The organism is Sinanaerobacter chloroacetimidivorans (assembly GCF_018128545.1).
Lineage (GTDB): Bacteria > Bacillota > Clostridia > Peptostreptococcales > Anaerovoracaceae > Sinanaerobacter > Sinanaerobacter chloroacetimidivorans.
Genome location: NZ_JAGSND010000010.1, coordinates 115343 through 162247, shown reverse-complemented (window position 1 = coordinate 162247; position 46905 = coordinate 115343). Strand labels below are relative to the sequence as shown.

At 43.5% G+C, this 46905-nt stretch carries 43 protein-coding genes (1 of these 43 running past the window's edge); 4 read left to right on the top strand and 39 right to left on the bottom strand.

Annotated elements, in window-relative coordinates; genetic code table 11:
- Window positions 1-251: 251 nt before the first annotated feature.
- The 4 genes from KCX82_RS14950 to KCX82_RS14935 form a co-directional block, all read right to left on the bottom strand.
- Window positions 252-1547, bottom strand: a complete 1296-nt coding sequence (locus tag KCX82_RS14950; RefSeq protein WP_227019295.1) for a bifunctional diguanylate cyclase/phosphohydrolase — start codon at window positions 1545-1547, stop codon at window positions 252-254.
- A gap of 74 nt (window positions 1548-1621) precedes the next feature.
- Window positions 1622-2383 carry a lytic transglycosylase domain-containing protein gene (locus KCX82_RS14945; protein ID WP_227019294.1) on the bottom strand — a complete coding sequence of 254 codons (762 nt, stop codon included), beginning with the start codon at window positions 2381-2383 and terminating at the stop codon, window positions 1622-1624.
- Between the two features lie 123 nt (window positions 2384-2506).
- Window positions 2507-3121 (bottom strand): HDIG domain-containing metalloprotein, encoded by a 615-nt coding sequence (locus tag KCX82_RS14940; RefSeq protein WP_227019293.1) that lies wholly within the window; start codon window positions 3119-3121, stop codon window positions 2507-2509.
- Window positions 3118-3264, bottom strand: coding sequence for a CPC_1213 family protein (locus KCX82_RS14935; RefSeq protein ID WP_227019292.1), 147 nt, complete (start codon window positions 3262-3264; stop codon window positions 3118-3120). Before KCX82_RS14935 ends, KCX82_RS14940 begins: the two co-directional genes overlap by 4 nt.
- A gap of 224 nt (window positions 3265-3488) precedes the next feature.
- Here KCX82_RS14935 and KCX82_RS14930 point away from each other — a divergent pair, with 224 nt between their 5' ends.
- Both KCX82_RS14930 and KCX82_RS14925 read left to right on the top strand, forming a co-directional pair.
- The gene (locus KCX82_RS14930; RefSeq protein WP_227019291.1) at window positions 3489-4253 is read left to right on the top strand and encodes a nitroreductase family protein; all 765 of its coding nucleotides are present in this window, start codon (window positions 3489-3491) and stop codon (window positions 4251-4253) included.
- Window positions 4254-4334: 81 nt separating this feature from the next.
- The gene (locus KCX82_RS14925) at window positions 4335-4574 is read left to right on the top strand and encodes a hypothetical protein (RefSeq protein ID WP_227019290.1); all 240 of its coding nucleotides are present in this window, start codon (window positions 4335-4337) and stop codon (window positions 4572-4574) included.
- Window positions 4575-4594: 20 nt separating this feature from the next.
- Here KCX82_RS14925 and KCX82_RS14920 read toward each other — a convergent pair whose 3' ends face one another.
- The 4 genes from KCX82_RS14920 to KCX82_RS14905 are packed head-to-tail and all read right to left on the bottom strand — an operon-like array spanning window position 4595 to window position 8861.
- Window positions 4595-6382 carry an ABC transporter ATP-binding protein gene (locus KCX82_RS14920; RefSeq protein ID WP_227019289.1) on the bottom strand — a complete coding sequence of 596 codons (1788 nt, stop codon included), beginning with the start codon at window positions 6380-6382 and terminating at the stop codon, window positions 4595-4597.
- Window positions 6383-6396: 14 nt separating this feature from the next.
- A complete protein-coding gene (locus tag KCX82_RS14915; RefSeq protein ID WP_227019288.1) occupies window positions 6397-7335 on the bottom strand; it encodes a GNAT family N-acetyltransferase in 939 nt (312 codons plus the stop codon).
- A 38-nt stretch (window positions 7336-7373) separates the two neighbouring features.
- A complete protein-coding gene (locus KCX82_RS14910; RefSeq protein ID WP_227019287.1) occupies window positions 7374-7940 on the bottom strand; it encodes a hypothetical protein in 567 nt (188 codons plus the stop codon).
- Entirely contained in the window at window positions 7941-8861 is a 921-nt protein-coding gene (locus KCX82_RS14905; RefSeq protein WP_227019286.1) for a hypothetical protein, read from the bottom strand.
- Between the two features lie 223 nt (window positions 8862-9084).
- Between KCX82_RS14905 and KCX82_RS14900 the strand changes: the two genes are divergently transcribed.
- Entirely contained in the window at window positions 9085-9519 is a 435-nt protein-coding gene (locus KCX82_RS14900; RefSeq protein ID WP_227019285.1) for a hypothetical protein, read from the top strand.
- 29 nt (window positions 9520-9548) lie between these two features.
- Here the strand turns inward: KCX82_RS14900 and radA are convergent, their stop codons facing one another.
- The 9 genes from radA to KCX82_RS14855 all read right to left on the bottom strand — a co-directional run bounded on the left by radA (window position 9549) and on the right by KCX82_RS14855 (window position 19671).
- Window positions 9549-10928 (bottom strand): DNA repair protein RadA, encoded by a 1380-nt coding sequence (radA, locus tag KCX82_RS14895; protein WP_227019284.1) that lies wholly within the window; start codon window positions 10926-10928, stop codon window positions 9549-9551.
- 160 nt (window positions 10929-11088) lie between these two features.
- Window positions 11089-12438, bottom strand: a complete 1350-nt coding sequence (locus KCX82_RS14890) for an APC family permease (RefSeq protein ID WP_227019283.1) — start codon at window positions 12436-12438, stop codon at window positions 11089-11091.
- 120 nt (window positions 12439-12558) lie between these two features.
- The gene (locus KCX82_RS14885) at window positions 12559-13803 is read right to left on the bottom strand and encodes an MFS transporter (protein WP_227019282.1); all 1245 of its coding nucleotides are present in this window, start codon (window positions 13801-13803) and stop codon (window positions 12559-12561) included.
- Between the two features lie 21 nt (window positions 13804-13824).
- On the bottom strand, window positions 13825-15915 hold the full coding sequence (locus KCX82_RS14880; protein WP_227019281.1) for an acetate--CoA ligase family protein: 2091 nt from the start codon (window positions 15913-15915) through the stop codon (window positions 13825-13827).
- 44 nt (window positions 15916-15959) lie between these two features.
- Entirely contained in the window at window positions 15960-16499 is a 540-nt protein-coding gene (locus KCX82_RS14875; RefSeq protein ID WP_227019280.1) for a 2-oxoacid:acceptor oxidoreductase family protein, read from the bottom strand.
- Window positions 16496-17230, bottom strand: a complete 735-nt coding sequence (locus tag KCX82_RS14870; protein ID WP_227019279.1) for a thiamine pyrophosphate-dependent enzyme — start codon at window positions 17228-17230, stop codon at window positions 16496-16498. The genes KCX82_RS14875 and KCX82_RS14870 overlap by 4 nt, the downstream gene beginning before the upstream one ends.
- A 3-nt stretch (window positions 17231-17233) precedes the next feature.
- Window positions 17234-18292, bottom strand: coding sequence for a 3-methyl-2-oxobutanoate dehydrogenase subunit VorB (vorB, locus tag KCX82_RS14865; RefSeq protein ID WP_227019278.1), 1059 nt, complete (start codon window positions 18290-18292; stop codon window positions 17234-17236).
- Window positions 18289-18504, bottom strand: coding sequence for a 4Fe-4S dicluster domain-containing protein (locus KCX82_RS14860; RefSeq protein ID WP_227019277.1), 216 nt, complete (start codon window positions 18502-18504; stop codon window positions 18289-18291). Before KCX82_RS14860 ends, vorB begins: the two co-directional genes overlap by 4 nt.
- Window positions 18505-18522: 18 nt before the next feature.
- Complete coding sequence (locus KCX82_RS14855) at window positions 18523-19671, bottom strand: Glu/Leu/Phe/Val family dehydrogenase (protein ID WP_227019276.1); 1149 nt, start codon at window positions 19669-19671, stop codon at window positions 18523-18525.
- Between the two features lie 316 nt (window positions 19672-19987).
- On the opposite strand from KCX82_RS14855, the gene KCX82_RS14850 reads away from it, so the two are divergent.
- Window positions 19988-20626, top strand: a complete 639-nt coding sequence (locus tag KCX82_RS14850; RefSeq protein WP_227019275.1) for a GntR family transcriptional regulator — start codon at window positions 19988-19990, stop codon at window positions 20624-20626.
- A 272-nt stretch (window positions 20627-20898) separates the two neighbouring features.
- On the opposite strand, the gene KCX82_RS14845 is transcribed toward KCX82_RS14850, so the two are convergent.
- From KCX82_RS14845 to KCX82_RS14740, 22 genes are all read right to left on the bottom strand, one after another.
- Window positions 20899-22839 (bottom strand): elongation factor G, encoded by a 1941-nt coding sequence (locus KCX82_RS14845; RefSeq protein ID WP_227019274.1) that lies wholly within the window; start codon window positions 22837-22839, stop codon window positions 20899-20901.
- A 141-nt stretch (window positions 22840-22980) separates the two neighbouring features.
- On the bottom strand, window positions 22981-23139 hold the full coding sequence (locus KCX82_RS14840; RefSeq protein WP_227019273.1) for an OadG family transporter subunit: 159 nt from the start codon (window positions 23137-23139) through the stop codon (window positions 22981-22983).
- A 10-nt stretch (window positions 23140-23149) separates the two neighbouring features.
- The gene (locus KCX82_RS14835; protein ID WP_227019272.1) at window positions 23150-24283 is read right to left on the bottom strand and encodes a sodium ion-translocating decarboxylase subunit beta; all 1134 of its coding nucleotides are present in this window, start codon (window positions 24281-24283) and stop codon (window positions 23150-23152) included.
- Window positions 24280-24747 carry a nucleoside recognition domain-containing protein gene (locus KCX82_RS14830; RefSeq protein WP_227019271.1) on the bottom strand — a complete coding sequence of 156 codons (468 nt, stop codon included), beginning with the start codon at window positions 24745-24747 and terminating at the stop codon, window positions 24280-24282. Before KCX82_RS14830 ends, KCX82_RS14835 begins: the two co-directional genes overlap by 4 nt.
- The gene (locus KCX82_RS14825) at window positions 24744-25178 is read right to left on the bottom strand and encodes a nucleoside recognition domain-containing protein (protein WP_227019270.1); all 435 of its coding nucleotides are present in this window, start codon (window positions 25176-25178) and stop codon (window positions 24744-24746) included. Before KCX82_RS14825 ends, KCX82_RS14830 begins: the two co-directional genes overlap by 4 nt.
- A gap of 11 nt (window positions 25179-25189) precedes the next feature.
- Window positions 25190-26584 carry an asparagine--tRNA ligase gene (gene asnS, locus KCX82_RS14820; protein WP_227019269.1) on the bottom strand — a complete coding sequence of 465 codons (1395 nt, stop codon included), beginning with the start codon at window positions 26582-26584 and terminating at the stop codon, window positions 25190-25192.
- Between the two features lie 162 nt (window positions 26585-26746).
- Complete coding sequence (gene lysS, locus KCX82_RS14815) at window positions 26747-28276, bottom strand: lysine--tRNA ligase (RefSeq protein WP_227019268.1); 1530 nt, start codon at window positions 28274-28276, stop codon at window positions 26747-26749.
- A gap of 49 nt (window positions 28277-28325) precedes the next feature.
- Window positions 28326-28799: a transcription elongation factor GreA gene (gene greA, locus KCX82_RS14810; RefSeq protein ID WP_227019267.1), complete on the bottom strand. Its 474-nt coding sequence runs from the start codon at window positions 28797-28799 to the stop codon at window positions 28326-28328.
- Between the two features lie 119 nt (window positions 28800-28918).
- A complete protein-coding gene (gene dusB, locus KCX82_RS14805; protein ID WP_227019266.1) occupies window positions 28919-29881 on the bottom strand; it encodes a tRNA dihydrouridine synthase DusB in 963 nt (320 codons plus the stop codon).
- On the bottom strand, window positions 29872-30672 hold the full coding sequence (locus KCX82_RS14800; RefSeq protein ID WP_227019265.1) for a type III pantothenate kinase: 801 nt from the start codon (window positions 30670-30672) through the stop codon (window positions 29872-29874). The genes dusB and KCX82_RS14800 overlap by 10 nt, the downstream gene beginning before the upstream one ends.
- Window positions 30673-30825: 153 nt before the next feature.
- Window positions 30826-31995 (bottom strand): sodium ion-translocating decarboxylase subunit beta, encoded by a 1170-nt coding sequence (locus tag KCX82_RS14795; protein WP_264373286.1) that lies wholly within the window; start codon window positions 31993-31995, stop codon window positions 30826-30828.
- A gap of 45 nt (window positions 31996-32040) precedes the next feature.
- Window positions 32041-32454, bottom strand: a complete 414-nt coding sequence (locus KCX82_RS14790) for a biotin/lipoyl-containing protein (RefSeq protein ID WP_227019264.1) — start codon at window positions 32452-32454, stop codon at window positions 32041-32043.
- 80 nt (window positions 32455-32534) lie between these two features.
- Complete coding sequence (locus KCX82_RS14785) at window positions 32535-32981, bottom strand: OadG family protein (protein ID WP_227019263.1); 447 nt, start codon at window positions 32979-32981, stop codon at window positions 32535-32537.
- Window positions 32982-33062: 81 nt separating this feature from the next.
- Complete coding sequence (locus tag KCX82_RS14780; RefSeq protein ID WP_465250662.1) at window positions 33063-34604, bottom strand: acyl-CoA carboxylase subunit beta; 1542 nt, start codon at window positions 34602-34604, stop codon at window positions 33063-33065.
- A 219-nt stretch (window positions 34605-34823) separates the two neighbouring features.
- The gene (locus tag KCX82_RS14775; RefSeq protein WP_227019261.1) at window positions 34824-35243 is read right to left on the bottom strand and encodes an acyl-CoA thioesterase; all 420 of its coding nucleotides are present in this window, start codon (window positions 35241-35243) and stop codon (window positions 34824-34826) included.
- A 429-nt stretch (window positions 35244-35672) separates the two neighbouring features.
- On the bottom strand, window positions 35673-37316 hold the full coding sequence (locus tag KCX82_RS14770; protein ID WP_227019260.1) for a glycerophosphodiester phosphodiesterase family protein: 1644 nt from the start codon (window positions 37314-37316) through the stop codon (window positions 35673-35675).
- Window positions 37317-37408: 92 nt separating this feature from the next.
- A complete protein-coding gene (locus KCX82_RS14765) occupies window positions 37409-38974 on the bottom strand; it encodes a PucR family transcriptional regulator (protein ID WP_227019259.1) in 1566 nt (521 codons plus the stop codon).
- Window positions 38975-39038: 64 nt separating this feature from the next.
- A complete protein-coding gene (ftsH, locus tag KCX82_RS14760) occupies window positions 39039-41063 on the bottom strand; it encodes an ATP-dependent zinc metalloprotease FtsH (RefSeq protein ID WP_227019258.1) in 2025 nt (674 codons plus the stop codon).
- A gap of 69 nt (window positions 41064-41132) precedes the next feature.
- On the bottom strand, window positions 41133-42599 hold the full coding sequence (tilS, locus tag KCX82_RS14755) for a tRNA lysidine(34) synthetase TilS (protein WP_227019257.1): 1467 nt from the start codon (window positions 42597-42599) through the stop codon (window positions 41133-41135).
- An 82-nt stretch (window positions 42600-42681) separates the two neighbouring features.
- The gene (speE, locus tag KCX82_RS14750) at window positions 42682-43512 is read right to left on the bottom strand and encodes a polyamine aminopropyltransferase (RefSeq protein ID WP_227019256.1); all 831 of its coding nucleotides are present in this window, start codon (window positions 43510-43512) and stop codon (window positions 42682-42684) included.
- A 281-nt stretch (window positions 43513-43793) separates the two neighbouring features.
- On the bottom strand, window positions 43794-44654 hold the full coding sequence (locus KCX82_RS14745; protein ID WP_227019255.1) for an AraC family transcriptional regulator: 861 nt from the start codon (window positions 44652-44654) through the stop codon (window positions 43794-43796).
- Window positions 44655-44811: 157 nt separating this feature from the next.
- Window positions 44812-46905, bottom strand: the 3' portion of a protein-coding gene (locus KCX82_RS14740; RefSeq protein ID WP_227019254.1) for a collagen-like triple helix repeat-containing protein. Its footprint extends 96 nt past the window's final position; only the last 2094 of its 2190 coding nucleotides appear in the window; its start codon lies beyond the right edge, outside the window; the stop codon is at window positions 44812-44814.

Genomic DNA, 46905 nt, shown 5'->3' with positions numbered 1-46905 from the left:
CTATGTGATTTAATTTGTCTGATCAGCAAAAGGGCTATAACAATACGTCGGAATGATTTTGCTTTGGTCTTATCCGAGGATGAGCTGAATTTTTAGGTAACGTCAAACACCGATTATATTACCGTTTGTTTGATGTTCTAAAAATTGCGAATCGAAGGATGAAAGACCTTCAAAATCATGACCTGTTATTGGGATTGACCTTTTGCTGATCAGACAAAAATTGTGACTTAGTTTCACTAACTAATAAATATTTATTCCCACGGTTTATTTAATACTTTTTCAACAAAAACCCTTGCAATCACAGGATCAAACTGAAATCCTGCATTCTTTCTGATCTCCTCTACTGCCGTTTCTTCCGACAGCGCACTGCGGTACGGCCGCTCACTGGTCATGGCGTCATAGCTGTCTGCCACCGCAACAATTCTTGCAACAAAAGGGATTTGCTCCCTGGCAAGCCCTCTTGGATATCCTTTTCCATCCCATCTCTCATGGTGGGATAATATGGCTTCCGCCAATTCTATCATCTCATAGGATGCGCTGAGGATACGAAATCCAATGTCGGGATGGCGCATAATATCTTCTCTTTCTTGTTGGGTAAGGGAACCGGGTTTATTGAGGATTCCCTCTTCGATGGCTATTTTGCCGATATCATGCAGACGGCCGATTGTTTTGAGCTTTCCGGTTTCCATCTCAGAAAGACCCAGTGCTTCCCCAATGCTGTGGGAGATATCCCCCACCCTCTCAGAGTGCTGCTCTTCCCTGGGGTTTTTCTCATGGAGCGTATGGATGATGGTCGTTATAATATTGCCTCTTAGCCCTTCATTTTGTATAACTTTATGCTTATACATCTGATCTTCCGCATTTTTGAGAACATGAATAATACTTGTGTCTGCAGTCTCTTTGGTATCCCAGCCCAAAGACATGCTGACTCGGATCTTTTGGACATGCTTTCGGCTGCAGGTGGACTTAATCCTGTTTACGATTTCTTCGGCCTCTGCATTCCTTGTGTTGGGCAATAATATCACAAATTCGTCACCGCCCCAACGTGCGATAATATCATTTTCCCGGCATGCATGCTTTATGGCCTCAGCTGACTTTTGAAGAAGCTGATCCCCCAGCTGATGACCAAAAGCGTCGTTTACTAGCTTCAAACCGTTTACATCAGCCATTATAATGGAGATCGGAAGGTTCTTTTCCACATCCAGTCTTTTTATTTCGTCTTCGTAAAATCTTCGGTTGTATAAGCCGGTTAAGACATCATAGTAGCTTAAATAAAGATTTTCTTTTTTGGATTCTTCTACTTTTTTTAATAAACTATTAATCAGAAAAAACAGGATGATAGAAGTCATAAAGACATAGACCCAGCCCTTATATTGATTGATCAATAGCAGCATGGCATCATCTTTTGACAAAGTATATGCGATTCTATCTGAAAAGTAGATCCAGAGAAATCCAAGAGCTAAGTAAAGCAGACAAATTTTAATACATTCATAAGTGAATTGAGTTTCTTTCTTTTTAAAATCTGAGAAAAAATTAGAAAAGAACATGCTTCACCTCCGTTACCATTTTTTCTTAACGATCAGATAAAATGATGAAGGCCTAAACAGATCCGGATAGCAATCTATCCTTCGTCGGAATCAGAAATTGACAATGCGCTTAATTGAAATTTATATTGATAAAGACTTAGGAAAAGTGCGGCATCCTTAGGATCCAGTGTGCCATCACCTGCAACAGCAGAATGAACAAGCCCCTGAAAAGCATTGCTTAAGCTTGTTTCATTAACACCAGTTAGATTAAAATTGTTGGCAGGATAAGAAGAATTTGTACCAACAAAAGTATTGGTACCGCTAAATTCATTGCTGTAAGCCATGACCTTGCCGATATAGTTTTGTGTTTCCTTAAAGGGCGGAACTCCGTCATATTTCATAACATTTCCTGGGCCGGCATTATAGGCAGCCAGAGCAAGCTCCGTGTTTCCCTGAAAACGCACAAGCATCTGACTTAAGTATTTTGCACCCCCCATGATATTTTGTTCCGGATCAAAGGAATCGGAGACGCCCAGGCTCCTTGCCGTAGCAGGCATAAGCTGCATGATTCCCTGTGCACCGGCACCGGATACCGCCGAAGGGTTAAAATTTGACTCTGCCTTAGCCACAGCCTTTAAAAGTGCAACAGGAACACCAAAAGTCTCAGATGCTTTTGCAAAAATAGCATCAAGATTTGCCGTTTTCTCCTGCGTCACTGTTTTTTTCAAAACCTCGGAAAAACTGCCGTCGCCGGTTATAGCATCTCCGTTCTGAATATCGGTAGAAGAAGAGACATCCGTACTTTTTAAATTACTGTAATATAAAGAATAATACGGGTTGATAATATCGATGGACATCCGAGTTCCCTTTCTTTTGCCTAAAAGGCTGGCCAGAGTGTAATTTTTTTTACAAAATCTACTATAAAGTTACACGATATATCCCTGATTGTCAATCTTATTTCTTTTATTCCCCGCCCAATATCATCTAATTTCTTTGCATTGATGCAGGAAGCTCTCTATATTTCCCTCTTCTGCCTCCCGGTCTGCTCCTGTTCTCCCCATTCGGTCACAATAGCCAAGAAGTGCTATTTCCTCAATGTCTGTATCCCTTTTCATAGATGCTATATCTGCAAATTTTAAGGATTTTACTACGAAGAGTATCTGCATATGCCATCGGATTAATTTCGAGGTCTTTTCAATAAAATCCTCTTTTTCATTAAAAAATTTTAGAAACTCCACAGCCTGCTGCGTACCCACTTTATCATGATCATAAGCTGTGATCTTCCCCTTACGGTTCCTGGTCGTATCGGCTTTTCCGATATCGTGAAGCAGGGCAGCCCACATAAAAGCCCTTTTATCCTTGCTCTTCTCTTTGATACGGGCCGCCTCATCCACCACCAGCATCGTATGATTCCATACATTTCCTTCAGGATGATGAAGCGGGGATTGCGGTACCTCTTTCAACCTGCTTATGAAGGTAAAAGGGTATGATGTATAGAAGATCTCTTCCTCAATTCCATTCAAAAAGCAGGATGGAGCATCATCCTCCATCAGGTGAAAATCCATCTGCTCAAACAGTTTTTTACCTTGACTCATCTTTCCTTATCGGGTCTTCCCTTCCCGTCCAATCCGAAAACAGCTCTGGCGCTTTCCGCCTGAGGGTCATGTTTCACATTTTTTGAAGAAAATTTCCCGTCTTCCTTTTTATTTCTCATCTTATTTTTCTGATTGCTGCTCATCATAAGCTCCTTTCCATCGCTGGCATTTATTTTCTTTTGTTATCCTTCATAGTCTGCACTTTTTCGGAATCATTATAACCTTAAGCCGCTGCCAAACAATTTTTTTATAAAAAAGTAACTGCAAATTGGAAAAATCCAACAGCAAAATCAATGTTGTCGGTTGTAAGTTCTTGTTAATCGGGTTAAAATATAGAATAGAGATGTAAAAAAAAGGGGTTAAAAAAATGGATTTAAAACAAGCTTGGAATCAGGCAATCATCAGCAGAACTTCCCGGAGGTCGTATAAAAACAAAAGAATATCTGCTTTAAAGGTTGCCCAAATCAAACAGCTTATCGACATGTTCAACATGGAGAGCGGTCTGAAAATACAATTCATCGATAATGGACACGAATTTTTGACAGGATACAAAGCGTCCTACGGAATGTTTTCCGGCACTCCGGCAGTCATTGCGCTTGTAGGGAACAGCCAATCCGAAGAAAGCAAAAGGCTTGCCGGGTATTACGGAGAATTTTTAGTTCTGGAGTGTGTTTCGTTAGATCTGGGTACCTGTTGGATTTCAGGCACTTTCGATAAAGAATCCTGCCGAAAACATATCGCTTTAGATCAAGAAGACGAACTGATCTGTATCATCGCTGCCGGCATTGTCAGAGAGAATAAATCGCTGAAGGAAAGGATCATTTCTCAGGTGGGAAAAAGCAAACAGACCTTTAACGAGTTGTTGAAAGAGGCTTCGGATACACCGCCTCTATGGGTAAAGCTGGGGATAGAAGCTGCCCGCTTTGCACCTTCGGCTGTGAACGGTAAGCCTATCGGCTACCGTTATCAGGATGGCCAAATATCCGTTTTCATTGCCAAGGAAAACCATGGTAATCAGGAAATTGACCTGGGGATTTCCATGGCGCATTTCCAGCTCGGAGCTTTGCAAGGCCTCCAAAGGGGCAATTGGATAAAGGACAGTCAAAGTTATCGCTTCCAATGTGAATTCTGACAATCCCAAAGAGAAATAAATTGCCGTACAAATCACCTCTTTTAAGTCCGGGCATATACTTAATGGAGGTGATTTTTTCTTATGAAACCATGTGAACTGACGTTGTTTATTACAATTCTGGCAAATTATGTGGCAAAAGATCTCTCCGACGATGACCTGGTATATATGTCCGCCGTTCTTTCTCTGTTTGTAGATACGCTGAGTACCATTGTAGTGCAAAGAGAACGCAATGCTGCCAAAAAAAACGTATCGGAAGACGATCAATTAGACACCTTAGCAGTGCAGACCGACACCAATCTGAATCCTGTCATGCTGCGTTAAGTCCTTTGATTGAAGTATTCCTAATCTCCGATGTTTGTTCCTGCTGTGTTGTATAAATTGTAAAGCCTATAGTAAGCACCCTTTTTTTCTATGAGTTCCTCATGGCTGCCCTGTTCCACAATTCCCTGATCTGTCAGCACCAAAATAACGGATGCATTTCTTATCGTCGTCAATCTGTGTGCAATTGTAAAGGTTGTTCTTCCCTTAGCCAGTTCTTCCAGAGATTGCTGGACAAGCAATTCCGACTCATTATCCAAGGCAGAGGTAGCTTCGTCCAGGATAAGGATCGGCGGGTTTTTCAGAAATACTCTTGCAATGCTGATTCTCTGTTTTTGTCCGCCAGATAGCTTGACGCCCCTCTCTCCCACATAGGTTTCATACCCTTCCGGCAGTTCCGTTATAAAGTCATGGGCCCCGGCAAGCTTTGCCGCATTGATGATTTCTTCTCTAGAGGCCCCGGGCTTTCCATATTCGATATTATCATAGATGGAGCCGGAAAACAGATAGACCTCCTGCTGTACCACCCCGATCTGGGATCGCAGAGAATGAATGGTGACCTTTTTAATATCGTGCCCGTCAATCAGAATTCTCCCCGCAGTGACATCATAAAACCTGGGGATCAGGTTGGACAGCGTGGTTTTTCCTCCTCCTGAGGGTCCCACCAGTGCCACATGATCTCCAGCTTTCACATGAAGATTAATATCGGAAAGTACGTCATTGTCACCGTCCGAATAGCGAAAACTCACCTGGTCAAACCGGATATCTCCTTCAACCTGAGGAAGAGGTATTGAGCCTTCTTCATCTTGAATTTCTACAGGCTCATCCATGACCTCTATAAATCGTTCTATCCCTGTCATTCCTCTTTGAAACTGTTCGGTAAACTCAACAATTCTTCTGACGGAAGTCAAAAGCATGGTGACATAAAGAAGGTAGGCGATCAAATCAGAAGGAGTAATCAGACCCCTTATCATAAATAAAGCTCCCGCAACTACCACGGTAATATACATGACGCCGTCAAACAATCTGGTAGTACTTTGAAATCCCGCCATATAACGGTAAGCCTCTTTTTTGATATTTAAGAATCCCTTATTCCCTTCTTCAAATTTTTCCTCTTCGATTTCCTCATTGGCAAAGGATTTCACGACACGGATGCCAAGCAGACTGTCTTCCACCTGTGAATTCAGCTCTCCGATCTGATTTCTGGAGCGTTTGAAGGCGCTTCTCATCTTCCGGTTAAACTGCATGGAACAGTAAATCATGATGGGAATAATGGCAAAAATAATCAATGTCAGCCATGGATTGACGGAGCTTAAAATTACAAAGGATACAATGAATTTTAAGGCGGCAATAAAGTACTCCTCCGGGCAGTGGTGTGCGAATTCCGTAATGTCAAAAAGATCGCTGGTGATGCGGGCCATCAGCTGGCCAATTTTCGTATTGCTGTAATAGGAATAGGACAGATCCTGAAGGTGAGAAAATAAATCCCGCCTCATGTCCGTTTCTATTTTCGCACCCATGACATGACCGACATTGGCCATAAAATAATTGGCAGCCACGTCTATCAGTCGAAGGGCCAGATAAATTCCGCCGATGGAGAGAATGATCTCTACCGTCAATGCCTCCAAATCGTTCATGCCTTTATCTGTAATGTACCGCACGATCAAAGGGAGCACAAGCTCACAGACCGTGGTCAATGCCGCACAAAATAGATCTAACAGCAAAATCCATTTATATTTCTTGAAATACGGTGCAAACCGTCTAATTAAATAGGTTGTTTTTTTAGAATCCAATTGTTTTGTTTTATTCATAATCCTATCCTTTTTCAGTCAAATGCCAGGCCTAAATATCCGGAAGATCCAACTTCCGATTGATCAAATTTCAATCCCGGCACCTTTTCTTTCCTCCATTGCGAATGATCATGCAGGTTCCGAATCATTCCAAATGGTCTGACAGAGGACGCCTCCAGGCTTTGCCCTAAAAACGCAGGCATACGAAAAAAATACTCTGCAGCCGGAAGCAGTTTTGCCGTCTCCAATATCACTGAGACCAGGTCTTTCTCAGAAGCCAGCAATTCCTTAATTAACACTTTATCCTCATCGATACGTTCTGCCAGCATACAGCCTTGATACCCCGGGAAATCTATCCCGTATAAATCAGCTCCCGACAATTGGGAAATCTTTTTCTGATACGAAAATTCATCCGCTTCATAGGCGACGTGAAAGTGGTTCCGGAAATGTGATTCCCTGATTTTATTATATTCTTCCGGGCCTGCATGATAGAATTTTCCTGCTATAGAGGCGGCTCCCAGAGCGGTTCTCTGAAGCTCTTTCATTTGCCGGTCATCAACTTTTATTTCTCTCAGATAGAAGGCTTCCTGATATCCTTGCCGCTGATAAAAGCGAAAGAGGCTTTTTTCAGCAGGGACAAGCATGGAAAAGGAAGTCCCCTTTTCAGCCAGGTGATCATTTGCAAAGTCCATCAACTCACCCGCCAAACCTCTGCCTTGATATTGGGGATGGGTAGCAATGGCATAAAGCATGGAAGCTTTTATTTTTTCACCTTGAGGCAACACGAGCCACACAGGTATCATCGTGAGCATAGAAGCAATTTTTCCGTCGCTGAGGAGCACTGCTGTGTCTTCCTGCCGATATCTGTGAGCAAAATAATAATCAATATAGCTGTCTTCATCTCCGAAGCAAAGCTTCCACATTTCTTTTAAACGGGGTATCTCTGTCTCTTTTGATAGCCTTAGCTCTTTCATGTTTCCCTCCCGAACAAGTATCACATTCAATTCTGCCGCTATTCGCCTGTTTGAATTCTCAAGTCTGATACGGTATTTTTCAAACCGCTGATGGTTGCCATCAACCATATTCTTAAGCAAATCATGGCGATGGCAAATACGGTGAGTAGACTCTGCAATTGAAAGGTTAGTCCTACGATCTCCAAATTCGTCAGAAGGATAAACAGAAGAAGATATCCCCTGGTTTTTGCAACGCAGCTGTCTGCCAGCTCCCCTTGACCGCTTTCTTTCAAAAACACCGCAGATCCTCTGAACAAGTAATAAAACAGGAACAATTCCAGCATTGCCGCAACAACGGGAAGCAATACAACCGGCAGGAAAGCCCCTCTGCTATCAGAAAGCACCAGATCCAGGACTCCGGCAATCAGGGAGTAGATTCCTAAAAGGAGAGCCGTGGTTTTAGCTTTTATCAGGTCCTCAGATGTAAATTCTTCCATCAAGGATTTTATACCCATAAAGATCAAAAAATAACCCAGGAAATTGGGAAGGATCTGCAAGGGGCCAATATTGATATGAAAGGTGGTAATAAAAATACCCCAAAAAATAATCCGATATCCCTCAAACATTTAAAGCATCCCCCTTCCATGCAGGTATTTTACCAAACCGAAAAATGAGTATTGATTCAGATGGTAAGGTATGTAATCCATATTATATATTTTCTCCCTGAATTGCTTACCGTTACTGTCTTCATAAATCATTTCCGGGACAATTTTATAGGTATCATACCGGTTCAAGGAATCCGATGTGATTTTCATCTTCGTAAAAATTTCTACGGAATTTCCTTTTTTGATTGGCATACGGTCTATTGATTCATAATCTTTTTTATTTATAGTGATTTCAATCATATCCCGGAATTCTTCCTGCAAAGGAGAAGATACATCAAGAATACAAATATCGTCCTTTGCAAACAAAAAAGCTGAAGAAGTTCCATCTGAAGAGCTGGTGCTGGTTCTCGGTTCCAGAGGGTCTTCCTCCAGAAAGCGATAGGAAAGGATGATCTTTCCCAACGGTATTTCCTGACTTTCACCATTCTGATATACCACCACAGCCTGAGTCAATACAATATTCTCTTGATCCCGAAGTTCTTCCTCAGGGTTCGGAAGAGATACGGCAGCAGTTACCATTCGAAGGCTGTACCTTCCATACGTGGTTCCCTGTGCCTGTTCGGCATCCGGTCCGAATACAAAGGCGGCAGTGTTGAAATTTGATTGAGCAACAGATACGTTTAGCTGAGGCGCTTCCGGAAATCGAACATCCACTATTGTTCTTTGGTCGGAAATATTGGTAACGTACTGCATAGCAATGGCAATTTCCTGCTGCTCGATGGCTCCCTCTGCATTCCGATAGAAGGGACTGCTTAATTCACAATAGTTTTTAAAAAATACCGGTTTCTCCAGCTTCAGATATTCAGCTGTAATCAAACACAAGATAACTGCCAGAAAAATACTGGTAACCCCTATCTTTATAATTTTTCTATTTTTCTCCATTCCCATTCCTTTCTATTTTGCTTTATGATATTGCATTATGATTATAGTCTACCCTCCGTACAGGCGGAATGCAATCCTTACACCTTAAAAAATCCAAATGATTCCAAAAACCGCTTAACCTTTTCCTGTGCTCAATCATACTATGGAGTAGATTATATCAGCGTATATAACAAATTATGAAACGGAGGTTTTTACAAAAGTGTATACAAACTCAAATCCTTACATGACGCAATATAACAAGGAATCTGATTCCGTAGAAGAGCGCTACAACAAACAGGGCATGCCTGCCATGATGCCCGGCAGAATGGATAGAATGGATAGAATGGATTGCTATACGATGTATCCTGATGTCTACTATAAGGTTCAGCCTCATATTATGGTAATTTGCGATGAAATGGACTCCTACGACTGTATGATGCCCAGCCATGAGATGATGGAAGAAATGATCCAAAGGCTCAGAGAAGATGTACTTAGAGTGCACCCAGAACTTGAAGATTACTGTGTCTGCACTAGAATGTCTCATTCTGCAGAGAATCATCCGGAAGCCCAGCAATTTTTCGGCGGGGGCTTTTTTGGCGACTTTTTATCCATTCTGTTTCTCCAGGAATTGTTCCATCGAAGAGGTAGAGGCCGACGCTTTAGACGATGGTGGTGGTAGAAACAACGTACATCCAATAACAGCAATTCCTATTGTTTATGCAATAGCTGAATTGCCCCCTTTAAACTTATTACTCCGATAATTTGAATGCCACCGGGCACCTCACAAAGCTTAGTGGCATTTTTATTTGGTAAAATGACCTTGGTAAACCCCATACGGGCCGCTTCCTTCACGATCCTATCGGCATTCTGAACAGAACGAAGATCTCCGGTTAGTCCGATTTCTCCAATAGCCAGCGTCTTCGCACATCCGCTGATGCCTTTATACGAGCCATAGATGGCCAATGCAACGGCTAAGTCAATGGAGGTGCCATCCGGTTTTAACCCACCTACAATATTGACATACACATCCTGATTGATCAGGGATAAGCCTGCCTTCCTTTCGAGCACCGCCAAAATCATATTCAGCCTTGAAATTTCAACTCCAATCGCCGATCTTCTGGCAAATCCGATGCTGGTAGGAGCCGTAAGGGCCTGTACTTCAAAAAGTAACGGACGAGTGCCTTCATATACAGCGGTTGCCATGGAACCTTCCGCTCCATGCTCCATTCCTTCAAGGAAACTCTTTGAAAGGTTCTGAATCTCAATCAGGCCTTCTTCTTCCATTTCAAAAGCACCTATTTCACTGGTGGTTCCAAATCTATTTTTGTAAGACCTTAGAATCCTTAGTTCCTGGTTCCGCTCTCCCGTAAAGTTCAGGACACAGTCCACCAAATGCTCTATAATTTTCGGTCCGGCCAGTTCTCCATTTTTGGTGACATGAGCAACGATAAAGACAGGAATATCCTTCCCTTTCCCGATCTTCATCAGTTCATTTCCGCAGGCTCTTACCTGGGAAACACTTCCCGGAGCTGACTCCATGGAATCCGAATACATGGTCTGAATGGAATCGATGATCAGAAAAGCCGGATTCAGTTCTTCCTGAACCTGTACGATCCGCTCCATATTGGTTTCCGACAGGAGGTACAGCTGCTCCAGATTTCCCTTGCAGACTCTATCGGCTCTCATTTTGATCTGCTCCTCCGATTCTTCTCCGCTGACATAAAGAACTTTTCCGTATCGTTCCGCAATCTTTGCAGCAGCTTGAATAATCATGGTGGATTTTCCGATTCCGGGCTCTCCGGATATCAGCGTCAGGGAGCCCTTTACAAGACCTCCCCCAAGGACTCTGTTCAGTTCTCCGATTCCGGTGTCCATTCTGCTGAAATCTCCGGACTTGACATCGGACAGTTTACTGGCCTTCGGCCTGCTGCCGGAAGTACCTCTTCTTCTGGAATCATCCTCCCTGATTTCCACGACTTTTTCTTCTATCATGGTATTCCATTGTCCACATATGCATTGCCCCTGCCATTTGGGGCTTTCATATCCGCATTCCTGGCAGACAAAAACTGTTTTGGATTTTTTGCTCATTACCGTCCTCCGAAAGAAACATTTGTTCTTATTTCAGTATACTACATCTGCGGCTGTTGTCCAGCAAAAAAAGAGCGAATGACGAAATCATGGATTTCCATTCACTCTTTTTTTTCAATCAGCGATAACAAATTGTTCTCTTAGTATTCAAAATGCACCTTTAAAGAATACGCTTTCTCGCATAAAGATAAAGCGGCAGCCCGAGCAGTATCAGGAAAACCCCGTAAAAAACCGCGTCCTTCCCCGAACCATAAATCGTATAAACGGAGTATCCAAAAGCGACAAGCCCCGGCAGGAAGTTCTTTAGAAGCTGCAATGGCCTGCGTCTATCTGCAGTGAGATATGAAATTCTGATTTCCGAGGCCGCTCCAAAAGCATAGAAGATCAGCAGCGACATCACAGCCAGCAATACCAGGAAATTATATAAGGAGCCCTGATTGGTGATATACCCTAAAAACATGACAACAGTCATCAGCACAGCATTGATGATCAAGCTGACATAGGGTGTTCTATATTTCGGATGTACTTTTTGGAATAACTTCGGAAAAAGACCCTGTTCACCAAGAGAATAGGCGATTCGTGCAGAAGATATGATCCAGGCCCCAATACAGCCAAATGCCGAGATGCAAACTCCCAACGAAATAAAGCCTCCTGCCCAGTATCCCCCGGTAGCTCTGAAAATAATATCCGAGAAAGGAGAGTTCGATGCGGCCAATTCAGCCTGGGATAAATTTCCTGCAGCCAGTATGACAAGCAATAAATATAAAATAATAACAAAGGCAGTTCCCATAACCGTTGCCGTTTTCACCATACCGGCATGCTTCACCTCGCCGGCATTGACACTTGCTCCTTCAAAGCCGGTGAAAGACCAAAGAGAATAAGCAATGGCTACCGGCAAAACATGAAATCCCGATACTTTATCAGAGGATACCGTATTCAGATTTTGCACATCAAAATTCGGTATGGCTATGACGATAAACACAGCAAGGGGCAGAAGCTTGACGATGGTCAGAATCAGATTTACGTTGCCCGCTCCTTTCACTCCCTTGATATTAATGAAGGTATAAATCCATATGACGGATACGGATATGATAAACTGCAGGAATCCATTGTCTGAAAGCGATGGAAAAAAGTAAGAGGCGTAGCTGATACCCCCGAGGACAATAGCACCGTTTCCAATCCAGCATCCACACCAATAGGACCATCCCACAATAAACGCAGGGAGGTTTCCGAAAGCCTTTCTTGTATAAACCACTGCCGACCCAGACGCAGGCATCTTAGACCCCAGCCGTGCAAAACATAAAGCCAGCAGCATGGTTCCCATTCCGGTAAGAAGCATTGCCAAAATAGCAGCTCTGGGATTGGACAATTCCGCCAGCCCCTGAGGGGTCATATAAATCCCCGATCCTATCATCTGACCCATGATAATAGCCGTAGTAGCAAAGAATCCCAAATCCCGTTTCAGTTTTTCACTTTGATTTTCCTCAAAGTGATGATACCTATCTTTCATTGATTCGCCAACTTTCCCAATATACAGATAAGATGAATATGAACACGGTGGTTTGAAAACACCGTGTTCATGGAAAAACCTTACGAAATAACCGGTTCCCGGTTACCTGCCAAACCGTGATTACTCTGCTGCTTCAGCATCCTGAACCAGCTTTGCTCTTCTTCGGACAAAGAAGGACGCCACACAGCCAACCAGACAAACAAAAGCCAGGAATATGAATATGTAATTATACCCACCGGCACCGTGGTTGTCAAGCCATGTGCCAAACATGGTAGCCATAAAGAAGTCCGGTGTATACCCTATAATGGAGGCAATTCCTACCGCTGTACCCATAACCGCTGCCGGGATCCTGGTTTCATTGGCAATGGAGAAAACAACACCATATAAGGCAAGGCCAAACATGCCGGGAAGCAAGGTATAAATGCTTACGAAGACAACGCCCGTACCTTCCGGGATCATCAATACTCCTGCGAAGAGAGCCGCTAAGATAATAAACAGGAACATAAACCATTTGCTCGTGGATTTAAAGACTTTATCCGCAAGGATTCCGCTGACAGGAGCCAGGATATAGAACAAATAGGTTCTGAAAATAGAGAGTACGCCCGATTCTTCCGGTGTGATGCCTACCACCTCTGTTAAATAGGGGGTGAAATAGCTGGTGCTGGAGTAGATAGAATACCCTGCAAAAATAATGATGGAAAAAATCCAAACGGTAGGGTTTTTAATCAGTTCCCCAACCTGGGAAAGCTTGAATTCATTCACCTTCAGCTCTTTGGATCTCTCTTTATCCTCTTTTACCAGGAACCAGATCAGGACTGCAGCAACTGCAGTACTTGCAGCATAAATCAAGACTGCATTGAAGAACTGTGATTTCATATCTTCGGAGAAACCGGTTGCCCAGATTGCAATGCTGTTTACGATGGCTCCTGTGATCCCATTTCCCATGTAGTATAATCCAAACATAAAGCCCTGTTCTTCTGCGGTTCCAATCAGTCTGATGGTTTTAAACAAGGACCCCCAGAATACAAAAGTAGTGGTAAATGCAAATAAGAACCAGATAGCAAGAGATGCGGTATAACCTAAAGTAAATGCATAAATAACGGTTAGCAGTGTCGTTGAAGCTAAGGAGATAAGGATACATTTTTTCGTTGATGTTTTATCCGCTATGATTCCTCCCGGAATATAAAGGATCATGCAGCCGATTGCGTAAATAGAAGTCAGCAGACCAAGCTGTTGGTTGGTAATGCCCATTGCTGCGATCTGATGATCATAAAATACATATCGGATATAGGGGATAAGGTAAATCGATCCTCCCGCTGCGGATAATGCGAGAATTGATAAGTATTTGCGTTTTTTGCTTTCCACTTTTCTACCTCCATTTAATCATTATTTTTTTATATACAATGCATCCACTGCACAGATGCCTTTTTCATAAATGAATACCGGGTTGATATCCAGTTCGCTCATTTGATCCTTATGTTCGCAGGCAAACTCGGAGACTTTTACCACCGTATCGATCAGGCTTTGAATATCGTATACAGGCTTTCCCCGATATCCCTGGAGCATTTTCACGCCTTTCAGCGAATAGACCATTTCAGCCGCCTCATCTGCTGAAAGCGGTGCCAATCCTAAAGCAACATCCTGGAAGACCTCCACAAATACGCCGCCTGCTCCGCACAATATACAGGGGCCAAACTGGGGGTCGTTGTTGACCCCGATAATCATTTCTGCGCCCATCGGTGCCATTTCACAGATTTGAACGCCTTTGATCTTTGCTCCCGGGCAATGATTTTCGGCATTCATGATAATTTCTTCATAAGCGAGCTTTACCGATTCCTTATCTCTGAGATTCAGTTTCACACAGCCCACATCCGATTTATGAAGAATATCCGGACTGTCAATCTTGGCTACGGCAGCCGTTAGATCCATCCTCTCAAAAATCTCAGCCGCTTCTTCCTTTGAGACTGCTACATCAAATCTACCGCAGGGAATCCCGTAAGAAGCAATCAGCCTTTTACTTTCTGACTCTGTCAAAGCGCTTTTACCAGGAGAATTTGTATGTACTTCCGGTACCGCAACATGAAAATTATGATGCTCCGGTCTGTAGGCAGCAAATTTCAAAATGTTTCGGATCACTTTAAATGCGTATAAAGAAGTTGGCAGTACGGGGACCCCGATCCTTTCCAGCTTTTCAACATAATCCCGGTTTCTTGTATTTTCAGCAAAGGGAAGCATTACTACCGGCTTTGCCCACTCCTTGGTGCAAACCATTTCCAGAGCTTCGCTCATATAAAAGATGGCATTGTCTGCAATCTCCTGCAGCAGGGTATAGCCCACGGCCACCAAACCGATGTTTGGATCCTTCATGACTGCTTCCAGAACCTCAGCATATTTCTTGCTGTCATAGGATAAGGTTGCCGTTGAATCCAGCGGGTTGTTGGGCGTTGCATAGCTAGGCAGTAATTCTTCCAATTTATGCAGGGTGGATTGTTCAAAGTCCGGATAATCTACCCCCACAAGCTGGCCCAGATCCGCACAGATTCCGGTTTCACCCCCTGACAGACTCATACAGGAAAAACCCTCCTGTTCCGGGATCATGTTAAGCGTTGCAAGCGCCTGTGCAGTTGACATCAGTTCCTCCAGGTCATCAACCCGGATGACGCCGAATTTCTGAAATAAAGCATCGTACACTTTATCGGCGCCTGACAGGCTTCCGGTATGGGATGCTGCAATAGCCTGCCCTTTATCCGACCTGCCGGTCTTCAGCATGACAATGGGTTTTCTCTTGATTGCGGCCTTTTTTAGAGCTTCTACGAATCGTTTCGGCTCTTTGACTCCTTCCAGGTACATGGCTATGACTTTCGTATCCGCATCATCGATGAGAAATTCCAGGTAATCCTCCATTTTGCATACTTTGCTGTTTCCTGAGGAAATGGTATAGGAAAACTTCATTCTTGGGCTGTCCATCATGGAAAGCACCAGTTGACCGCTTTGGGATACGACCCCTACGGCTCCCGTCCTGTCCCGTTCTTCTGAAATGAATGCAAAAGGATAGATTCTGTCTATGAAGTTGGCATATCCGGCACAGTTTGGTCCCATAAGTGCGATGTCAAGCTCTTTGCATAGCCGGATCAGGGCTTCCTCTGCCAGTCGGCCTTCTTCCGTCCCTACCTCCCCATATCCGCTGGCATAAACCACCGCAGCACCAACTCCCTTTTTTGCTCCTTCTTTCAGCATCTCCTCTACGGTGCTTTTGGGCGTGCAAATGACGAGCAGATCGATGGGCTCCGGCAAACTGTCTATGGACGGATAGCATTTCTTACCGAAGACAGCATCTCGTTTCGGGTTGACAAAATAATACTTGCTTTCCTCCATATAAGACAGGATATTTCGGCAGGTATCCCCTCCAAAGCCTTCCTTTTCACTGGCTCCCACCACTGCAATCTTATTTGGTTTCAACAGTTTTGTTATATTCATAGATTCTTCTCCATTATCATTTTATCCAAGAAGCAGTTCCATACTTATCGCGCTCTTATCACTGCCTCTTCCGCACCTTTTCGAAAACACAATGCATTTTTAGGGTTCTTTTTACCTTTTGAAAGAAAGAAGTTTTCAATTCCCTCTTCCATTGTCATTTCGTCAAAGAGATCACCTGAAGCAGCCAGTGCGCCCATCATGACGATATTGGCTCCCTTTGGATTTTCCAGTTCCTCTGCAATGGCGGTGGCTTCAATTTCAACCAGTTTTACATCCTCTCTGAAGGTATGCGCCCCGATCAGTGTCTTATTGGAAATAATCACGCCTCCAGGCTTTACCGCTGCTTCAAACTTATCTACCGACGGCATGTTCATTACCATGAGAATATCAATATCCTTTACAAAGGGGCTGGATATCTTCGTATCCGATATCTTCAAATTACAGTTGGCCGTTCCGCCTCGCATTTCACTTCCGTAAGAAGGGATCCATGTAACATTTTTCCCGATATCCACACCGGTTTTTCCTAAAATCAGTCCGGCAGTCAGTACCCCCTGCCCGCCGAAGCCTGCACAAATTATGTTCATTCCTTCGCACCTCCATCACAGAACTCCCCTAAAGGATAGACCTCCCTGACAATATTCTGAATGCGTTCGCAGGATGCAAGTGGTGTCATACCCCAATTCGTCGGGCAGGGCGAAAGAATTTCCACCATGGAATAGCCGCGGCCTGCTTTTTGAGCTTCAAAAGCTTTTCGTATGTATTTCTTTGTTTTCAGAATTTCAGCACTGCTTGTCATGGTTCCCCTGGCCAGATAGGCTACGTCCAGACTCTTCATCATTTTCATTACGTCCAAAGGTTTTCCGGTAGTTGTTACGTCCCTTCCCTTCGGCGATGTGGTTGTTTTCTGATTCTCAAGAGTCGTGGGTGACATCTGCCCGCCAGTCATTCCAAAATTATTGTTATTTACAAATATGACGGTAATATTGTCGTTGCGGATTGCTGCATACATGGTTTCGGAAAAACCGATTGCCAGTGCATCGCCATCTCCCTGATAGCTGAATACCATACTGTCCGGCCTGCATTTTTTCATTCCCACAGCCACTGCTGCCGCTCTTCCGTGCTGAGCCTGAACGATATCGACGCCGTAAGTATCCGGCATCAAAGAGGAACAGCCTACGGCAACGGCGCAAAGAGCATTCCCGTCTTCGCTCATTTCTTCCAGCACCTCGGCAATCAGTCTGTTTACGATACCATGGCCGCATCCGGGACAGAATTTATGATCGACATAAAGCATCTTGGGTCGTTTTCTTTCCATTTGTCAATACACCTCCCTGTCATGGCCTGCAAGGATTTCATCAATTTCATGACAGATATCGCTTGCTTCATAGATCTTCATTCCGCCGCGGATCGGATAAACCGGCGCTGCTCCTCTTACAGTCAGAGCAACATCCTCAATCATCTGAGAAAGGCAGGACATCTCCACACTGGCGTAGGCCTTTACATTTTTGAGCTTTTGAAACGCCGTGACCGGAAACGGGTAAAGGGTAATGGGCCGAATCAGCCCTACCTTCTGGCCCTTTGCCCGGGCCAGATCCACTACTTCCTCGCAGATTCTGGATGATATCCCATAGGCTACCAAAATGAGTTCCGCATCTTCCGTTTGATACTCCTCCCATCTTTGTTCCTTTGCTGCGATAGTATCGTATTTTGCCTTTAGATAGTTGTCGTAATCCGGATTATAATACATCACGGAGGTGTGTCTTTTATTGGGACCATTTCCTTTTCCCCTTAAAGCCCAATCATATTGATCCATATCATGGTCTTTCAGCTCGGGAAACCCTACCGGTTCCATCATTTGACTGATAGAAGCATCCGATAAAAGAATGACCGGATTCCGGTATTCCTCGGCTTTATCAAAGGCCAAAGCCACTAAGTCCGCCGACTCCTGTACGGAATTAGGCGCGTAGACAATGCATCGATAATCGCCGTGCCCGCCGTTCTTTACTGCCTGCCAGTAATCTCCCTGACCGGTAAAGATATCTGCAAGGCCGGAACCGTAACGCATCACGTCTACAATGAGGCAGGGAAGCTCTGCGGAGGCGATATAGGAAATTCCCTCCTGCAGCAGACTGAATCCCGGACCGGAAGAGCTGGTCATTGCCCTTGCTCCCGTGGCCGCCGCGCCATAGACCATAGAAATACCGGAAAGTTCCGATTCACTTTGGATAAAGGTGCCCCCCACCTCCGGCAGCCGCCAGGATAAATACTCCAGTATCTCGCTTTGAGGAGTGATGGGGTAACCGGAAAAGAATCGGCATCCAGCTCTGACAGCTGCTTCAGCGATAGCATCGTTTCCTTTCATCAATTGCTTTTTCATTCCTGCACCTCCTCTTTGATGAATTCATATACATAGTCCGGACAAACCGTATAACAGGTTCCGCAAAGAATGCATTTCTTCGGGTCCACCATTGGGGTGGGATATCCTGCTTTATTGATAGGGCCCTCCAGCACGATTGCTCTTTTAGGACAGTTTGCCACACAATATTCACAGGCTTTGCAGCCCTGGGGATGAATCAACATTTTTTCCATAGTTTTGCCTCTTTCTTCTTAGATGTCCGGAGTGTCAAAGGTATCCGGCGCAAAAAGTTCTCTTGCCACATCCCTCGTTCCTTTTCCCTCTTTTTTGGCCTTTTCAAATACCAGTCTGGTATTTTTTCTGATCAGTTCCGTAGTATCATCTACGATTGCCTGGGGCTCACAGGGAACCAATCCGAATACCGCTACATCGTAGATACGGATTCCTCCAAGATTGCTGACAAAATCCACACAGATATCCACTCCTTTTTCTGCCAGAATCCTGTCAGCCTCAGGAGTAACCGGAATATTAGCTGCTTCAACGATTAAGGAAGCCTTCACTTTATGTGCGTTATCCTTATTGATAACATCTTCCAAAGCAGCAGGCACCAGTACGTCGCACTCAACATCCAGCCATCTGCTGTTGTCTATTACTTCATAATCCTCTGTAAAAGCCGCAGGATCCAATTCTCCCTTTGGCTTTCTTGTCTCGACCAGCTTCTTAATGTCCAGTCCGTCCTTACAGGTTACCAGGCAATTGGCATCTGCAATGCCCACCACTTTGTATCCCATCTTATCCAGACAGACCGCCATGGACGCACCCACACAGCCGAAGCCCTGGAGCAGCACAGTGGCACCCGGTTTTCCGCCCTTTATTTTCCAAGCCTCGTCAAGGGCCGCCGCACAGCCGTATCCGGTGATCATATCGTACATTTTGAAACCGTCATAGGTCATGTCGCATAGTACATCGTGATCTTTGATGCATTGCTGGATCCTGGAATCCTCTCTCATTTCTTTTGTAGAGGGAAGACCAATTCCGATTTCATCCAGAATATTCAGAACATCTCCGTAGTCCACGCCAAGGTCTCCTCCGATGGAAACTCCGGCTTTTATGTAAGGTGCCATGGCGATTAAATAGCGCTTCAGCACCTCTTTGGCATCCGGTGCTTTATAGTCATATGCAATTCCGCCTTTGCACCCTCCTGTAGTTTTGGACTCGGAAGCCTTATATTTGTATCCCATGGTGGTAGCCAGCCGGATGACTTCTTCTCTGGTTACGGTAGGATGCATTCTCGTGCCTCCGCCGCAATAGTGATTGACAAAGTTATAAGCACAGAGCCAGCCCTTGGCATCGCTCTCCACATCGTTCCATTCCACTACGACATAGGGTTTCTTTTCCATTTTGTTTTCCTCCTTTTATGGCAAAACGTAATTTGGGTTCTTGGATAAGCAATCGGATATCCGACCTTGGATTGCAACTAAAGTATATACGTATACATTACAAAAAGTCAATGATATAATTTTACATTTTCCGCTGAATTACCAGGTTAAACCGTCCTAAATAGCTCTAAAATACAGATATATGCCGAAGAATATGTATTTATGTATACGTTAATACATAATGCAATTATTTTTTCTATTTAGTTGCGTATACAGCAAAACTGTGATATAGTATGTCTAGCGTATATAGAAAATTTTACCTAATTTGGAGGCAAATATGAGTACGATATCACTTAGAAATATGGCAACAAAAAGTATTTTAGATAGAATTCAGCACGGAGATATTTCCCCGGATGAAATCATAACGGAATCGCAAATCTGCGATACCCTGAATATCAGCAGGACACCGGTAAGGGAAGCATTGATTGAATTGGTGGCAAACGGCGTTCTGGAAAGGATTCCAAGAAAGGGATATCGGATCTGTGATATCGATCAAAAACAGAAAATTAACGCCTATGTTATCTTAGGAGTTCTGGATGCTCTGGCTGCAAAACTATCCATCAACAATATTACCGATCAGGACATCCGAAGAATGAACGAGACCATTGATTTGATCGATATTGCCATAAAATATGAGAATTACTCTTCCTACTGTGAATTGCAGGAAAAATTTCACCGGATTTATATCGATCGATGTGATAATCCCCAACTCGAAAAAATGCTGGAGGAAATCAAGGCCAGCGTGTCAAGATACACCTATTTCAGTGAGAATTCGGAGAAGCTTTTTACACTGTGCCGCGCTATGAACGAGGAGCACAGGGAAATTGTAAAATTCTTTGAAAGAAGGGATGCTTCCGGCCTGGAGGATTATCTGATCAATACGCACTGGATTACGAAGCACTTTGATGCGATTTAACTTCAAAACTGGGAGGTGCAGGATTGTTAACAGAAATTAATTGGCCGCTTTTACTATTGCTTCTATTGATCTTAGGCTCTATAACAGGTTTTCTCGTGTATTTCTTCAGGTTGGTTATAAAAGCCTTAAAGATTTATATAAAAAAAAATAATGATTGATAGTCTTAAAGATTTGTAATAGCGATTAAAAACCTTAGTTATCTGGAAGGAAAAAAGGCAGCCTCTAAATGATTGATCCAATCATTTAGAGCTGCCTTTCATTTTTATTCGTTATTATTCGGCATCCGCCTTCTTATGTTCTGCTATAATCTTTTCTGCAAGGTGTGCAGGAACTTCTTCATATCGTTCAAATTTCATGGTAAAGCTTCCTCTTGCCTGGGTCATGGATCTCAAGGTGATGGCATACTTAAACATCTCTGCCTGAGGTGCTTCTGCCAATACCCTTTGTCCGCCGCCTGACTGTGGTTCCATACCAAGGATCTTTCCTCTTCTCTTATTCATGTCACCCATGATGTCACCCATGTATTCATCAGGAACAAGAACTTCAACGTGCATCACCGGTTCCAGCAGAATCGGTTTCGCTTCTACGATACCCTTCTTGAAGGCCAGTGAAGCGGCAATTTTAAATGCCATTTCGTTAGAGTCAACGTCATGATAAGAACCATCATAGAATACTGCTTTGATATTTACTACAGGGAAACCTGCAAGAGGCCCTTTTTCCATGGATTCTCTGAGACCCTTTTCTACAGCAGGAACATAGTTCTTTGGAACAGAGCCGCCGAACAACGCTTCTGAGAACTCAAAGATTTCCTGGGACGGTGAAAATTTGATATGAACATCACCATACTGACCGGCTCCACCGGACTGCTTTTTATGTTTACCCTGAACATCAGAGCTGCCTTTAATGGTTTCTCTATAAGGAATCTTCTGATCCACAAGATCTACACCTACGCCGAATTTATCCTTCAGTTTGGCAGTAATGATACCGATTTGGATTTCACCCTGTCCACCAATTAAGGTCTGATGCGTTTCCGTATTTCTTGTCATGACAAAGGATGGGTCTTCTTCCATAAGCTTGTGAAGGCCGGAGCTGATCTTTTCTTCGTCGCCCTTTGCCTTTGGTTCCACTGCCATATATAAAGATGGTTCAGGGAAACCAACAGGAGGATATTTAATAAAATGTGCCTTCTCGCAAAGAGTATCACCGGTTTGAGTGAACTGAAGCTTGGCCGCAGCTACGATGTCACCTGCCACCGCATCTGTTGTTTCCGCCTGATTTTTTCCTCTTAGGAAGAACATATTGCCTAGCTTCTCGGGTTTTTCTACTCTCGTATTAAATATTTCAGTTCCGGAGTGTAATTTACCGGAGATTACTTTCATTAAGGATATTTTGCCTACGAATGGGTCTGCAATGGTTTTAAAAACAAATGCGGAAACCGGAGCAGCAGGATCACACTTGATACTAATCTCAGCATCCTTTGCATCTAATGCCTTATATTCAGCATGATCCTTTGATTTGGGAACGTACTTCAATAAGGTATCCAAAAACTCCTTGACTCCTCTGCCGTCTACAGCACAACAGGTTATAATGGGCACAATATTGCCTGATGCAATACCGGCTACCAGTCCACGATTAAATTCTTCTTCTGTGAATTCTTCTCCGCCAAAGAACTTCTCCAAAAGCTCCTCGTCACTTTCCGCAACGGCTTCTGTCAAAGCATCCCTTTCAGATAACTGAACCACAGATGTACCGAACTTTGCTTTGAGATCGTCAATGACTTTATCAACATCTATATTTTCCTTATCGATTTTGTTGATCAGCATAAACGTTGGCATTTGATATTCTTTACAGGAATTCCATGCTTTCTCTGTACCTACCTGAACTCCCGCAGAAGCGTCAACAACGATGACTGCTGCTTCCACAGCCCTCATTGCCGAATTCACCTCACCGATAAAATCGAAATAACCCGGAGTATCAATAAAATTAATTTTAACCTTATTGTATTCAACTGGTACTATAGAAGTACTGATTGAATATCCTTTCTCTATTTCCATTTTGTCATAATCGGATGTTGTGTTTCCGTCTTCTACCTTACCTAGTCTGTTAATTACTCCTGTAGCAAGTAATGCGGCCTCTAATAATGTAGTTTTTCCACATCCTCCGTGTCCTACAAGTGCAACGTTTCTTATCGTGTCGCTAGTATAGCCTTTCATGTTCAGACCTCCCATATTTTTTTCAAATAGTGGTTTTAGTATATCATTATTTTTTTTAAATAGCAAATAGAAATAGGCCCTGCTCAACAATGACACCATTTTGATACAGGACCTATCTAGTTTGTCCGTGGCTATAAAGTTTTATGATTTTGAACGATCCATTTTTTGCTTTTTACTCATTTTTTTTGATAATGCCAACATGACTTTCGTTGCAAAATAAAATAATATCAAAACCGAAAATACACCGCCCAAACCGAATGCCGTTACTTCAAGGCCCGAGGCCATTAATTGCATATCCATCCTTTCCCTCCTATAACGCTGCCAGTACCTTTGGTACCAGAGCGAGAATCAAGCTTCCTGCAACAACAGAGCCCAGTTGCCCTGCAACATTTGCACTCATTGCCTGCATCAGAATAAAGTTGTTCGGATCTTCTTTGGTAGCCATTCTCTGCACCACACGCCCCGACATGGGGAAGGCGGAAATCCCAGCCGCTCCGATCATCGGATTTACCTTGTCCTTCAGGAACAGGTTCAGCAGCTTGGCAAATAGAACGCCTCCGGCAGTATCAAAGATAAAAGCCACAAGGCCCATACCCATGATCATAATGGTGTGTATATTTAAAAAAGCTTCCACCGTCATGGTGGATCCTATGGTAATCCCCAGAAGCAGTGTTACCAGATTAGCCAGTTCGTTCTGTGCGGCATTGGACAGCCGTGTCAGAACGCCGCAGGATCTTATCAGATTTCCAAACATGAGGGATCCCACCAAAGCCACACTGATCGGGGCAATGATTCCTGCTATTACGGTGATAATAATCGGGAAGAGGATTTCCATAATTCTCGGTATCTCAACCTGAGTATATTTCATCCTGATTTTTCTTTCCTCACGGGTAGTGAGAATTTTAATCACCGGGGGCTGTATAATCGGCACCAGCGACATATAGGAATAGGCGGCTACCGATATTGGGGCAAGATAGTTCTGTGCAAACTCCTTTGCCACGTAGATGGAAGTCGGCCCATCCGCCGCACCGATAATCCCGATGGCGGCAGCTTCCTTTAAATCAAACTGCCCCGTTGAAAGAGCGAACATCATAGTAAAAAAGATACCAAACTGTGCTGCTGCACCGAAGAAAAGCATAAAGGGATTTTGCATTAAAGGCTTAAAATCAATCATAGCTCCTACGGCAATAAAAATCAGTACGGGAAAAAGTTCCGTTTTAATTCCCGCATTATATAAGACGGTTAAAAACCCTTCGTCCCCAATGGCAGAAGACAGCGGTATATTTGCCAGAATGGCGCCAAAGCCGATAGGCAGTAAAAGCATAGGCTCGTACTCCTTGGCAATCGCCAGATAAATCAGCAGTCCTCCGATTGCAAACATGATAAGATGTGTTATTTCAAGGTTTATAACTCCGATCAGAAGTTCATTCCAAAGCCCGTTCATTCAATATTGTCCTCCATTTTTCTGATCATAGGCAGTCTTGCCGCAAGGGCTGTCACCACAAAGGCAATGAGCAGTCTGCCAATGGTAATTGCAATAATATTTGCACCGGCAACATAAAAAATAAATGCTGTTTCAATGATGCCGTGACATAAAAACATAAAAATTCCAATAAGAGCGTAGTCCTTTTTCGGAATCGGTGTTTGCCTGTTGATTTCAATCAAAGTGCCTGCCCCATATGTAACGCCCATAATGACCCCCACAAGAAGAGGGAATATGGACTGATTTTTCATTCCCATTAATTTAGCAAGAAACTGCAGTCTATTTGCCAATTTCTCCATGACGTTATACACCATGAGAATTTCAACAACGATCATGAGAGGGATCAGTATTTTCAGCAAGCTTAGGATCGTAGAAATGCATCCCAAGAAGATCTCCTGAAAGATGACGCTAAAAGATGCACTCACGAAAACACCCCCCCAATCCAACCAACTAAAACTCCTACCAATACGGCAAAAACCATACGGAAAGCAGAATATTTTGCCGCAGACAGACCAATTTTCCGAGCTAATGCAGCCTCAACAGGCATCGAATGGGCTACCAGAACCATCATGGCGATAGTTGTGATCTCCGCAACGGAAAAATCAAAGGTGCTCATTACCGCAATGGTAGCGTATTCATCTGTAAACAAGCCTGTAATCAGAGGCACAATTCCATCACCCGGCAGGTGAAAAAACTTCATTGCCGGTGAAAATAAGCTCTGCAAAAATGGCATTATAGGAGAATATTTAATGAAAACAACGACAGCATAAACCGGCAGTACAATTTTCAAAAGCATAAAAGCTGTTTTTACGCCCTTTATTGCACCGTCTTTGATAGCAGTTCCTAATAGATTCATAATCGTTTCCTCTAAAATTCCGCAGTTTTCGGTGTTCTTGGGAACGGGAGCACGTCCCTGATATTACTCATTCCGGTAATATACATAATGATTCTTTCAAAGCCGAGGCCATATCCCGCATGCTTGACACCGCCGTATTTTCTCAGATCCAGATACCACCAGTAATCCTGCTCGTTTAAGCCCAGTTCATTGATTCTGTTAACAAGATGATCGTATCTTTCTTCTCTTTGGCTTCCGCCGATAATCTCCCCAACGCCGGGCACCAGCAAGTCCATGGCCGCAACGGTCTTCCCGTCTTCGTTAAGTCTCATATAAAAAGCCTTGATTTCCTTTGGATAATCCGTTACAAAGACCGGCTTCCTGTAAATTTCTTCTGTCAGATATCTTTCGTGCTCCGTCTGCAGATCAATCCCCCACTTTACAGGGAACTGGAATTCCTTCTCCGCTTTGGAGAGAATATCCACGGCCTCCGTATAGGTGACCCTTGCAAAATCATTGCTTACAATATTGTTCAGTCGGTCTAGAAGCCCTTTATCGATAAACTCGTTGAAGAACTTCATTTCCTCGAGAGCATGCTCCAATGTGTAATTGATAATATACTTGATCATACTTTCAGCCAGAGCCATGTTATCATGGATATCTGCAAAAGCCACTTCAGGTTCGATCATCCAAAACTCGGAAGCATGTCTGGCCGTATTGGAGTTTTCGGCGCGGAAAGTCGGGCCAAAGGTATATACGTTTCGGAAAGCAAGGGCGAAGGTTTCCGCTTCCAGCTGTCCGCTTACTGTAAGATTGGTTTCTTTTCCGAAGAAATCCTGGCTATAGTCGATTTTTCCAGATTCTGCTCTGGGGAGTTTATCCAGATCCAAAGTGGTCACCCGAAACATTTCCCCGGCACCTTCCGCATCACTTCCGGTGATAATTGGGGTGTGCACATAAACAAAATTGTTTTCCTGGAAAAACTGATGAATCGCATAAGCTACCAGAGATCTTACACGGAATACGGCCGAAAAGGTGTTGCTTCTGGGTCTTAAATGGGCTATCTCACGCAGAAATTCAAGGCTGTGCCTTTTTTTCTGGAGAGGATAGTCGGCGTGTGAACCTGCTTCGACGATAACCTCTCTGGCTTTGATCTCAAAGGGCTGCTTGGACTCCGGCGTCAACACCAGTTCTCCGGTGACACAAAGGGCAGCGGAAATAGGAGCCTTTGCGATTTCATCAAAATTGCTAATGAAGGCTTCTTCATATACAACCTGTACAGACTTGAAGTAACTTCCGTCATTGATTTCTACAAAACCGAATTTGTTAGAGCTTCGGTTTGTTCTGACCCACCCCCGTATGATTATTTCTTTACCGGTGTAATCATCGGTGGAGACAAAAAGCTGCTTTAATTGAATATCTTTCATCATATAACTCCTTTTCGATAAGAAAAGTTTGCCGAAGCAAACTTTTCTAGTAATTCTATGTTTCAAGCAATTATAGCCGTATTAACAGTCCAACGCTGTGGGCAATTTTATATTACCTGTTAGGCGCCGGCAGTAACAACGCTGTGGATAATTTTAACAAGCCTAAAGTGGTTTCATGGTTGGGAACAGGATGATATCTCGTATCGACGGAGAGTTGGTCAGAAGTATGATCACTCTGTCTACCCCGATGCCGAGTCCGCCTGTAGGCGGCAAGCCGACCTCCAGTGCGTTTACAAAATCCTCATCCATTGGATGGGCTTCATCATCGCCGCTTTCCAGCTGTTCCTGCTGCTCTTTAAATCTCTGATACTGGTCGATTGGGTCATTCAGCTCGGAGAAGGCATTGGCAATTTCCCAGGTATTGATATAAGCTTCAAATCTTCTGGTGATTCTTGGATCCTTCGGATCTCTCTTTGCCAGAGGAGAAACCTCAACGGGATGTCCTGTAATAAATACCGGCCCTTCCAAATATTCTTCGCAATATTCCTCAAATAATGCACAGATAACATGACCTCTTGTCATCTTTTCTACATCTTCAAGATGATGCTTTTTGGCCACTTCTCTGGCTTCTTCATCGGTGGTAATGAGATCGAAGTCTTCTCCAACCCATTTCTTAACAGCATCCTGCATGGACAATCTCTGCCATGGAGGTGTCAGATCGAATTTCTTTCCCTGATATTCGATCTGCATAGTTCCTAATACATTTTGAGCAACTGTAGCAATCATGTTCTCGGTGATATCCATCATATCTTCCATATTGCCGTATGCCTGATACAGCTCCATGGAGGTGAATTCAGGATTATGGTTTCGGTCCATACCTTCATTACGGAACATCTTGCCCATTTCATAAACCCTGTCAAAGCCTCCAACAATCAGCCTTTTCAAATAAAGCTCATTCGAGATACGAAGCTTCATATCCAAATCCAAGGTATTATGATGGGTAACAAACGGTCTTGCATTGGCGCCGCCGGCAATGGTGGTAAGAACCGGAGTATCTACCTCCAGGAAGTCTCTTCCTTCCAGGAATTTTTTTATTTCCTTAATCATTTTGGATCGAAGGATAAAGGTCTCCCTTACCTCCGGATTCATAATAAGGTCTACATATCTTTGTCTGTACCGAATATCCTGATCTTTCAATCCATGGAATTTGTTCGGCAGAATTTGAAGGGACTTGGACAGAAGCTTCAGTTCATGAACCTTGATGGAAATCTCCCCATGTTTTGTCCGGAAGACATCACCGACAATACCTACGATATCACCGATATCATAAGTCAGAAAAATTTCATATTCTTCCGGGGTAATGGCATCCTGTCTGATATAGCATTGAATTCTTCCCTGCTTGTCCTGAATATCGATAAAAGATGCTTTTCCCATCTGGCGCTTGGCCATGATTCTCCCTGCACAGGTTACTTCCTGCCCATCCATTGCATCAAAATTATCTTTGATATCCTTGCTGTAATTTTTCACATCCCAGGTCTCCACAAGAAATGGATTTCTGCCCATATCCTGCAGTTTTTTCAACTTATCACGTCTGACCTGTCTCAGTTCATTCAATCCCTCTTCGGATAATTCAATCTCTGCATCAGCTTCATTCACATGCTGGTTCTGAATGTTGTTGTCTTCTGTACTCATCATTTCCCTCTTTTCTAGACTACTATAGTGATTACTGTTCAGTATGAGTCTATTTATATATTTCTAATACCTGATAGTGAACAATCCCATCCGGTACCTGAACTTCTGCAATTTCATTTACCATTTTTCCAAGGAGCGCAGCACCCACTAAAGATTCGTTGGAAATTTTGCCTTCGAAAGGATCTGCTTCTGTCGAACCTACAATAGAGAATTCTGAAATTTCATCCGTCTCCATTTCCTTCACCTTTACTTTAAGGCCAATGCCAACATGATCCTTAGACATAGCGGATTCATCTATAATCTTGGCTTTACGCATCATATTTTCAAGCTTGTTGATTCTCTCCTCCAGCTCTGCCTGCTCATTTTTAGCAGAATCGTATTCGGAGTTCTCGGAGATGTCACCGTAGGAGATAGCCTCCTTAATTCTTTCGGCAACTTCTTTTCTTCTGACCGTAACCAGTTCTTCGTGTTCTGCTACAATCTTCTCATAACCTTCTTTTGTTAACAGCATTTGCTCTGCCATTTTATAATCTCCTTTAATATTTAAAATATGTTCCACACTACCCTATAGATGCGCTCGTATGCGCAATATTATAAAGGATTCCTCGACAAATGTCAAGGAATACCATTGAAAAACAAGGCTTACAAGTTGGCGTCCAATTCTGAAATCACTTCTCTGAGAATCTCCGCCTTGTCGATGCTATTCACCTTTCTTCTTATTTCCGCGGAGCCCGGAAAGCCTTTTAAATACCATCCGACATGCTTTCGCATTTCACGTACGGCGGCATATTCTCCCTTTTCGGCAAGCAATAAATCGAGCTGCTTTCGGATTACAGATACCTTTTCTTGAATGGTGGGAGGAGGAGGCAATGCCTGTCCTTTCCATAACGCCACTGCATCCCTGAAAATCCAGGGATTCCCCATAGCGCCTCTGGCAATCATAACAAAGTCGCAGCCGGTTTCTTTCATCATCCGGATAGCGTCTTCCCCTCTGAAAATGTCACCGTTTCCGATAACCGGAATGGATACGGCTTCCTTCACCTGTTTAATCACATTCCAATCAGCGTGACCACTGTAATATTGTTCTCTCGTTCTGCCGTGTACTCCGATGGCTGAGGCGCCTGCGGCTTCTATAGCCTTTGCAATTTCAACGGCATTTATACTTCTCGAATCCCACCCGATTCTGATTTTTGCGGTTACTGGTTTTTCCGCCTCCGCTACTGCTGTTTTTACGATTTTCTCTATCAGAAGAGGGTCTTTCAAAAGGGCGGAGCCCTCGCCGTTTTTTACAACCTTTGGAACCGGGCAGCCCATATTGATATCAAGAATGCAGTTTTCCCGCCTTGCCAGCGCCTTCGCTCCATAGGAGATAAACTCGGGTTCCGAACCAAAGATCTGATAGGCCACCGGCTTTTCCTCATCATAAATATTCAGCAATCGCTCCGTAGCTTTATCATTATAATATAAACCTTTTACACTGACCATTTCCGAATAGACAAGACCGGCGCCCTGTTCCCTGCAGATCCTGCGGAAAGGTGCATCGGTAATACCGGCCAGAGGTGCCAGAAAAAAAGGATTTTCCAGCTTAACGTTTCCTATTTCCATCCCTTGTGCCCTTTGTTTTTTTCGTATATTAATTCAAGCCCTTCCAGGGTCAGAAGCTTGTCTACACAATCAATACAATCAATGCCGCTTTCGATGAGTGTAGCCAGGCCACCCGTAGCAACTACTTTAGCAGAATTGCCCGAACTGGAATACTGTTCTAATTCTTTCTTCATCTTCTTTACAATATAATCCACCATGCCCATATGTCCGTAAACAAGTCCCGACTGCATGCTTTCAATGGTATTTTTACAGATGACATGGCCGGGTTCCTCCAGTTCAACCTTCGGCAGTTTTGCCGTTTTTTCAAACAAGGCGTCGGAGGCAATTTTAATTCCAGGTGCAATGGTTCCGCCTAAATATTCGGCTTTCTCCGTTATGGCGCAAAAGGTGGTTGCAGTTCCGAAATCCACGATGATCAAGGGCCCTCCGTATTTGGCATATGCCGCTACGGCATTGACGATACGGTCGGCTCCCACTTGTTTCGGGTTATCGTATTTGATAACCAGTCCGGTTTTCACTCCGGGTCCTACTACGATTGCCCTTTTGTTAAAGTATTTCATGGATAAATGCTGCAAGGTATAAAGTACCGACGGAACTACCGTTGAGATAATGATATCTTTGATCTCTTTAGTGCTCAGCCCCACATAGCTGAAAAGCTGATTGATAATCATGCCATACTCGTCAGCGCTTTTGTTGTTGTCGGTTTCCAGTCTCCAGTTTTGAATCAGATTGCCGTCTTTAAAGACTCCTAGAACTATGTTAGTATTCCCTACATCGAATGCTAATAACATATCTGTTCTCCCTTCGTTTAATAAATTGCAGGGCAAACCCCGCTTCAGTAGAATTGACCTACTTAGTATAAACCATATCCCGTTCTTTTACAATAAAAACCGGACTTTGTAAAGTCCGGTTTTCGTATTGTTATTAGGTTGATTCGATCATGATCAGCTAAACATGGACAGCATAACACCCGCTGCTACTGCAGAACCGATTACGCCGGCTACGTTAGGACCCATTGCATGCATTAAAAGGAAGTTGGATGGATTTTCGGCCTGACCTACCTTTTGTGATACACGCGCTGCCATTGGGACTGCAGAAACCCCTGCAGAACCGATCAGCGGATTGATTTTACCGCCTGATAATACGCACATCAGTTTTCCAAGAAGGACACCGCCAGCTGTTCCAACTGCAAAAGCAAGTACTCCAAGAACGATGATTTGGATTGTGTCCAGCACCAGGAAAGAAGGTCCCTGAGCGGAAGCTCCTACGGAGATTCCCAGAAGGATTGTAACGATATTGATCAATGCATTGGACGCAGTTTCTGAAAGTCTTGCTGTACAGCCGCTTTCTTTAAACAGGTTGCCCAGCATCAGCATTCCGATAAGAGAAGAAGCCGCCGGAAGGATCAGTATAACAATCACTGATACCATGATCGGGAACAGGATCTTTTCTCTCTGGCTGACCACTCTCAGCTGTTCCATTTTGATGATTCTTTCCTTCTTGGTAGTTAACAGCTTCATAATAGGAGGCTGTATAACCGGCACCAGAGCCATGTAAGAATAAGCCGCTACCGCAATGGCACCCAACAGATGGGGAGCCAGCTTTGTGGTCAGGAAGATAGCTGTCGGGCCGTCGGCTCCGCCGATAATACCGATGGAAGCAGCTTCCTGTGCGTTAAAGTTACAAAACAATACTGCTCCAAGGAACGTGGTAAAAATACCAAATTGTGCTGCCGCTCCTAAAAGCAATGACTTAGGATTCGCAATCAGCGGACCAAAGTCTGTCATGGCACCGATTCCCAGGAAAATAAGCGGTGGGAAAATGCCCAATTTGTTAAAGGAATAAAACAGATAAAAAAGTCCACCTGTTGTTTCCGTTTTGGAAGGATCTATATAAGCATCGAAAGCCGTAACGGTATGCTCGAAAATACCAGACATAGGTAAGTTTGACAGCAGCATCCCGAATGCGATAGGCACCAGAAGCAAAGGCTCAAAGCCTCTTCTGATAGCCAAATACAGGAACAGTAAAGCTACACAAATCATGATAAAGCTCTTTATGTCCATGTTTACGATACCGGTAGTTCCAATAAAATCTTTAATCGTCTCTAAAATCATTTTTATTTCTACCTCCCGTAAGAATATTTCGTTAATATCGGAGGGCTACTTAAGTGAAAGTAATATGTCTCCTGCATTTACTGAAGCACCCTTTGTAACCTGGATTGTGTCAACAGTTCCTGCTCCCGGAGCCATAATTTCATTTTCCATTTTCATAGCTTCGAGAATAAGAAGTACTTGACCCTGCGTTACTGCATCTCCCGGTTTTACCTTGATATCCAAAATAGTTCCCGGCATTGGGCATTCGACGGTCTGTGCGCCGGCGGAAGGAGCTGCTGCAGGTGCTGCTTTTGGAGCCGGAGCGGGAGCTGCTGCAGGTGCTGGAGCTGCTGCAGGTGCCGGAGCTGCTGCTGGTGCCGGAGCTGCCGCTGGGGCTGCTGCTGGTGCGGAACCGGATCCTACTTCTTCTACTTCTACTGCATAAGCAGTGCCATTCACTACGATATTATATTTTTTCATTGTATTTTCTCTCCTTTAAAAATAGTTATATCATAAACCAAGTTCCTAAGATGATACAATGGACGCTTCATTTGCGCTCATTATATTTTTCTGCTTTCAATACAATCTGCCGCACCAGCTCTGCTCCAGGATGTGCTGTTTCCTGAAACTCGGCTGATTTTTCTGATAATCAATTGGTTCGATGTGGAAGACTGGTTTTCCATGGCGGCAATGGCCGCAGTGATAACAGCAATGATTTCTGCGCCGATCTCTGCTGTCGCCGGAGCTGCAGGTGCTGTATTTTGTACTGCTGCTGCCGGGACTGCCGCTGGCGCCGCTAAGGGTGTAGACCCGCTGTTTTTCTTTTCCGTGCCGTTAATGACTTTGGTAACTGCAGCGATAACACCCCACAAAAGGGTCAGAACCACAAAGGTGATCCCCATTCCCATCATTGTTGTAATCAATGCACCTTGTACCAGCTCACCTTTTGACAATTGTTCAAACAGAACAGGGTCTGCAAATCGTTCCATTATGCTTAACTCATTCATCTATGTCACCTCTATTCCTTTCTTCAATTTTCTTTTTGAGTAAACTCTTAAAGTTTTACCCACAAGCCTGCCTTCAAGCTCTTATAGCGGAATATTGCCGTGCTTCTTTGCAGGCAGTGACTGTCTCTTAGATGCCAGCATGTCAAAGGCACTGATAATTCTCTGTCTTGCTGTAGACGGTTCGATAACGTCATCTACATAGCCCATCTCAGCTGCTCTATAAGGATTATTGAATTTCTCTTCATATTCTGCAACTTTCTCCTGTCTTTTAGCCACAGGATCAGCCGCGTTTTTAATATCATTTTTAAAGACGATATTGGCTGCACCTTCGGCACCCATAACTGCAATTTGAGCAGTCGGCCATGCGAGTACCAAATCGGCTCCTAATTCTTTATTACACATTCCAATGTAAGCACCGCCATAAGCTTTTCTAAGAATCATCGTTACCTTTGGAACGGTTGCTTCGCAATACGCATAAAGCATTTTTGCTCCATGTCTGATGATTCCACCGTATTCCTGATCAGTTCCAGGCAGGAATCCAGGAACATCCTCAATCGTCAGCAAAGGAATATTGAAGGCGTCACATCTTCTGATAAATCTGGCGGCTTTATCAGATGCGTTGATATCAAGACAGCCTGCCGCAAACTTTGGCTGATTTGCGATAACACCTACTGTCTGTCCATCTAAACGGATAAAGCAGGTTACCATATTTTTTGCATAATGAGGCATTACATCATAAAACACGCCGTTATCTGCAAGTTTTTTAATAATTTCATAGATGTCATATGCTTTGTTTGGGTTTTCCGGAATGATTTCGTTAAATTCCGGAATTTGTCTGTTCGGATCATCGCCGGTAGCCAAAACCGGAGGTGTTTCCAGATTGTTGGAAGGCATATAGCTTAGAAGATCTCTTACCTGAGCCAGGGTTTCGGTATCATCCTTGCCGATGAAATGTGCTACACCACTGATAGAATTGTGTGTCATAGCACCGCCCAGTTTTTCAGCAGAGATATCCTCGCCGGTAACGGTCTTAATTACCTGAGGCCCTGTAATAAACATCTGGCTTGTTTTGTCAACCATAAATACAAAGTCTGTAATTGCCGGCGAATAAACCGCTCCGCCTGCACATGGTCCCATGATCACGGAGATCTGCGGGATAACCCCTGAGGAAATCGTGTTGTTGTAGAATATTTTTCCGAATCCCGAAAGGGCATTTACACCTTCCTGGATTCTTGCTCCACCGGAATCATTCAGTCCTACGATAGGTGCTCCCATTTTCAGCGCCATATTTTGGACCTTAACAATCTTTTCCGCGTGATATTCACCCAGAGAACCGCCAAGTACGGTAAAATCCTGAGCGTAAGCAAATACCAGTCTGCCGTCAACTGTTCCATAGCCTGTCACAACACCATCTCCGGGTGCGTGCTTATCAGCCATATCAAAATTGTTGCATCTGTGTGAAACGAATACATCGATTTCTACGAAACTGCCTTCGTCAAACAGAAGATCCAATCTTTCTCTTGCTGTCAGCTTGCCTTGTTTATGCTGAGCATCGATTCTTTCCTGTCCCCCGCCTAAAGCAATGGCTGCTTTTTTTGCGCGAAGATCTTCAAGCTTGTTCATACAATACATCCTCCTACTAATTAATTTGCATATATATAAATTGTTCCTATCTTAGCCTGTCTCAGCCCGCACAATTTGTGAAGCAAAATTGCGCTGACGCCTTGCTCTCATAAGACTCAAACAAAATACGCCATGGATAATATTATATTATAATGTATCAATTTTCAACAGATTTTGAATTGTATACATTATATTTCGCCTTGTTTATCCACAGAGATTTTAAAGCCTTTCCGCACGATCCCTGATCTCTTTTTCTTCCTCATCCTGGATCTCATCCATCACGATGCCATGAGGTCTTTTTCGCTTAGTATCCGGTTCTATGCAGACAAAGGTCAGGAACCCATCTACGTGGGTTGTCCCATGAATTTCCGACATAGCCTTTACATATACCGTTATACTGGTATTACCCACCTTGGCCACTTTGGAAAGAAAGGTGATAATATCTCCTTTTTGTACCGGTTTTTTAAATGTAAAACCATGTATATTTACACAGAGTACATCCTGCGGTCTTCCATGCTGGGATGCGGCAGCAACAAAGGCCGCTTCTACCAGCCATTCTGCAGAACGTCCTGCAAATAAGGTCCCGTGATGATTCAGATCTTCTGATTTAACTAAATGGGATATCTTATAATACTTCAATTTTCTTACTCCTTTCTTAGCTCGCCCAATTTGTGAAGCAAATTGTCGGCGAACTTATGCAAGGAAATCACAAATCTTTTTTAGTATACGGATTTGTAGATTTCTACTGCTCTTAGCTCGCCCAATTTGTGAAGCAAATTGTCGGCGAACTTATGCAAGGAAATCACAAATCTCTTTTTTAGTATACGGATTTGTAGATTTCTGCGCCCGTATTTTTTGCTTTCAATTAGTATTCCAGATTTAAATCTATTGATTCCAATTCTTAAATTGTTCACCTGTTTCAATATGTTACCATCATATACCCACAATGTCAAAGTATACATGGGGAATCTAAGAGAAAAGAAAAAAATGGCGAAAACCGGGTGTAAACGCCATATTTATTAGTATTAATCGGTAAATCAAAGAATTTCTCTTTGTTCGACAGGAAGATCAGTATAACTTTTTTGCCGTATCAACAAGCAGCCTTTCTTCTTCTTTGGTCAATTTGGTATTCTTGGGAAGAAAAATAACCAGATCATTCCTTTCTATGTAAGGCCTGCCGGTTATCACCTGATATAGCTCACTTGGTGCCATGGCTTTACTGAGGTACAGACATACTGGATTCTTTACACGCGTGATCCGAAAACCATTACGCAGATAAGGGCTGCCTACTACGATACGATAGGTATCTTCTCCGTATTCTATGGCCAGATCCTTGCCCTGATTCATAGAAACGGATTTGGCTCCAAATGCTGTCATGGTGTCGGACAGGGGAAGGAGAAGCCTGCCGCCGCTGCCCTGCAGAGGGAAGAAGGATTCCTGCCTGTTTTCGTAACGATTTGTCAGACCATTTTGATAAAACCAATGCTCTCCTTTTTTGGCTATCAAAGAGTTCTGCAAGATTTCCCTGAACTTTACGTCAATTTTTGAGCTTTCCATAACCGACAGAAAATCTTTCGGTTCTTTTACGGCATCAAGCCGGTACTCATACTTTTTATGTAATAAACGGAATTTTCCTTCCTCTTTCCAGATCAGATATTCCAATTGGCCGACAGGCTTGCCTGTCACATCATAGATGGTTATGGTCAGCTTATGCTTTCCTTTTTCCCAGAGGTTGAAGTCTTCACCCTGAGTAAGGGTTTTCTTCTCGTCCAGGGTATACTTTACGGATTCCCCCTTTTGCAAGCCATAGACCTTCCATTCGTTTACACTGCTGAAATACTCATCCTCCAGTTTGACAGTTTTCCCGGGATCGTTATTGGAAAGCAGATAATAATCTTTTTCAGGACCCTCAAATTCTTCCGGCAGCAGAGTGCCCGAATACACACCGTATGCCCCCATTTCGGTAAATTCCATAGCCTGCTCCATCGCAGACACGGGATGCACATATATTTTGATTCCGTATGCGGAAAGTTTTTTGCAGTACCCTCTTTCCGCGTAGTAATCCGGCATGGTCACCGCATAAAGATCATGGCTTGTAACAAATTGGGCCAAGGTATCTATATCAAAGTTTGGTTGCGCATAAAGGGTAAAGATGATGTCTTCATATCCAAGTGCTTTCACAGGCTCCAATTCATCATAATCATAAATTTGTGGAATGATTCTGCATACATATTCCGGATATTCCTTTGCGATTTGACTTAACAACTCAAGATTGTCCCCCTTGGTGTCCGATACAATTTTTATTCCAGGGGCTTGTTTCAAAATCGTAATTAATTTATCAAAGGTTAAAACCTCAAGCTGACCGTGAATGGTCAGGTTCAGGAACTGGCTTTGGCTGATTTTCCTATCAAAGACGGTTCCGAAATAATGAAGTGTGGTTCTGTCCCAGTCATGAAGCATAATTACCTTTTGATCCGAGGTAAGCTCCATATCCAATTCTATCAGCTTATAGCCGTGTTCAATAGCCTGATTCAACGCCTCGACGGAATTGGTGGTCTCATAACCCTTATAGACGCCGCCTCCGTGAGCGATCACTTTTTCATAGCTGCGCTCTGCAGTTTCCTCTGCATAGGAATTTACGGCCGAGATTCCGGTTATTAGAACAAAGGTTAAGATCAAAGTGGTGATTCTTGCTGCATTTTTTGTTTTCATTCTTGTCTCCATGTATTGCGTACGGTAAAGTGCGTTAGCTGGTCATTAGGAGGAGAAGCGGATCATTGTTCAATACTCCCTAGACTCCCAAGTTATAATTTCTTCGTAATTTTTTCAATCCTTTCGATAGCCAGAGCAACCGTCAGACCCGGCATAATGGTAGTACCCATCATATCGGCCTGCAGAATCTCTTTAATCCTCTTTAAACGGTATTGAACCGTATTGGTGTGAATGCCCATCATATTTGCCGTTTTGGAGGTATTCATCCCCGCATCCAATACAAAAATTTCAAGGGTTTCCAGCAACTGCCTTCCTTTTCCCTCTCCGACAATTTTAAAAGGCTCAAGCAAATCCATATAGTTCTTTTTTACAGAATCATTCTTAATAGAAATATTAATGCAATTACTTGCCAGGGCAAGTTCATATTTTGTAAACAGATTCTTGTGAGGGAAAATATTTTTTATAAACGTCCAGCTTTCATTGATAAGCTGATAGGCATCCGCCGAACCTTCTATTCCTTCTACGTTGGTAACATGGAATATGGTTTCGGCCCCGGCCCCCTGAAGCTCCTGATATAATGAAACAGCGGATTCTCTGGTTTTGGATTTCTTCTTTTCCAGAATCATTCCCCAGACCTCGTCCCCCTCATGGATTTTCAATACCTCATAGCCTGTCTTTTTTTCAAAGATGGATATTTTTTTAAAGCAATCATCCTTTTCCAAACCTTCTATGCTGAAGACGCTGAGAATTTCCTTTCCCGCCACTTCCGCTTCCTCTTTCAGGCTGTAAGCGAGACTTCTGTTCCCACGCCTTAGCGCCTTTAGAAAATCTGCCTTTGCATCCTTTACAGGGCTGAATTTCCACATACCTATGGCAATCTCTACAATCTCAGCCAGTTTGGTTATTTCTCCCGGCGAATAGGAATCTTCATTATCTACAATGAACATGTAGTGCTTCTCACCGTTGATCAGCACCGGCCCCCAATAGGTTAAGGCTCCGTTGATATCGATTTTGGTATATACCATAGATTTATTTACATCACGTTCAATTCCTGCACGTATGGCTTCGGCTATGGTGGTTCGATATCTTGTCTCTACGGAAAAGATCGGATTAAAATCTTCGCTCAATATGACAAGCTGGAAATTGTTATTAATGGCCGCTTCCCTTGCCGCAGACTGGAAGCTGCTGTGTTTTTCAAAATTCAGCAGATGATAAATGGTATTGCTGATGAGACGGTTTCCAAAATTATCTCCGTATAAAACCTTTTCCATTACCACATTAACAATATCGGAGAAGGTGATTTGGGCATCACTGGGCAGGCAAATGACAGGCAGATCCAGCCGGTCGGCAAGGGCTATAATGTTTGGGTTCACTTCCCGAAACATGACTCCCATGGGGAGCAGCACCAAGGTAGCTGCTCCGGCCCCGGAAAGATCCTCAATCATCTTCAGCCGGCTCTCGAGGGGTTTTTCCTCAAAGGAAAAAGCAGCAAGAACCATTTCATCCTCTTTATACATCTGCGATTGAATCTGGCCTGATTGATCCGGTTCTAAAAAAGAAACAGCGCTGACTCTATTGTCAAGTCCTGGCTTTCCAGCCAGAATTCTTGCTTCTTTAAAAGCCGGAAGTGTAAGACAATCTCTTACCGTTACCTTCATTTTTCACTTCACCCCATTGTTAAAGGGACAAGTAACAAGACCTGCCCCCCAAAGTTAACTTTATTTACTTTCTGTCCTCATCATCCTCATCGGACACGGTATCTTCTTCCGAATCCTCCGTCATATCTCCGCCTTCTTCATCCTCCGATTCTTCCAGCTGATCAAGGTCATCATTCTCTGCCAGTGCTTCTTCCATTTCAGCTGCTTCTTTTGCATTGGCCTCTTCTATAGCCAGTTCCAGATGATGAACTTCTTCAATTAATTGTTTTGAAGTTTTTTCTCCGGTAAACAACGCTTCGAACTGCTCGCCATCCAGAGTTTCAATTTCCAGCAGTGTTTTGGCCACGGTATGAAGCTTGTCAATATTCTCTGACAGCAGTTTTTCTGCGGTAGCAAAGGCATCTTCAATAATGGTTCTGATTTCTTCGTCGATTTCCGATGCCATTTCCTCAGAATAATTTTTTCTGGTAGAGAAATCCTTACCCAGGAATACTTCATCAGAGGAGCTGTAATTGACAGGACCAAGCCTCTCACTAAAGCCGTATTTCGTTACCATGGCTCTTGCAATCTCGGTGGCACGCTCAATGTCATTGCTGGCACCGGTACTGATGTCGTTCAAAGTAAGCTTTTCCGCCACTCTGCCGCCAAGCAGATGAATGATCTGCTCCGTCATGGTAGTTTTTGTTGCATAATATTTATCTTCCTTAGGAAGGATCATGGTAAAGCCTCCAGCCCGTCCTCTCGGAATGATGGTTACCTGGTGTACCGGATCCGTGTTAGGCATCATTCTTGCCACAAGAGCATGGCCTGCTTCATGATAAGCCGTTAACTTTCTTTCACTCTCGCTGATAACTCTGCTCTTCTTCTCAGGTCCGGCAATGACCTTCGTAATGGCTTCTTCTATTTCATCCATACGAATTTTTCTGCCGTTTCTTCTGGCTGTAAGCAATGCTGCTTCATTTAGCATGTTTTCAATATCAGCCGGAGTGAACCCCGGTGTCCTTCGTGCAAGCACCTTGGGATCCACAACTTCATCCAGCGGTTTATTTCTGGAATGTATTCTGAAAATAGCTTCACGTCCCTTAATATCGGGAATACCGATCACTACTTGTCTGTCAAATCTGCCCGGTCTTAATAAAGCCGGATCAAGAATGTCCGGTCTATTGGTTGCTGCAAGGATAATAATCCCTATATTTTCACCAAAACCATCCATTTCCACCAGCAATTGGTTTAACGTCTGTTCTCTTTCATCATGGCCGCCGCCTAATCCGGCACCTCTTTTTCTTCCTACCGCATCAATTTCATCTATGAAAATGATACAGGGAGAGTTTTTCTTGGCCTGTTCGAACAAATCTCTTACTCTGGAAGCACCGACACCTACAAACATTTCTACGAAATCTGATCCGCTGATGCTGAAAAACGGTACTCCGGCCTCTCCGGCAGTTGCCTTGGAAATATAGGTCTTACCGGTACCCGGAGGCCCTACCAGCAGGATTCCCTTCGGTATCCTGGCTCCCAGGCTGTTATATTTTTTCGGATTTTTCAGGAAGTCTACAACTTCCTCCAATTCTTCCTTTTCTTCATCCAGTCCTGCCACGTCGGCAAAGGTAACCCTTTTCAGGTCATCGTCCTTATGAAGCTTTGCTCTGCTTTTCCCGAAGGACATAACCTTTCCACCGCCGCCCTGCCCCTGGTTCATAAAGACAAACCAGAAAGCAATCAATATTACAACCATGATGATGGTTGGAAGCAAAGTCACGATCCAAGGAGTGGTTTTCGGTTCGTCACTTTTTACATCGATCTTCCCTTCTTCCATCTGAGGGAATACATACTGTTCGTTCAAAATGTTAATTTCAAGAACAGACGGAGCGTAGGCAACGATTTTTTCACCGGATTTTAAGGTTCCGTTCAGCGTTCTGTCCACAATCGTAAGTTCTTTCACTTTCTCACTTCTTACGGCATCGTAAAAATCAGAGAAGGTAACTTCTTTCACTTCCTGTTCCGGCACTCCTTTATAAAACCAGGCCATGGCCAGTACAAGAGCAAAGATCACTACATATATTCCTAAGTTTTTCACAACTCTATTCAATGTTTTTTGTTCCCCCTTTTCGGATTCTGTCTCATTATTCTTTATGCATTGCAGCATTTTGTCATTTTATCATTTTTTTGAATAAAATTCAAGCAAAATCATGTGTTTCGTATGGTTTTGAATCTTGTAATTCTCGCTGATCCGATATCCGACGATCCATATAATTTCCGACCCCAGACAAAGCAGCGGAATACGATCTCTGTTTTCTTTTTTAATCTTTGCATCAACAAAAAAATCTTGGAGTTTCTTTTTACCCTTCATTCCAAGGGGTACTATATAATCTCCCTCTCTTCTTGTTCTCAGTATCAAACGGCAATGACTTTTTTGTATTTCGTCATAACTCATGCTGCAAGAGAAAGAAGTACTATCCAAGGTCTTTCTTTCAGAATTTACATTTTCCCATTCCTTTCTTCTTAGAATTCTTACCCCGATTTCTTTATTTAATTCATGAATTTCAGTAATACCATTCATATTTATGTCATATTCGAAACTTTCATCCCAATTGTCCCTTTTTTTATAAAATTCCGCCGACCCGTAGGAAATTTTCATCACATAATCTGAAGAAAATTCTGCAACCGATGAGGTTTTTCCATCCAGCAACAGCTTATCCGCCTGCTCAAGATGAATGGCTGAAATATCTCTGTCCAGCCCAATGCTTTCAAAGAGCTTCATGATAAGTCTGTGCCTGAGTGCCGGATGCTGCTCCCTTAATACTTCTACGGGAAAGGAAACAGAATCTGCACAATCCCTGCCTTCAGACCGGATTTTCTCGCAATGCCGGAACATGAGCTCTTCTATCCTTTGAGAAAAAAAGTTCTTATCTTCCTTGGCAATCCTGGAAAGACGATTGATAGCCTCCATCACATTGCCATTGAAATTTTCCTGGATATAAGGCAGCAGTTCCAAACGGATTTTATTTCGCGTGTAGATGGGCTCCAGGTTGGTAAGGTCAATTCTGGGATTTAAGTTGTTTTCTTTGCAGAAAGCTTCGATTTCGGCCCGAGAAACATCCAGCAACGGTCTGATAATCACAGCTCCGCTTCTGTCTTTTCGTTTATACTCAATTCCGGCCAGTCCTTCGGTGCCGGTCCCTCTCATAATTCTCATCAATAAAGTTTCTGCCTGGTCGTTCAGGTTCTGGGCAACGGCGATTTTTACCGGTACACCGTTTTTTTCAGAAACAGATTTTGCTTCCTCAAAAAAAGATTGATATCTCACCTGTCTTCCGGCATCCTCACTGGAAATCCCCTTTTCCTTTGCAATACGATTTACATCGTAGACATCCACCCTGCAGGGAACCCCAAAACGGTGACAAAGCTCCTCCGCATACCTCTGATCTTCCTCCGCGGCTCCCGGTCTGAGCTGATGGTTGATGTGAACAGCATGAAGAGATAGTTCAAATTCCTCTTTCAATTGATTCAGAATATAAAAAAGGCACACCGAATCCGGGCCTCCTGAGAGTCCCATCACGATGTGCTCACCTTTTTCAATCAGGTTGTTATGAAGAATTGTATTTCTGACTTTATTGATAACCATGCTATTATTATAGCACATTTTTCCTAATATCAATACGCTTTCTTCCGGCCTTTCTACCTTGGGGTTTCATAAAGGCTGTTGCTTATTTCAACAATTTGCTGACGTATTTAGGAACCTGGAAGCTTGCCTTATGTGTCTCTGTAGAATAGCAGCGGGTTTCAAAATCCGGTACTCTGTCAGGAGAAGGCATCATTGGATCATATTTCTTTGATCCAATGGTAAAGCAATGCAATCCGCTCGGATAGGTAGGAATATTTGCCGTATATAAACGGGTAATGGGATACAAGGCGTTTACGTCCTTCTGAATCCTTCGGATCAAATCCTGATGATAGAAGGGAGATTCGGTCTGCTGTACAAAAAGGCCGTCTTCTTTCAGTGCGCCGTAAATTTCTTTATAAAAATCATAGGTGAAGAGTTGTTCTCCGGGACCAACGGGATCGGAACAATCCACAATAATCACATCGTATAGTCCTTGTGCCTCTCTCATATGCTTAATTCCATCTTCAATTTTCAAAGAAACCACACTGCTGTCCTTCAGTGTATGATTCCATTCAGGAAGGTAATTTTTGCAGGCTTCGATGACCCTCCCGTCAATATCTACCCACTGGGCCTTTTCCACACTGCTGTGCTTGATGACTTCCCTCATGCTGCCGCCGTCTCCGCCGCCGATAACCAATACCGACTTTGGATTAGGATGAGTAAACATCGGTACATGTACGATCATTTCGTGGTAAATAAATTCATCAAAGGTTGTAGTTTGTATTACGCCGTCCAGAATCAGCATCTTTCCGAAATATTCCGTTTCCAGTATGGCAATGTCCTGAAATTCCGACTTTTCCGCATACAGAGTTTTTTTCACCCTACAGGAGAAGTTTACATTTTCATTTTGTTGTTCGGTAACCCAAAGTTCCATTTCTTTCAGCCTCCTTTAGCTCAATTTTTCTTTCGTTATTGTCTGCGTTTTTCTGGAGCTTATTCGTTGGCATTTTACAGCCGCTGTGGACCCAGGTTGCAGCAGAAATCGTTCATTTGTGACTTCCTTGCATAAGTTCGCAATTTTAATATAACAGTTTGATATGATATCACTATATAAAGTTGGTTGCAAGAGATAATAAAAAAAAGTGGCCGTATCTAAAAATTATTTTAGACACAGCCGGTTTCATAACAATCCTGACAATAAAAAAATCGTCATTTCTATTTTTTCTTCACTACCGGAAGCCAGACCTCCGACCTGTATTCGGAGGATTGCTGATCTCCCTCTGTGTACAGTTCAATATCCGGTGCATCTGCGTATTCATAGCCTGACGTGGGCAGCCACTCGGTTACGATTCTCTTCTGAAGTTCCTGTATCGCTTGGGGCATAGGCCCTATGCATTCAAAGACAGCCCAGGTTGCCGCAGGGATCTCATATTCCACCAAGCCCTCCGGCGTTGGAATATCCGTAGCCACTGCTATATAATAATCAAAATCCTTGCCGTTCATACAAGTGCTCACTCCCAGCAGGCCGAAGGGCGGCTGGTTCAGCAGTTCAAGTATCTGCGGGATCCGTCCCTCCGCAACGGTTTCCTGCCAAAATAAAGGTACCTCGCGAAAGCTTTCTTCCAAAGCCATGTCCATGTGTTTTTTAACACCGACTATTCTAAATGCATTCTTGTTTTCAATTTTGTAGTTCATTTCTACATCTCCTTTGATCGAAATTGAAAAACTGATGCGTGGATATGCTTTGAGAGAAATCCCTTCCAATCTTGCTGCTGACGGGCTGACGCCATGCACGCTCTGAAAAGCACGATTGAAGGAAGTCGGAGAATCATAGCCGTACTTCAATGCCAGATCGATTATTTTTTCACCTGTAGTCTGTAAATCAAAAGCAGCAGCAGTCATTCTTCTTCGCCGGATATATTCGGACAGCGGGATCCCCGCGATATAAGAAAACATCCTTTGAAAGTGAAAGGTAGAACAACAGGCAATCTGAGCAGCATGTTCGTAGCTGATAGTCCCGTTCAGATTCTCTTCCAAATAATTGATCGATTGATTTAGTCTCTCAAGCCATTCCATAACATCACCTTCCTTGAATCAAAGCTTATCATACGGCAAGCAGGTCATCCTCTCATTTGATGCACAAAAAAGTAAGATGACCTGTTTTCGTTATTTATTCTATCATAAAAAAGTGGTATTTTATACCTTGGCTTTTTCTGTCCCGGTCATTTCATGATCACACATTAACATTGCCCTGCAGATCAAAAGCAGCAAGGGTCATACCTGGAGGTGCATCATTGGCATAGCCCACCGGGAAATTGGGATCCACCGTATCCGTAGGTCTTCCCCAGGGTGTCGCAATGTTGAAAACATTATTATACACCTTAATTTGGCCGTTGCCCGGAACAAAGCTTCCTCCTGCACCGCTGTAATATACCGCCAGCCTCTCTATATTAGGATTTACAATGGAATTGTTTTCAATCAAAATTTCATCCATGAGTGAATAATTTACTCTTGCGAATAAAATGACCGAACTTCCTGATCGATCCTGGTGGTCAATTACATTATCGGTAATGATCAAGCTGGTGTTACCTGCAAGATGGGGGAAGAAATTCACAAACTGGGTAAATCTCTCCATGGTGTTTCCCATAACATTGATTACTCCTGAAGTTGTATAAGACACCAGATTCGGTTCCACTACAATGGCACCTACGCTGGTGCTGTTCCCTGTGAAGGTATTGTTAAGCAGATTCGTAGTTCCTCTGACAAGCTGTAGCCGCAACGCTTGAGTATTTACAGCATTATGAATAAACTGCGTATCTTCAATGGTCATATTTTGAGCCCAGAGATATCCGCTTCTCACAGTACCCTCTACAATGCTGGAGCGCAAATTAAAATTGTTATAAAGATCAATAGGAAGCGAGGATTTTAATACCACTCTGATTACTGCATTATCTGCAGTTAACGTCCGGTTGCTGATCAAGTGCAGATTCTCGACAGTGATATCATCTGCCATGATCTGGACTGCATCTAAAGTTACGGCAGGATTAAATATGATTTGCGGCAGCGGTTCCGATTCACCCAGTAAAGTAAGTGATTTGGTGATATTAATTTGTGTGGCTACATTATACGTTCCTCCCAATATATGAACAGTACCTCCAGCCGCAACAGCGGTAATTCCTTCTTCAATGGTTCCAAAAGGATTTGCGATGCTTCCATCACCGGAGACAGCCCCTGCCTCGACCCAGATATTTTCAGGGTCAACGGTATGAGTAACGGCATAGTCCAAAGCTGCCTGCACACCCAAAACCGTAAAATAGCCTATTGTAGGACGATTATCCAGAAGAAATTGCAGCACTTCGTCCTGGGCCCCGGCGCTCATCATATGGAAGGCAGAAAGATCCAGACCAAGCAGTGGGTCCTCTATAGCCAATCTCATTTCCGCAGTCGTCATAGCTGCATTTACAGCTTGCAGTGATGCTGGAATTACTGGTATCTCACTGATTTTTAGAATTGTGACGGAAGCATTCACATTGGTCTGCGTTCCACCCGCCATGTTCTGTAGATTTACACTTGACAAACTGGTATGATTTCTGATGCTTAAAACATCACCCTCATTCGCTGCAATCATCACCATTCCCGGATTCGGCTGGGTCAAGTCCCCGGATTCATAAATACCGCCCGGCACTTCCATACCGTTCTGAAAAAGTGCAAATTGATTGGCTTCTTCCGCAGCAACCAGGAACCAAACGGAATAGATGCCATCACTTCCGACTACGATCTCATCGGTATTGACAATATGATCAAGTCCCAGCAAGGCACCATTTGCATTAAACAAAATGTTCTCTTCTACCGGCACTGTTTGGATGCCTGTATTGTAAATATACGCATACTCTACGGTAAAGGCACCTCCGGTTGGGCCTGTTGGGCCTGTGTCCCCGGTTGGCCCTGTTGGGCCTGTATCTCCTGTTGGTCCGGTGGGCCCTGTATCTCCGGTAGGTCCTGTTGGCCCGCTCCCCTGCAAATCATCCTGAACAACAACGAGAGCTGCTTTCAACGGCACGACTACCGAATAATACAAAATGTTATTACTTGCGTTTATAAGCGATACGATTACAGGGGCAGCTGAAACTTCAATAATGCCCATACCGGTAACTTCACCTGTTTTGACCGGTGAATTTCCCTCCAAGAAATCTCCTTGTGACGAGGATAAAGCAAATACGGCTCCTATTGTAGAAAAGGTGGATTGCGTTGCAACCCACCAATTAATCATATATCTGCCTGTTTCATGAAAAGTAATGACTCCGGTGGTGGTGTTGTAACTGATATT

Bases quoted from the DNA above. Each gene is read 5' to 3' on its own strand.
- KCX82_RS14745 (WP_227019255.1), bottom strand. From the start codon at position 44,654: ATGGAATGGCTTGAGAGACTAAATCAATCGATCAATTATTTGGAAGAG.
- greA (WP_227019267.1), bottom strand. From the start codon at position 28,799: ATGGCAGAGCAAATGCTGTTAACAAAAGAAGGTTATGAGAAGATTGTA.
- tilS (WP_227019257.1), bottom strand. From the start codon at position 42,599: ATGGTTATCAATAAAGTCAGAAATACAATTCTTCATAACAACCTGATT.
- KCX82_RS14850 (WP_227019275.1), top strand. From the start codon at position 19,988: ATGAGTACGATATCACTTAGAAATATGGCAACAAAAAGTATTTTAGAT.
- KCX82_RS14790 (WP_227019264.1), bottom strand. From the start codon at position 32,454: ATGAAAAAATATAATATCGTAGTGAATGGCACTGCTTATGCAGTAGAA.
- lysS (WP_227019268.1), bottom strand. From the start codon at position 28,276: ATGAGTACAGAAGACAACAACATTCAGAACCAGCATGTGAATGAAGCT.
- KCX82_RS14780 (WP_465250662.1), bottom strand. From the start codon at position 34,604: ATGAACAAGCTTGAAGATCTTCGCGCAAAAAAAGCAGCCATTGCTTTA.
- speE (WP_227019256.1), bottom strand. From the start codon at position 43,512: ATGGAACTTTGGGTTACCGAACAACAAAATGAAAATGTAAACTTCTCC.
- KCX82_RS14905 (WP_227019286.1), bottom strand. From the start codon at position 8,861: ATGGAGAAAAATAGAAAAATTATAAAGATAGGGGTTACCAGTATTTTT.
- KCX82_RS14950 (WP_227019295.1), bottom strand. From the start codon at position 1,547: ATGTTCTTTTCTAATTTTTTCTCAGATTTTAAAAAGAAAGAAACTCAA.
- KCX82_RS14940 (WP_227019293.1), bottom strand. From the start codon at position 3,121: ATGAGTCAAGGTAAAAAACTGTTTGAGCAGATGGATTTTCACCTGATG.
- KCX82_RS14770 (WP_227019260.1), bottom strand. From the start codon at position 37,316: ATGAAAACAAAAAATGCAGCAAGAATCACCACTTTGATCTTAACCTTT.
- KCX82_RS14890 (WP_227019283.1), bottom strand. From the start codon at position 12,438: ATGAAAGATAGGTATCATCACTTTGAGGAAAATCAAAGTGAAAAACTG.
- KCX82_RS14825 (WP_227019270.1), bottom strand. From the start codon at position 25,178: ATGAATCTATTAGGAACTGCTATCAAAGACGGTGCAATAAAGGGCGTA.
- KCX82_RS14835 (WP_227019272.1), bottom strand. From the start codon at position 24,283: ATGAACGGGCTTTGGAATGAACTTCTGATCGGAGTTATAAACCTTGAA.
- dusB (WP_227019266.1), bottom strand. From the start codon at position 29,881: ATGGAAATAGGAAACGTTAAGCTGGAAAATCCTTTTTTTCTGGCACCT.
- radA (WP_227019284.1), bottom strand. From the start codon at position 10,928: ATGAGCAAAAAATCCAAAACAGTTTTTGTCTGCCAGGAATGCGGATAT.
- KCX82_RS14900 (WP_227019285.1), top strand. From the start codon at position 9,085: ATGACGCAATATAACAAGGAATCTGATTCCGTAGAAGAGCGCTACAAC.
- KCX82_RS14920 (WP_227019289.1), bottom strand. From the start codon at position 6,382: ATGAATAAAACAAAACAATTGGATTCTAAAAAAACAACCTATTTAATT.
- KCX82_RS14800 (WP_227019265.1), bottom strand. From the start codon at position 30,672: ATGTTATTAGCATTCGATGTAGGGAATACTAACATAGTTCTAGGAGTC.
- KCX82_RS14880 (WP_227019281.1), bottom strand. From the start codon at position 15,915: ATGAATATAACAAAACTGTTGAAACCAAATAAGATTGCAGTGGTGGGA.
- KCX82_RS14785 (WP_227019263.1), bottom strand. From the start codon at position 32,981: ATGAATGAGTTAAGCATAATGGAACGATTTGCAGACCCTGTTCTGTTT.
- KCX82_RS14795 (WP_264373286.1), bottom strand. From the start codon at position 31,995: ATGATTTTAGAGACGATTAAAGATTTTATTGGAACTACCGGTATCGTA.
- KCX82_RS14925 (WP_227019290.1), top strand. From the start codon at position 4,335: ATGAAACCATGTGAACTGACGTTGTTTATTACAATTCTGGCAAATTAT.
- KCX82_RS14855 (WP_227019276.1), bottom strand. From the start codon at position 19,671: ATGGAAAAGAAACCCTATGTCGTAGTGGAATGGAACGATGTGGAGAGC.
- KCX82_RS14875 (WP_227019280.1), bottom strand. From the start codon at position 16,499: ATGAACATAATTTGTGCAGGCTTCGGCGGGCAGGGGGTACTGACTGCC.
- KCX82_RS14910 (WP_227019287.1), bottom strand. From the start codon at position 7,940: ATGTTTGAGGGATATCGGATTATTTTTTGGGGTATTTTTATTACCACC.
- KCX82_RS14930 (WP_227019291.1), top strand. From the start codon at position 3,489: ATGGATTTAAAACAAGCTTGGAATCAGGCAATCATCAGCAGAACTTCC.
- KCX82_RS14935 (WP_227019292.1), bottom strand. From the start codon at position 3,264: ATGAGCAGCAATCAGAAAAATAAGATGAGAAATAAAAAGGAAGACGGG.
- KCX82_RS14945 (WP_227019294.1), bottom strand. From the start codon at position 2,383: ATGTCCATCGATATTATCAACCCGTATTATTCTTTATATTACAGTAAT.
- KCX82_RS14915 (WP_227019288.1), bottom strand. From the start codon at position 7,335: ATGAAAGAGCTAAGGCTATCAAAAGAGACAGAGATACCCCGTTTAAAA.
- KCX82_RS14840 (WP_227019273.1), bottom strand. From the start codon at position 23,139: ATGGATATGCAATTAATGGCCTCGGGCCTTGAAGTAACGGCATTCGGT.
- asnS (WP_227019269.1), bottom strand. From the start codon at position 26,584: ATGAAAGATATTCAATTAAAGCAGCTTTTTGTCTCCACCGATGATTAC.
- KCX82_RS14765 (WP_227019259.1), bottom strand. From the start codon at position 38,974: ATGAAGGTAACGGTAAGAGATTGTCTTACACTTCCGGCTTTTAAAGAA.
- vorB (WP_227019278.1), bottom strand. From the start codon at position 18,292: ATGAAAAAGCAATTGATGAAAGGAAACGATGCTATCGCTGAAGCAGCT.
- KCX82_RS14870 (WP_227019279.1), bottom strand. From the start codon at position 17,230: ATGGAAAGAAAACGACCCAAGATGCTTTATGTCGATCATAAATTCTGT.
- KCX82_RS14860 (WP_227019277.1), bottom strand. From the start codon at position 18,504: ATGGAAAAAATGTTGATTCATCCCCAGGGCTGCAAAGCCTGTGAATAT.
- KCX82_RS14845 (WP_227019274.1), bottom strand. From the start codon at position 22,839: ATGAAAGGCTATACTAGCGACACGATAAGAAACGTTGCACTTGTAGGA.